The sequence below is a fragment of the Accumulibacter sp. genome (assembly GCF_023806565.1).
In the GTDB taxonomy this organism is placed as follows: Bacteria; Pseudomonadota; Gammaproteobacteria; order Burkholderiales; family Rhodocyclaceae; genus Accumulibacter.
Window position 1 is genome coordinate 5,286 of the sequence record NZ_JAMTDV010000131.1, and the last position, 55,977, is coordinate 61,262.

Genomic DNA, 55,977 nt, shown 5'->3' on the forward strand with positions numbered 1-55,977 from the left:
GAGCAATGGAAGAGCCGCGATTGTAGCGAAGAACATGCGGACGAAGCGCGCCGATGTCGGCCGCGCCCGACTTGCCGGTCGGGGTCGACGGATGGGACGGCAGCGCACGGCAACTGCGCCGGCCGCGCCAGCACCCGCTAGGTGGCCATCGACGGGTATTTGCTGGACAATGCCGGGCAGGCGAAAAAACAACGAACTACGCTGCCGCAGGCGATCCCCATGTCGAATCCGTTCTTCGATCACCCGATCCTCAACTCCCCCTATGAGCGCCCGGCGCGGCATTGGGAGCTGGATGCCTCGGGGCAGCCGACGCAGAAGGTCGTGGAGTCACGCCGGCGGGCCGAGTTCATCACTCCGATCCCGAAGCCGAAGAAGCAAAAGAAGACACCCAGGCAGGAAGCTTTCGTTTTCGACGAGGGCGAGGGCTTATCCAGCAAGACACAGCAGTACGACGCGACCTCGATCATCAACGAGGTGCGGAACCATGTCGATGCCTGGCGTGCGCTGCCGAATCCGAGCCAGTGGCAGGTCACCCCCGAGACTGCGCGGTTGCTGCAGCACTGGCGCCAGCACGGGTTCAGTGCTGTCCGGCCTTTCTTCTGTCAGGTCGAGGCCGTCGAAACGGCGATCTGGCTGACCGAAGTTGCTCCGGGCACCAGGCATGGCAAACGCCTTCTCGACCATCTGACAGCAGCCAACAAGGATGCCAACCCCGAGTTGATGCGATTGGCGCTGAAGCTGGCCACTGGCGCGGGCAAGACGACCGTGATGGCCATGCTGATTGCCTGGCAGACGATCAACGCCGTGCGTCGCCCGACCAGCAGGCATTTCACGCGTGGCTTCCTGATCTGCGCGCCGGGCCTCACGATCAAGGATCGGCTGCGCGTATTGCAACCCAACGATCCCGACAGTTATTACAGGGAACGGGAACTGGTGCCGGGCGACCTGCTCGACGACATGGGCCGCGCCAGGATCGTCATCACCAACTACCACGCCTTCAAGCTGCGCGAACGCATCGAGATTTCCAAGGGTGGGCGGCAACTGCTCCAGGGCCGCACCGGCGACGAGATCGTCACCACCGAAAGCGAAGGCCAGATGCTGCAGCGCGTGCTGCCCGAGCTGATGGGCATGAAGAACATCCTGGCGATCAACGACGAGGCGCATCACTGCTACCGCGAAAAGCCGCCAGAATCCGACGACGAGGAACTGAAGGGCGACGACCGGAAGGAGGCCGAGAAGAACAACGAAGCCGCCCGCCTGTGGATCTCCGGACTGGAAGCAGTCCATCGCAAGCTCGGCCTGTCGCGTGTCATCGATCTCTCCGCCACGCCGTTCTTCCTGCGCGGCTCGGGTTACGCCGAAGGCACGCTGTTCCCCTGGACGATGAGTGACTTCTCGCTGATGGATGCCATCGAATGCGGCATCGTCAAGCTGCCGCGCGTGCCGGTGGCGGAGAACATCCCCGGCGACGAACTGCCGGTATTCCGCAACCTGTGGGAGCACATCCGCAACGACATGCCGAAGAAAGGGCGCGGCGCGAATCAGGAACTCGACCCGCTCAGGCTGCCGACCCGGCTGCAAACCGCGCTGCAGGCGCTCTACGGTCACTACGAAAAGACCTTCCGGCTCTGGCAGGGCGCCGGCATCAAGGCGCCGCCCTGCTTCATCGTCGTCTGCCAGAACACCGCCATCTCGAAGCTCGTTTACGACTTCATTTCCGGCTTCCAGCGCAAGAACGACGACGGCACCTCGACACTCGAAAACGGTCGCCTGCCGCTGTTCCGCAACTTCGACGAAACCACCGGGAACCCGCTGCCGCGACCCAATACCCTCCTGATCGACAGCGAACAACTCGAAGCCGGGGATGCGCTGGACGAGAGGTTTCACGACATGGCCGCCGACGAAATCGCGCGCTTCCGCCGCGAGATCGTCGAGCGCACCGGCGATGCCCGCGCCGGCGACAAGCTCACCGATCAGGAACTGCTGCGCGAAGTCATGAACACCGTCGGCAAGGCCGGACAACTCGGCGGCTCGATCCGCTGCGTGGTCTCGGTGGCCATGCTCACCGAAGGCTGGGACGCCAACACGGTCACGCACGTGCTCGGCATTCGCGCCTTCGGCACGCAACTCCTGTGCGAACAGGTGATCGGCCGCGCGCTGCGCCGCCAGTCCTACGAACTCAACGAGGAAGGCCAGTTCGACGTCGAATACGCCGACGTCTTCGGCATCCCCTTCGACTTCACCGCGAAACCCGTCGTCGTCCAGCCGCAGCCGGCGCGTGAAACGGTGCAGGTCAAGGCGATTCGGCCGGACCGCGACGCCCTCGAAATCCGCTTCCCGCGCGTCGAAGGCTACCGCGTCGAGTTGCCGGAAGAGCGCCTGCAGGCCAGTTTCAACGAGGAATCGACCCTCACCCTGACACCGGACCTCGTCGGGCCGACCGAGACGCGCACCGAGGGCATCATCGGCGAGGGCGTCAATCTGACCGTCGAACATCTGGGCGACGTTCGATCTTCCACCTTGCTGTTCCACCTCACGCAGCGGCTGCTCTATACGAAGTGGCGCGACCCGGGCGAAGAACCGAAGCTGCATCTGTTCGGCCAGCTCAAGCGCATCGCGAAGGAATGGCTCGACCACCATCTGGAGTGCAAGGGCGGCACCTACCCCGCGCTGCTGATGTACCAGGAACTGGCCGACATGGCCTGCAACAAGATCACCGCCGCCATCACCCGGCAGTTCCTTGGCGAGCGCCCGATCAAGGCCCTGCTCGACGCCTATAACCCCAGCGGTTCGACGCGGCATGTGCGCTTCAACACCGCGAAGCCCGACCGCTGGGAGACCAGTTCCCGCCACTGCCACATCAACTGGGTGGTGCTCGACAGCGATTGGGAGGGCGAATTCTGCCGTGTGGCCGAAGCGCATCCCAAGGTGCGTGCCTACGTCAAGAACCACGGCCTCGGTTTCGAGGTGCCCTACCGCTACGGATCGGAAACGCGCCAATACCTGCCCGACTTCATCGTGCTGGTCGACGACGGCCGCGGGCCGGACGACCTGCTGCGGCTGGTCGTCGAAATCAAGGGTTACCGGCGCGAGGACGCCAGGGAAAAGAAATCGACCATGGACAGCTACTGGGTGCCCGGCGTCAATCACCTGGGCAGCTACGGGCGCTGGGCCTTCGCCGAGTTCACCGATGTCTTCCGGATGCAGGACGACTTCGCCAGAAAGGTCGAGGCGGAATTTGCGAAACTGATCGACAGCGTGGCCGGCGAATGATGCGCCATCGTGCAAGAAACTTTACTTGTTCGGCAGGATATGTATATCAAAGCCGAATTTCGTATGCGCATTGCGCGGGACATACCGCGCTCAAGGGCGGTGGCGGCCGTGTGGTCTATACGCCGCCGCAAGACCCCGGCGCCATCCTTGCTCTGATGACCGATCTCGAACGCTTCATCAACGACGACGCGCTTTTCGATGCCGATCCGCTGGTCAAGATGGCACTCATTCATCACCAGTTCGAAAGCATCCACCCCTTTTACGATGGCAATGGCCGCACCGGCCGCATCGTCAATGTGCTCTATCTTGTCAGGCAAGGCCTGCTCGACATCCCGGTGCTCTACCTCTCCCGCCATATCGTGCGCACCAAAGCGGACTACTACCGCCTCCTGCAGGAGGTTCGCGAGCGCGATGCCTGGGAAGAATGGGTGATCTACCTGCTCGCGGCCGTGGAACACACCGCCGCCGAGGGCATCGCCACCATCCAGGCCATCAAGACGCTGTTCATGGACTACAAGCACCGCATCCGCGCCGAGCATCGCTTCTACAGCCAGGATCTGATCAACAACCTGTTTTCCTACCCCTACACCAAGATCGAATTTGTCCAGAGCGATCTCAAGGTATCGCGCCTGACGGCCACCAAATACCTCGACGCACTGACGGCCACCGGCCTCCTGCACAAACGCAAGGTCGGACGCAGCAACTACTACATCAATCTGCCGCTCTACGGCATCCTCACCGGCGAAGCCTTGCCGGCCGAGGGAGGATGACACCATGGCCAAGCAACCCACCACGAACAAGAACGTCGACGCGATCACCCACGACGACGCCAGGCGCAGGAACATTCCTACCGCCGAATACCAGTCGGTGCTCGACGAGGCGCAGAAGAACCCCAGGCAGGTGCGCTACCCGAGGAACACCGACCTCGACCCGCAACTCGTCTGGCGCGGCAAGGACGAGCAGGACTGGAGCGACCTCGTCGTCCATGCGCCGCCGCTCTACATTCAGGAGAAGGTACACCCGAAGGCGCTGATCGACGAACTGCTGCGCGAGACGCGGGAGCGCGCGCACGAGCAGGGCCAGATCACGCCGGACCTCTTCGCCGATTTCAACGGCATCCCGGCCGGAGTCGACAAGACCGAGTTCTACCAGCACGACCAGAACTGGACCAACCGCATGATCCTCGGCGACAGCCTGCAGGTCATGGCCAGCCTCGCCGAGCGCGAAGGACTGCGCGGCAAGGTGCAGTGCATCTACTTCGATCCGCCCTACGGCATCAGATTCAACAGCAACTTCCAGTGGTCCACCACCAGCCGCGACGTCAAGGATGGCAATGCCGGGCACATCACGCGCGAACCGGAGCAGGTCAAGGCCTTCCGCGATACCTGGCGCGACGGGATTCACTCCTACCTCACCTATCTGCGCGACCGCCTGACTGTGGCGCGCGATCTCCTGACCGATTCGGGGTCGATCTTCGTGCAGATCGGCGATGAGAACGTGCATCGGGTTCGGGCGGTGATGGATGAGGTGTTTGGGGATGAGAACTTCGTAGTCCTTATCACCGTCCAAAAAACCGGCGCACAGCCAAGCGAACTTCTTCCAGGTGTCGCCGACTACATCATTTGGTACGCAAAGAGCATCATCCAAGTCAAATCACGAATGCTCCACCGGGCGAAGGAACAAGGCGTGGGTCACGGCAGTGGTGGTCGGTATACGCTGACCGACGATGAAGGGCATTGGTACCGCCATACGATTCTCACGTCATCTCGCCCACCGGGCAGTTTTCCTGTCACGTTCGAGGGTAAGACATACGTCCCCAAAGGGCGTTACTGGACAACCGGGGAGGCAGGTTTTGCAAAGCTGATTCGAGCTAATCGAATCGAGTCATCTGGCAAGATGATTAACTACAAGCGATTCATCGAGGATTTTCCTGCGTATCCGCTCACGTCCATATGGACGGAAGTTGCCGGTAGCCCCGACAAGTTGTATGTCGTTCAGACAAGTCCGGCAGTTGTTCAGCGCTGCATCTTGATGGCCACCGACCCCGGCGACCTCGTTCTCGATCCCACCTGCGGCTCCGGTACCAGCGCCTACGTCGCCGAACAATGGGGCCGCCGCTGGATCACGATTGATACCTCGCGCGTCGCGCTGGCGCTGGCCCGCGCCCGCATCATGGGCGCGCGCTATCCTTACTATCTGCTCGCCGACTCCCGCGAAGGGCAGTTGAAGGAGGCCGAGGTCAGGCGCACGGCGCCGAGTTCGCAGCCGACCCACGGCAATATCCGCCATGGCTTCGTCTATGAGCGGGTGCCGCACATCACGCTGAAATCCATCGCCAACAACGCCGAGATCGACGTGATCTGGGAGCAATGGCAGGAAAAACTGGAGCCCTTGCGCGGTCAACTGCAAAAAATGCTCAAAAATGACTGGCAGGAATGGGAAATTCCGCGCGAAGCCGGCAAGGACTGGCCGGACGCGGCCAGGCAGGCGCACGCCGACTGGTGGCAGGCGCGCATCGCCCGGCAGAAGGAAATCGACGCCTCGATCGCCGCCCGGGCCGAATTCGAATACCTCTACGACAAGCCCTACGAGAACAGGAAAGCGGTGCGCGTCGCCGGCCCGTTCACCGTTGAGAGCCTCTCCCCGCACCGCATCCTGGGAGTCGATGAAAACGACGAATTGATCGACACCCTGCGCCAGCAGGAGGCGAAATACGCGCCGAAGCAGTCCTTCCCGCAAATGATCCTGGAGAACCTGAAAACCGCGGGCGTGCAGCAGGCGCACAAGGAAGACCGCATTGCCTTCACCTCGCTCGTCGCCTGGCCGGGCGACCTGGTCTGCGCGGAAGGGCGCTATACCCTCACCCCCGGCCCCACTCCCGCAAACGGGAGTGGGGAGCAGGAACCCTCTCCCTCCGGGAGAGGGCAGGGTGAGGGCAGGATGGAGAAGCGCGCCGCCATCTTCATCGGCCCCGAATTCGGCACCGTGCAGCGCGCCGATCTGGTCGAGGCGGCACGCGAAGCCGCCGATGCCGGTTTCGACGTGCTGATCGCCTGCGCCTTCAACTTCGATGCGCACACCACCGAGTTCGCCAGGCTCGGCAGGCTGCCGGTGCTCAAGGCGCGCATGAACGCCGACCTGCACATGGCCGAAGACCTCAAGAACACCGGCAAGGGCAACCTGTTCGTCATCTTCGGCGAGCCGGACATCACGCTCCTGCACGAAGACGACCTGCTGCGCGTCAAGGTGAATGGCGTCGATGTCTTCAAGCCGCAGACCGGCGAGGTGGTGAGCGACGGCGCCGACGGCATCGCCTGCTGGTTCATCGACACCGACTACAATCAGGAGAGCTTCTTCGTCCGCCATGCCTACTTCCTCGGCGCGGGCGACCCCTACAGCGCATTGAAGACGACCTTGAAAGCCGAAATCGACGTGGAAGCCTGGGCTTCGCTCCGCCGTGACACCTCGCGCCCGTTCCCGAAACCGAAATCCGGGAGAATCGCGGTGAAGGTGATCAATCACCTGGGCGATGAGGTGATGAAGGTGTTCCGCGTGCGATGATTCGGAAGCAGACGACCTTGGAAAAATCGAGTACCCTCCAATACCTCGCCGCTGGAGTGGCGGTTTTGTATCGACGACATGATCGACGCTGCCCGTAAGGTCTGCGGAGTCGCATCGCGCTCACGCCCGCCGGAGCGGTCCGCGCGGCGTGCTAAAATCCCTGCCATGGAACTCCAGATCAATGGCGAAAGCCGCCAGTTTCCCTCGTCGCTGACCGTCGCCGAACTGGTGGCGGCGCTCGATCACGCCGGCAAGCGGATCGCCGTCGAACGCAACGGCGAGATCGTCCCGCGTGGTCTGCACGGCGAGACGCTGCTGACCGACGGTGATCGGATCGAAATCGTCGTTGCCGTTGGTGGGGGTTGAGAGTTTGTGAAGAAATCGTCGCGAGCAGGCCGAGATGCTGGGCGCGAGCGAGCAAACGACGCCACATATCATGTAGATAGGCGAGGGCGTAGGCGGGGTTTCGCGCAGCCTGCTGCGCGCCGCCGGAGCCGGCCGGCTGTGCAAAGCCGGCCGTGGGGGAGCGAGTGAGCAACGCCGCAGATCGGTCGCGAAGTAGATTTATTCACAAGCTCTAAGCCTCATTGACCCGCTTGCAAGTGAAAAAAACATGCAATCTTCCCCACACACCCTGACCGTCGCCGGCAGAACCTATCGTTCGCGCCTGCTGGTCGGTACGGGCAAGTACAAGAACTTCGCCGAAACGCGTGCGGCGATCGATGCAGCGGGCGCCGAGATCGTCACCGTCGCGATTCGCCGCACCAACATCGGCCAGAACGCGGGCGAGCCGAATCTGCTCGACGTGCTGCCGCCGTCACAATTCACCATCCTGCCGAACACCGCCGGCTGCTACACGGCGGCGGACGCGGTGCGCACGCTGCGCCTGGCGCGGGAACTGCTCGACGGTCACGCGCTGTGCAAGCTCGAAGTGCTCGGCGATCCGAGCAGCCTCTTTCCGAACATGCCGGAGACGCTGAAGGCCGCGGAGACGCTGGTGCAGGAGGGCTTCGAGGTGATGGTCTACTGTGCCGACGACCCGATCCAGGCGAGGATGCTCGAGCAGATCGGCTGTGTCGCGATCATGCCGCTGGCCTCGCTGATCGGCTCCGGGATGGGCATCCTCAACCCCTGGAATCTGCGCCTGATCATCGACAACGCGAAGGTGCCGGTGCTCGTCGATGCCGGTGTCGGCACTGCCTCGGACGCGGCGATCGCGATGGAACTCGGCTGCGACGGCGTGCTGATGAACACGGCGATCGCGCACGCGCGCGATCCCGTGCTGATGGCCGGCGCAATGAAGAAGGCCGTCGAGGCCGGGCGCGAGGCCTTTCTCGCCGGGCGCATGGCGCGCAAGTATTATTCGGCCGATCCCTCGTCACCGACCTCCGGCCTGATCGGATCGTAGCGATGGACGGTCAGGAGACCGTGTATACCGCCGGGCGGGCGGGCCACATCCGCAGTTTCGTGCTGCGTCAGGGGCGCCTGTCGAACGCCCAGCAGCGCTATCACGCAACGATGATGGCGAGCATCGGTGTTCCCTACGCGAGCTCGCCGCTCGATCTCGATGCGCTGTTCGGACGCCATGCGCCGCGGATTATCGAAATCGGTTTCGGCATGGGCGAGACCTCGGCAGCGATTGCCGCAACGCATCCCGAAATCGACTACCTCGGCATCGAGGTGCATACGCCCGGCGTCGGCAGTCTGTGCAAGCGGGTTGCCGAGCTGGAACTGCAGAATGTGCGCATCGTCCAGCACGACGCGGTGGAAGTGCTGCGCGACATGCTCGCGCCCGCTTCACTCGCCGGCGTGCATGTCTTCTTCCCCGACCCCTGGCCGAAGTTGCGCCACCACAAGCGGCGGCTGCTGCAGGCGCCCTTCGTCGCGCTGCTCGCCAGCCGCCTGCAGCCGGGTGGGTACCTGCACTGCGCCACCGACTGGGAAGACTACGCGCAGCAGATGCTGGCAGTTCTTTCCGCCGAGCCCTTGCTGGAGAACACGGCGAGCGGCTACGCGCCGCGACCCGAGCATCGGCCACAGACGAAGTTCGAGCAGCGGGGGCTGCGGCTGGGACACGGCGTTCGCGATCTGGTGTTTCGCCGGCGGCTCGCATCACTCTAGGCGGAAGATGACCGGCAGGATCATTTCTCGTGAGTGGCCCCAGTTCACTCTGCCCATGGCGTAAGCCGCCTTCACTGCCGCCCGGTCGAGGATCGCATGGCCGCTGCTGACGGCGACGCTCACGTCGGTGATGCTGCCATCGTCGGCGACGAGGAGCAGCAGGCGGACTTCGCCCTCGATGCCACGGGCGACGGCTTCGGGCGGGTAGTAGAGGTGTTGCGAGAGCTTGCGCTGGGCCGCTTCGACCTGCCGTTTTGCCGTGGTCGGCGCGGGCGATGGCACCTTTTGGGCAGGTGGCGTGGCGGACGGCGAGGGTTTGCGCGGTGTCGGATCGGTGCCGAGCGTGTTCTTCAGTAGCGGCTCGTCGTCGGCGTGCGCCGGCTTGTCCGGCAGACGGAGCGAGGCCTGCAGCGGCGGCGAGACCGGCGCTGCGGGGAACCGGATGGCGTCCCAGAACAGCACGACGGCGTGCAGGACGAGCGAGATGGCAACAGCGGGAATCAGGCGAGACGGCATGGGCTCGCCATTGTGCAGCAAAAGCGCGCGGCCGGCACGACAGGACGGCTTGCCGTAGGTGCAGGGAGGACGTGTGAGACATTGGATCGAAGTACTTCGCTGCTGGGCGCTGGCCTGCCTGATCGCCACGTCGGTGCAGGCGGCGCCGCCGGACCCGATCACTTTCGAATATGCGATCGAGCGTGATGACCTGCGCACCGTCCGGCGCTGGCTCGACGAGGGATTGCCGCCGGATTACGAGGCGGCGCACATCGGTACGGGATTGATGGTCGCCGCCTGGCATGGTCGGGTCGAACTGATGGCCCTGTTCGTCGAGCGCGGCGCCGACCTGCGGCGCAGCAACCGGCACGGCGAACAGGCGCTGCAACTGGCCGCCTGGGGCGGCCATCAGGAAGCCGTTGACTGGCTGCTCGCGCACGGGGCGCCGCTCGATCGCGGCGGCAGGCAGTGGAGTGCGCTGCATTACGCGGTTTTCAACGGCCACGAAAAGGTGGTCAGCGATCTGCTGGCGCGCGGTGCCGATGTCAATGCGCGCGCGCCGAATGGCGCGACGCCACTGATGATGGCGGCACGCGAAGGACACGAGGGTCTGGCGCGGACCCTGCTCGAGGCGGGCGCCAACCCCCGGTTGCAGAGTGAGTGGGGCGATAGCGCGCTGACCATGGCGATGCGCTACGATCACCTGCGCCTGGCGAAGATGATCTCTTCGCCGGAGGAATTCGCGATCGCGGTCAAGGCGCCGCCCGAGAGCTTTGGTCCGGCGACGCGCTCGGCAGCGGTCCCGGCGTCGGTCGATGCGATCCTGCGGGAGATCCGTGCGGCCGAGGCCGAAGGGAGGCCGAGCGAAGAACTGCACCAGAAGCTTCGTGCCGCGGTCAATGAGTTGCGGCGCAGCGCGGCGCCAGCGGTGGCGAATCGGCCGATGCCGCGCCCCTACGTTCCGCGCTCGATGGTGATCACCGCGCGGCGGGCACAGCCCGGTGCCGAGCGCGCGCAGTTGCTGGTCGATGGCGCGGGTGGCGGGCCGCCGGGGACGCCGAGCGGATCGGCAGCCGGCTCGTCGCCGGCGGCGAAAACGACGAACCAGGCTGCCGCGACAAAGGCGCGCAGTCTGGCGGCCTCGCAGGCGTCGGATCTGCTGCGCCAGATTCGCGTCGCCGAAGCGCAGGGACAGCCCAGTGATCAGCTTCGCCAGCAGCTGTATCAGGCAGTCGAGGCGATGAAACCGTAGGCTGACGGCGAACTCCGCGCCGGGGTCTAGTCGTGCTCGACGAGGAAGCGCTGCAGCAGCCGGTTGAGAAAGCGGCGCCCGTGATCGCTGGCGGCGATACGTAGCTGATGGCGTTCGAGCAGGCCCTCCTGCTCGGCCTGACGCAGCGTGGTTTCGATGGCGAGCAGCGGCTGCGCGGTGCGCGATTCGAAGAGCTGCGGGTCGAAACCGTCGATCAGGCGCAGCGCGTTGAGCATGAACTCGAACGGCAGGTCGGCGGCGGCGACGGCGAACTCTTCCTGCACCGGCGCTCCGGACGCAGCCCGGGCCAGATACTGCTCCGGTCCTTTCCAGCGCATCTGGCGCAGCACGCGATCGTGCAGCGTCAGCTTGCTGTGTGCGCCGGCGCCGATTCCCAGGTAGTCGCCGAACTGCCAGTAGTTCAGATTGTGCCGGCAGTGCTTCTCCGCTTTCGCGAAGGCCGAGATTTCGTAATGCCGGTAACCGGCGACCGCCAGCCGGGCTTCGATCGCGTCCTGCATGTCGGCGCAACTGTCCGCATCGGGCAGGTTCGGTGGCCTGGCCGCGAAAGCGGTGTTGGGCTCGATGGTCAGTTGATAGCACGACAGGTGCGGGGGCGAGAAGGAGAGCGCCGTGGCGAGGTCGGCGAGCGCTTCGGCCGGCGTCTGCCCGGGCAGACCGTACATCAGATCGACGTTGAAGTTGTCGAAGTGGCTGGCGGCGATTTCGATCGCCCGGCGCGCCTGGCGATCGTCGTGGATGCGCCCGAGCGCCTGCAGGTGCCGTCGCTCGAAGCTCTGGACGCCGAGCGACAGGCGGTTGATGCCGGCGGCACGAAAGGCGGCGAATTTGGCGGCTTCGACCGTTCCCGGGTTGGCCTCGAGCGTGATTTCCGCGCCGGGGAGGAAACGCAGGCGGCTGCGCAGTGCGGCGAGCAGTTGGTCCACTCCCTCCCCCGAGAGCAGGCTCGGCGTGCCGCCGCCGAAAAAGACGCTGTCGATCCGGCGCCCCCAGACCAGCGGCAGAGCGCTTTCCAGGTCGGCGATCAGGGCCGCGAGATAGTCGCTCTCGGGCACGGCAGCGGTTCTCCCGTTGCCGCCTGTTGGCAGCGCGTGCGAATTGAAGTCGCAGTACGGGCACTTCTGCACGCACCACGGAACATGCACGTAGAGCGAAAGCGGCGGCGCACTGCGGAACAGCGGCTGCTTGCCGGTCAGAGCCGGCAGCTGCTCGTGTGCCAACAGCGGAATGAACGTCCGGCCGCTGCCGCCCGGCATCAGCGCCGCGCTTGCAGGCGCTCGACGAGACGGGCCAGCGCCTGCCCGCGATGCGAACGACGGTTCTTGTCGGCGGCGTCGAGTTCCGCGGCGGTCTTGTCGAGATCGCGGAGGTAGAACAGCGGGTCGTAACCGAAACCGTCGTCGCCGCGTTCCTGCCGGAGGATCTCGCCGTGCCATTCTCCCTCGGCGATGATCGGTTGTGGGTCTTCGGCGTGGCGAACGAATACGATCACGGAAACGAAGCGCGCACTTCGCTGGCGCTCTTCGCCGAGTTCGGCGAGCAGTTTGGCGTTGTTGCGGGCGTCGGAACGCGGCTCCCCAGCGTAACGGGCGGACTGCACGCCGGGCGCGCCGCCAAAGGCGTCGACGCACAGGCCCGAGTCGTCGGCGAGTGCGGGCAGGCCGGTCTGCCGTGATGCGTGGCGGGCCTTGGCCAGGGCGTTTTCGACGAAGGTGCAGTGCGGTTCGTCGGCTTCGGCAACTCCGAGCTCGCCCTGGGGAACGAGTTGCCAGTCGAGCGGCGCCAGAATCGCATCGAGTTCCTTGAGTTTCTTGGCGTTGTTCGAAGCGAGAACGAGTTTCATCGGGCAAGCACCTCTTTCTGGTGAGCGATCAGTTCGCCGATCCCGGTCTCCGCAAGGTCCAGCAACTCGTTCATCTGGCGGCGGGTGAACGGGTCGCCTTCGGCCGTACCCTGGATTTCGACGATGCCGCCACAGCCGGTCATGACGACGTTCATGTCGGTGTCGCAATTGGCGTCCTCGGCGTAGTCGAGGTCGACGATCGGTGAACCCTGATAGATCCCGACGGAGACGGCAGCGACGTGGTCCCGCAGCGGGCTCTCGCCGAGCTTGCGCTTGTCGACCAGTTGCTCGCAGGCATCATGGAGCGCCAGCCAGGCACCGGTGATGGCAGCGCAACGGGTGCCGCCATCGGCCTGCAGCACGTCGCAGTCGAGCGTGATCTGGCGTTCGCCGAGCGCCTTGAGGTCGGTCACCGCACGCAACGCGCGGCCGATCAGTCGCTGGATTTCCTGGGTACGACCGCTCTGCTTGCCCTTGGCCGCCTCGCGACCGGTGCGCGTATGGGTCGAGCGCGGCAACATCCCGTACTCGGCGGTGACCCAGCCCCTGCCGTTGCCGCGCAGAAAGGGAGGTACGGATTCTTCGACGCTGGCGGTGCACAGCACGCGCGTGTCTCCCATTTCGATCAGGACCGAGCCTTCGGCGTGACGGGTGAATCGGCGGGTAATCTGCACGCTGCGCAATTGCGAGGCGTGGCGGTGGCTGGGGCGCATGTGGCTTCCTATCGCGAGTACTTCTGGATGGTCGAGCGGATCTCTTCGATGGCCCGTTCGATTTCCTCTTCGGTGAGGTCGGTCTTGCCGCCTGGCTGGCGTCCGAATTCGTCGATTCTCTTGGTCACCGAATCGCGCGGCATCGTTCTCGTCGAGATCAGTCCGCGCCCGCTCCCGTTACCGCTACCGCTGCCACTGTCGGCGCCGTAGGTGTCTCCCCAGCGCACGGCGATCATCGACAGATTGTCGGCGTGCGGGCCGCCGCGTGCTTCCGCCTGCCCCAGCAGCACCGGCACCGCATCTGCCGGATCGGTGGTCTTCAGCGAAACGGCCAGAATGTCGGCCGGCAGCACGCTCCATACCCCGTCGGTGCACAGCACCAGCACGTCACCCGTTTCCAGCGTCGCTTTGCGCGAATACTCGATTTCCGGCTTCTGCTGGCCACCGAGACAGCCGTAGATCTTGTTGCGATCGGGGTGTCCCGGCATCTGCTCTTCGCTGATCACTCCCTGGTCGACGAGCAGGCGCACGCGCGAATGATCCCGGGTCTGCGCCAGCACGCGGCCATTGCGCAGCAGGTACAGACGCGAGTCGCCTGAATGCGCCCAGTAGGCGACACTGTTCTGCACGACGCAGGCGACACAGGTGGTGCGTGGCGAGTCGAGCAGGCGATGCTGGCCGGCAAAGTCGAGGATCGCGCGATGAGCGTTGAGCATTCCCTTCTGCAGAAACATGAAGGGATCTCGCATGCGAGGCTTGAACTCGCGTGGAAACGCGTCGGTCAGCGTCTGCACGGCGATCTGCGCTGCGACTTCGCCATAGTAGTGGCCGCCCATCCCGTCGGCGACGACCATCAGCAGGGCTTCTCGCGAGTAACAGTAGGCCAGCCGGTCCTCGTTGTTGGCGCGCATGCCGGTTCGGCTTTCCTGGTAAATCGTGAACTTCATAAGCCTCTGGATTTCCTGAATTTCCCGACCACCTGCCCGAGCCAGTTATCCTTCTGTTGTGGGCTCGGAGAGGGTGGGGGGAGGGGATCGACGGGTTCGGTGAGCGCCTTCTGCAGTGCGAAGACGCTTTGCGGGCGGTAACGATGGTTGAGGCAGAGGCACCAGTCGATGGTTTCGAGCAACTGGTCCGAGTACTGACCTTCCCAGCGCACCATGGCAGGGATCATCCGATCCTTTTCCAGACGGTTGTTGGCCGGTTGCGGCGTATTGCCGGAGATGCAGGCGTACATGGAAGCGCCGACGCTGTAGATGTCGCTCCACGGGCCGAGCAGGTCGCGCTGGGTGTAATGCTCGGGCGAGGCGAAGCCGGGCGTATACATCGGCTTCAATATTGGCGTGTCACAGGCCAGGGTCTGGCGTGCTGCACCGAAATCGATCAGGACCGGGATGTGGCTGTTGCGCATGTAGATGTTCGACGGCTTGATGTCGAGGTGCAGCAGCCGGTGCGAATGCACCTCACGTAAGCCATTGAGCATCTTGGTGAAGACATTGCGCAGAAAGTTTTCGGTCACCCCGGAGCGGTTCTTCTGGATCAGTTCCTGCAACGTGCGGCCGCTCTCGTATTCCATGACCATATAGACCGTTTCGTTGGCACGGAAGAAATTCAGCACGCGGACGACGTTGGGATGGGAAAGACCGGCGAGCGCGCGGCCTTCCTCGAAAAAACACTTCATGCCGTAGCGGAAGGCGGATAGGTGATCCTCGGAGATCTGAGGCGCCGTCTGCCCCTCGCGGCGCAGGGCCAGGGTGTTGGGCAGGTACTCCTTGATGGCGACGCGATGTCCCTCGGCGCTGGTGGCCACGTAAACGATGGAAAATCCACCCAGCGAAAGCTGGTGCTCGATGCAGTACTCATCGAGCTGGAAACCGGCAGGGAGGGGGTGGTTAGCTTGTGGCGACATCCTTGTCAGGGCTATGATTCGCTTATCTAACCATTTTCCGGTGTTTCAGGGTGAAGTGTAAAGCCACCTGCCGACCCACATGAGTCACATGTCACGAATCCGATGATTGTCAGCATGACCGGCTATGCCGCCAGGACCCGCACCATCGCTGGTGGCAGCCTGCATATCGAACTGAAAGGTGTGAATTCCCGCTACCTCGACTGCCAGTTTCGCGTTTGCGACGAGTTGCGGGTGGTCGAACCGGCGCTGCGCGAATTGATCGCCTCGCGAGTCTCGCGTGGCAAGCTCGAATGTCGCGTCAACTTCGCAACGGCCAGCGGTGACGGGCAGCCACCGAGTCTGAATACGGAGCTGCTCACCAGGCTCGCTTCCTTCGACCGCCAGATCCGGCAGGTTCTGCCCTCTGCTGCTCCCCTAGCGGTCAGCGACGTATTGCGCTGGCCGGGAATTTTCGGTGACCAGACCGTCGACGTCGAAACGGCGGTCCCGGCCTGTCTTGCACTCGCTGGCGAAGCTCTCGACGATTTCGCGGCGAGCCGGGCGCGTGAGGGAGAGAAGCTGGCTGCCGTCATTCGCGAGAGGGTAGACCGCATGCGCGCCCTGGCGCGCGAAATCGAACCGTGCATCCCGGCGGCGCAGGCGATGTTCATCGAGAAACTTCGGCAGCGATTGTTCGACGCGGTGCAATCGGTCGACGACGAACGAATCCGTCAGGAAGTCGCCGTTTTCGCCGCACGCATCGACGTGGCCGAGGAACTGGCGCGCTTGTCGACCCATCTCGACGAGGTCGAGCGAGTGCTCAAGGCTGGCGGTGCGAGCGGCAAACGCCTCGACTTCCTGATGCAGGAACTCAATCGCGAAGCCAATACCCTGGGTTCCAAGTCGATGGTCGCCGATATGTCGCAAGCGGCGATCGAGTTCAAACTGTTGATCGAGCAGATGCGCGAGCAGGTTCAGAATTTGGAATAGACTTGCTGACCGAACCTGGCTCACGGTTGCCGCTGCGGCAATCGCCGTGGACCGGAGCCAGTCGGTGACGAAGCTCGCGATGCGTGCCTGTCGGAAGCTATCCGCCGTGCCGTCAACATCATGCCAGACCGAATCGTGCGCCACCGACTCGAATCGACCCGCAGCCCGCCGCTGCCGGTCAATCCGGCGCGAGATTGCGGTAATGCAGCATCCGCAAGTATTGCGCAACCTCGTCGATGTCCTCGCTGCTCCATCCCAGCCCTGCAAATTCCTGCCAGCGGCGAACCTCCCGGCGCAGACTCCGCGTGTCGGTGACGGCTTTCCGGTCGCGCCAATGCACATTGGCGTCGTGGCAGGCCATGCAATGGGTCGAATACAGCAGTTCGCCGCGCGTCGTCGCGGGTGGCGGCACATCGATTGCCGCCAGAACGGTGCCGCAGACCAGCGCGGTGCCCGCAAACGCGATCGGGAGAATGTTCATTGGTCGCTATTCGACCGGCACCTTCCGGCCTTTGGCCTCCGGAGCCTTGGGCAGGGTGACTTCGAGGACGCCATCGTTGAAAGCGGCTTTCGCAGCTTCCGCATTGACTTCCGAAGGCAGCCACACGCTGCGCGAGAAGACGCTCGAACGGATTTCGCGCCGCCGGTAATCGCCTTTTTCCTGCTCTTCCTCTTTCCTGCTCTGCGCTTCGATGGTGATCGAGTCTGCCGCGAGCGAAACGGAGATGTCCTCCTTTTTCACACCCGGCAGTTCTGCCCGCACCACGATCTCGTTCTCTCTTTCGATGAGATCGACCGCCGGCGCACGCATCTCCGCAAGACCCGCCCAATCGCGTTCAAAAGGCCGCATCCAGTGGCCCAGCGACAGGCCACCCATCATCCGGTCCATGAAGCGCTCCATTTGCTCGAACCGCTCCTCGAAGCTTCGGAAGGGAGCAAGTGCGCCCGGTCGTACGGCAACCGATTTTCCCCCCTTCTCTTCCTTCGCTGTCGCCTTGTCTTCCTTGTCTGCCATGACAATCTCCTTGTTGCAGCTGTCGCCGCAGAGCTTGCGTGCCAGTGATCGCACGCGCCCTGCCGACGAATTTCTGTGCGAATGACGATGAACCCGGAACTGCGCGATGGTTGTCCACTCTCGCCGGTATTGCTGAAGCAGCGCGGCCAACCCGGCACGTTCCCATATCCAGAATAGTGGCGGAACTGCCGAAGTCAAGGCCCTTCTGCCTCGCTTGCCGGAATGCGCCACACGGCCGGCAGATGGGGAGAAGGTGCGGGCTGCCGCAGCCGGGTCCAGTCCCGAAATTTCACTGTCATCGCTTGGCCCGACATGGTAGTCTTGAAATTCCTGTTATGGAGGGAATGAAAATGACTATTGCAACCGGTTTCGGCAGACTGCGGTGTACGGCTTCGGCGGCCTGTATTGCCCTGCTGATGACCTGTAGTACTGCTGGTGCGGCGGAAGTGCCGCTGGTCGATGGTTCGCAGTGGACCACCTCCAGCGACGACGTCAAGAAAGCCTATCTCGTCGGCCTCGCGAACCTGGTGCAGGTCGAGGCGGCGTACTACGCGGACAATCCAGCGGTCGCCGAGCGGGGCTTTTCGCCACGAGTCGCCAAGGGCATGCGGGGGCAGACGCTCGGTAGCGTAATGGAGGCGCTCAATGCATGGTACGCGGCGCATCCGGAGAGCCTGCAGCGGCCGGTGGTCGAGACCATCTGGTTTGAACTGGTCGTGCCGGCGCTGCCGAAGACCAAGTGAGGAGACGAGCGATGGAAAGAACTGGATTGGCGTTGGTAATCGCCGCGGTATTGGCGGTCATGGGATGTACCAACATGACGCCGCGCGAGCAGGGTACAGTGAGCGGGGCGGCGATTGGTGCCGCGGCAGGTGCCGGCATTGCGGCGATTTCGGGGGGTAGCGGCTGGACCGGAGCGGCGGTTGGTGCCGTTGTTGGTGGCACGGTCGGCAATATCAAGGGTAAGCAACAGCAGGGGTACTGAGTTCGTGGTGCCGGGCTCGCCGTAACTTCGGCCGGCCCGCTTCTTTTCCGAGGAGCCGCGGCGGCGGCTCTTCTTATTTGGTGATCGCGTTGTTGCGACCGGAAAACTGGTCGCTCATGCGAAATGCCGCATCGCTGAACTGGCCCTGAGGCTTTTCGCTGCAGTAGCGGTTGACGAACTGCTCAACCGTTCCTGCCGAGATTGCCGACACCTGCTGGCTCTGATTTGCGTAGTTGTGGCCGGAGAGAACGCCGCGTACCCAGGCGACGTAAATCGCACGCTGGTCGGCATCGTCCTTCGACGCCGACCAGGCGCGACATGACATGTCGTCAAACCCGACGATCTTCAGGGGCACGGCGGCGTCAAGCGCTGCCAGCGGCAGCGCGCCAAGCAGCAGAAGAGCGCCGAGCCGAATCAGTTTGCATCGAGACATTCACTTGCTCCTCGCAGACTCAATCTGGCAGGCCGCAATTCTCGTCGGTAAAGCCGGGCGAGTCCATGCCCCCGCGCGGCATCTCCCGGACGTGGCGGGGCTGCCACCCCGTCCGGGAGGGTCGATCAGCATCTGGCGAGGGTAACGCCGCGCAAAAGGTCGCCGATTGCCCGTCGATAGCACCGTGTGACGCGTACAATTGGCGCCTTGCCTTCCTGGAAGAGAAGCATGAGCGGGCATCTCTACATTGTCACGGCGCCATCGGGCGCCGGCAAGACGACGCTGGTGCGCCTGCTGAGCGAGAACGATCCCGGCATCCGCGTGTCCATTTCTCACACTACGCGCGCGCCGCGTGTCGGTGAGCGAAATGGGTTGGAGTACCACTTCGTGGCCGTCGACGATTTCCTCGGTATGACCCGGAACAATGAATTTCTCGAGTGGGCAGAGGTGCATGGCAGCCATTACGGTACCGCACGACGGGGCGTCGAAACTGCGCTGCTGGCGGGAAACGACGTCCTCCTCGAAATCGACTGGCAGGGGGCGCAGCAGGTGCGGAAGCAGTTCCCGGAGGCGATCGGCATCTTCATCCTGCCGCCATCGCTCGTCGACCTCGAACGCCGCCTTTGCGCGCGCGCGACCGACAGCGCCGAAACGATCGCCCGGCGTGTTGCCGCCGCCCGCGAAGAGATACGCCATTTGGCCGAATTCGACTATGTTATTATCAATGATGACCTGCAGCGCGCGCTGCAAGATCTGTCCGCGGTGGTTCGCGCCACCCGACTCTGCTACGCTGCGCAGCGCCAGCGCCATTCCATCCTGTTTGCAACACTGCTCTGATTTCCCCGGGAGGTCCGCATGGCAAGAGTAACCGTAGACGACTGTCTGCACCGCATTCCGAATCGTTTCCAGATGACACTGGCGGCGACTTATCGCGCCCGTCAGATCACCGCTGGCGCATCACCGCTGGTCGACGCCGGCCGCGACAAGCCGACGGTGATCGCGCTGCGTGAAATCGCCGGTGGCCGGGTGGGTCTGGAGGTACTCAACCGCGGTCAGGCCTGAGCTCGATCGCACGATTGCGCAGTGCGTGATCATGGACCCTCCGGTTGACGGGAGTGAATCCTCCACGGCATCGCCGGTGACCGAAGCCGCGCTGGTGCTTGCCGATCCCGAGGAAGATCCGGCGTATCAGGTCTTCATCGACAGCCTGAGCTATCTGCCGCCGGAAGAAGTCGACTGCGTGCGCGAGGCGTATCGCTTCAGCGAGCACGCACATCGCGGACAGAAGCGCCTGTCCGGCGAACCCTACATCACCCATCCGCTGGCCGTCGCCGGGGCCATCGCGGAGTGGCAGATGGACGTCGAGGGCGTGGTGGCCGCGCTCCTGCACGACGTCATGGAGGATACCAGGGTCGGCAAGAGCGAGATCGCCGAGCGCTTTGGCAAACCGGTGGCCGATCTCGTCGATGGCCTGTCGAAGCTCGACAAGATCGAGTTTCAATCGCACGAGGAAGCGCAGGCCGAAAATTTTCGCAAGATGTTGATGGCCATGGCCCGCGATCTGCGCGTGGTGCTGATCAAGCTTGCCGATCGTCATCACAACCTGCAGACGATGGCCGCGGTGCGTGCCGACAAGCGCCGCCGTATCGCGCGCGAGACCCTCGAAATCTACGCGCCGATTGCCGGGCGACTCGGTCTGAACAACATGTTCCGTGAGCTGCAGGACCTGTCCTTCAAGCTCATCTACCCGATGCGGGCGCGCGTTCTGGCGCGTGCTCTCAAGGCAGCTCGCGGCAACCGGCGCGAGCTCCTGTCGCGGATTCTCGACGGCATCAATGGCAGGCTGCAGGAAGCGAATGTCGAGGCGCGCGTCTTTGGTCGCGAAAAGAGCCTCTATTCGATCTATCGCAAGATGCTCGACAAGCGCCTGTCATTCTCGCAGGTGCTCGACGTGTATGGCTTTCGCGTGCTGGTGAAGGACGTCCCTACCGCCTATCTGGCACTCGGCGCACTGCACGGGCTGTACAAGCCGGTACCCGGAAAGTTCAAGGACTACATCGCGATTCCCAAGCCCAACGGCTACCAGTCACTGCATACCACGCTGATCGGTCCGCATGGTACGCCGTTCGAGTTGCAGATTCGTACCGAGGCAATGGAGACGGTGGCGCAGGAAGGCATCGCCTCGCACTGGCTGTACAAGGACAGCGAGACGCTCGGCGCCGATCTGCAGCAGAAGACGACCAAGTGGTTCCACTCGCTGCTCGACCTGCAGAGCGCGAGTGGCAATTCTTCCGAATTTCTGGAGCACGTCAAGGTCGATCTCTTCCCGCACGAGATTTACGTGTTTACCCCGAAGGGCAAGATCATCGCCTTGCCGCGTGGGGCGACGGCGGTCGACCTGGCTTACGCGGTGCACACCGACATCGGCAATCATTGCGTCGCCGCCCAAGTCAATTTCAAGCCGCAGCCGTTGCTGGCGGAATTGACCAACGGCGACCGGGTCGAAATCGTTACCGCTGCCGACGCGCATCCGAACCTGGCCTGGCTCAGTGTAGTCAGGACTGGCCGCGCGCGCAGCAAGATCCGCCATTATCTGAAGAGCGTCCAGCACGACGAATCCACGGCGCTCGGCGAAAAGATGCTCGACCAGGAATTGCGGGCGCTCGGCGTGGCCGCCTCGGATCTGCCGGTGTCGAGTTGGAAGAATGTGCTGCGCGACTCCGGCAACAAGCTGATCAAGGAGGTCTATACCGACATCGGTCTGGGTTTTCGCCTGGCAGGTGTCGTCGCCCGGCGCCTGCTGGCGCGCGAGGAAAGCTCACCGCCGATCGAGAAACAGCCCGCTTCGCTGGTGATTCGCGGTACCGAGGGGATGGCCGTTCAGTTCGCGCCCTGCTGCCAGCCGATTCCGGGCGATCCGATCATTGGTTCGCTGTGGAAGGGCAAGGGTCTGGTCATCCATACCCACGATTGCCCCGCGATCCGCAAGGCGCGCAGTGTCAAGCCGACGAAGTGGATCGACGTCGAGTGGGAACCGGAGCCTGGCAAATTGTTCAGTGTACGCCTGCTGGTCATGGTGCATAACACGCTTGGCGCGCTCGGGCGGATTGCCACCGAGATCTCGCGTTCGGGAACGAACATCGAGCACGTCAATATGGAGGACAAGCATCCGGGCATGTACACCACGCTGCATTTCACCGTGCAGGTCGCCAGTCGCACTTCCCTGGCGCGTCTGATGCGCAGTCTGCGCCGTATTCCGGAGGTTGTCCGCATCACGCGGGATCAGGGGTTGACTGCTTGAAGCTCGTCGTGCTCGGCGCCGGCGTCGTGGGAGTCAGCAGTGCGTGGTATCTGGCCAAGGCCGGCCATCAGGTGACGGTGCTCGAACGCCAGTCGGCTGCCGGGCTGGAAACGAGCTTCGCCAATGGAGGCCAGATTTCCGTTTCGCACGCCGAACCATGGTCGAACCCGCACGCACCCCTGCGTGCTCTGGCGTGGATGCGGCGCGAGGATGCGCCGCTGCTCTTTCGCCCGCGTCGGGACGCCGCCCTGCTCGACTGGAGTCTGCGCTTCCTGCGCGAGTGCACGCCGCGGCGAACGCGCGAGAACATGCGGCAGATCGTCACCCTTGCCCTCTACAGCCGTCGCCAGCTGCAGGCCCTGCGCGCCGAGACCTCGCTCGCCTACGATCATCTCGAACGGGGCATCCTGCACGTATATACCGATCGCCGCGAGTTCGCGACCGCGATCCGGGCGGCCGCCGTCCTGCGCGAGTTTGGTTGCGAGCGACGAGCCGTCAGCGTCGATGAGTGTATCGCGATCGAGCCGGCGCTGGCTGCGGCGCGTTCGCTGCTGGTTGGCGGCGACTTCACGGCTGCCGACGAATCAGGCGACGCGCATCGCTTCACGCAGCAGCTGGCGGCGCTGTGTGTCGAACGCGGCGTCGTTTTCCGCTATGGCGTCGCGGTCGACAGGCTGACCCCCTCCGGTGGACGGGTGAGCGCGGTAACGGCCGGCGGCGAGTCGTACCATGCCGACGCCTACGTCGTCGCGCTCGGCAGTTACACTCCCCTCCTGCTGCGCCCGCTCGGCCTGCGCTTGCCGATCTATCCGGCGAAGGGGTATTCGGCGACGCTGCCGCTTGGCGCCGACAGCATCGCGCCGAGTGTCAGCCTGACCGACGACGGTCACAAGCTGGTCTTTTCGCGCCTCGGCCAGCGCCTGCGCATCGCCGGCACCGCGGAGTTCAACGGCTACGACCGCGAACTCAACAAGGTGCGCTGCGCCGCGCTGATGAATCGGGCAAACCAGCTTTTCCCGGCTTTGCGGCCGGCTGGCGAACCTCAGTTCTGGTGCGGCCTGCGCCCGGCGACGCCGTCCAACGTGCCCTTGATCGGGCGTTCGGCAATTCCCAATCTGTATCTCAACAGCGGTCACGGCACGCTCGGTTGGACGATGGCCTGCGGATCGGGCGCTGCCCTGGCCGACATCGTCAGCGGCCGTACGCCCGAGCCGTCGTTTCGATTTCTCTGAGTCTGCCGCGGGCGAACGATGTGCATGCGAGACGCCCGCCGCTTCTCCCCCGGCGCTGCACGCTGTCCGGTGGCGTGCGGTCGACGCTGATCCGTCGTCATGCTGACCGATACCCATTGCCACCTCGCCGCGGCCGAATTTGCGGCGGATCGCGGCGAACTGGTGGCGGCGGCGCGAGCAGCCGGGGTATCGCGTATCGTCGTTCCGGCCGTCGAGCGGGCGAACTTCGCCGAAGTGCGTGACTGTTGCACGCGCTACGCCGGATGCGCGCCGGCGTACGGGATCCACCCGCTCTGCGTGGCGCAGGCGGACGAAACGCAGCTCGCCGATCTGCGTGACTGGATCGCACAATCTGCGGCCGGGCCGCAACGGGTGGTGGCAGTGGGGGAGATCGGCCTCGACTTTTTCATTGCCGAGCCGGATGTCGAACGGCAGGAGCACTTTTTCGTCGAACAACTGAAAATTGCGCGCGATGCACAGTTGCCGGTGCTGCTGCACGTCCGCCGCGCGGTCGATCGGGTGCTCAGGAATCTGCGCCGGATCCGGGTACCGGGTGGCATCGCGCACGCCTTCAACGGCAGTCGCCAGCAGGCCGACGAGTTCATCGGGCTGGGTTTCAAGCTCGGCTTCGGCGGTTCGCTGACCTTTCGCGGATCACGGCGGATCCGCGAGCTGGCGGCTGCCCTGCCGCTGGCTTCGATCGTGCTCGAAACGGACGCTCCGGACATGCCGCCGGCCTGGCTGGGCGGCAGCCGGAACACACCCGCGCAGTTGTCGGGGATCGCCAGAATGCTCGCCGAGTTGCGCGGAATCGATGTGGCCGATCTGGCGATGGCGACGTCGGTCAATGCCGGGGTGGTGCTCCCTCGGTTGCGTTCGCTCGATTGATCGGTTAGGGTACGGCCTGACGGCCCCGGGCCAGCCACTCTGTGCAGCGTGGTCGGGCGACGGGCCAGCACAAGAATAATCCGTGGCCAGGCTCACCAATATTCGAAAGGCATCGTGCCGAAGGTCGGCGCCCTCCCCATGAAAAATCGCTTCGAACCCCCCGTTGCCGCCTGCGTCGCGGTCAAGAAGGCGCTGCCGAGCGTTCCCCACTATCTGCAGGCGCATTACTGGTGGGCCTATGTTCATCCGCGAGCGGTGCATGTCTTCGAACGGCAGTGGCTCGTCAATCTGATTCTCTGGGGAAACTACAAGCGCCTGTGCAACGCGGTGCTGCAAGCGTATGGCAACCATCTGCCCGGGCGTACGCTGCAGATCGCCTGTGCCTATGGCGATCTGACGCCGCGCCTGGCCGCCTGTGTGGCTCCGGGGGGAGCACTGGAAATCATCGATATCCTCCCGATCCAGCTGGAGAATCTCGCTGGCAAACTGGCTGCCGCCGCCCCGATCAAGCTGCACTGCATGGATTCCGCGGCGCTGACGTTTGCCGACGCGAGTTTCGACCGGGCCTTGCTGTTTTTTCTCCTGCACGAACAGCCGCAGGCAGTACGTGAAAGGACGTTGGCGGAAGCGTTTCGGGTGGTCCGCCCCGGCGGTACGCTGACCATCGTCGATTATGCGCCGCCGAGCCGCTTCAACCCGTTGCGCTATTTCTGGACGCCGGTTCTCGATCGGCTCGAACCATTTGCCCGTGACCTTTTCAGTGAGGAAATCGCCGCCTGGTTGCCGAAGGACCGGAATTTCTCCCGGGTCGACGAGCAGCGCTTCTTTGGTGGCATGTATCAGATGTTGACGCTCAAGGTTGCCGAAGCACGACCGATCGGCAAGCCGGCGAGTCGATAATCGGCTGGCCCTGCCGGAATTTTCTGCCAGGGCTTCTCGGACGTTGGTCGTGCCGGGGGATTCCCGGTGCGAGAAAGGATGAAGCATGGAGACATACAAGGCAGACGTGGTGATCGTCGGTGGTGGCGGGGCAGGCCTGCGGGCGGCAATTGCCGTCGCCGAGTCCGATCCCACGCTGAAGATCGCCCTGGTCTCGAAGGTCTATCCGATGCGCAGTCACACCGTTGCCGCCGAAGGCGGATCGGCGGGGGTCAAACAGCAGACGGACAGCCTCGAGTACCATTTCAACGATACGGTGGGTGGTGGCGACTGGTTGTGCGAGCAGGACGTGGTCGAGTACTTCGTGGCGCACTGCACCGAAGAGCTGACCCAGCTCGAGCACTGGGGTTGCCCCTGGAGCCGTACTCCCGACGGACACGTCAACGTGCGTGCCTTCGGCGGCATGAAGATCGAGCGCACCTGGTTCGCGGCCGACAAGACCGGCTTCCACATGCTGCACACGCTGTTTCAGACATCGATCAAGTATCCGGCGATCAAGCGCTTCGACGAGCATTTCTGCGTTGACCTGGTGGTCGAGGACGGACGGGTGCAGGGTGTCGTCGCGATCGAGATCGCGACCGGCGAATTCACGCTGGTCGAAGCGCGGTCGGTGATCATCGCCACCGGTGGTGCCGGCCGGGTATTCCGCGAGAATACCAACGGTGGCGTGGTGACCGGTGACGGCATGGCGCTGGCGTACCGCCACGGTGTGCCGCTGCGTGACATGGAGTTCGTCCAGTATCACCCGACCTGCATGCCCGGAACCGGATTGCTGTTTACCGAAGCATGCCGTGGCGAAGGCGGATTCCTGGTCAACAAGGATGGGTATCGTTATCTGCAGGATTATGGTCTTGGTCCGGCCGAGCCCCTGCCACGCAACAAGTTCATGGAGCTCGGACCGCGCGACCGCCTCAGTCAGGCGTTCTGGTACGAGCAGCAGAAGGGCCGCACGATCGAAGGGCCGCACGGTTCGGTGGTGCATCTCGACCTGCGCCACCTCGGTGAGGCGAAACTGCGCGAGCGCCTGCCGCAGATCTACGAACTGGCCGAACAGTTTCTCGGGGTCGATCCGGCGCGTACGCCGATCCCGGTGCGTCCGGCAGTGCATTACACGATGGGCGGAATTCTCGTCGACGGCCGCTGCGCGTCGCCGCTGCCGGGCCTGTATGCGGCGGGCGAGTGTTCGAGCGTAGGCATCCATGGTGCCAACCGGCTCGGTTCGAATTCGCTTTCCGAACTCTGCGTGTTTGGCAAGGTGGCGGGAGTCGAAGCCGCGCGCTTCGCAAAGTCGGCGGGACCAGGCAATTCGACGAGCCTGCAGAAACAGGCGCGGGCCGTCGAGCAAAGAGTCATGGCCCTCAAGCAGAAGACCGGTGGCAACGAACGCATCGCGACGCTGCGCAAGGAAATGGCGCAGACCATGGAGGACGGCTGCGGCATCTACCGCCTCGCCGAAACCATGCAGAAGACCTGCGACAAGCTTGACGAACTCAAGGCGCGCTTCAAGAACGTCAATGTCGAGGACAAGTCGAGCGTATGGAATACCGAGTGGCTGCTGGCGATCGAACTCGAATACCAACTCGACGTCGCGCAGACGATGGCCTACTCGGCGCTGCACCGGCGCGAGTCGCGCGGCGCGCACCAGCGGCTCGACGGTTTCGAGCAGCGTGACGATGTCAACTTCCTGAAGCACTCGCAGGCGCACTATGTCGCTGACGGCGCTCCGCGCATCGACTACGGCCCTGTCAAGATCACCAAGTCGCAGCCCGGCACTCGCGCCTATGGCGCTGCGGGCGAAAAGGCGGAGCAGGAAAGGAAGGCGTCCCATGGCTGAAAAGACGATCGAAATCGAAGTTCTGCGCTACCACCCGGAGAAGGACAGGGAGCCGCACCGACAGGTCTTCGAAGTGCCGTTCACCGATGACATGTCGGTCCTGCAAGGAGTGCAGTACATCAAGGATTACCTCGACGGCTCGCTGAGCTTCCGCTGGTCGTGCCGGATGGCAATCTGCGGCAGTTGTGGCATGATGATCAACGGCATTCCGAGCCTGTCCTGCCAGACATTTCTGCGCGACTATTATCCGGCCAGGGTGCGGGTCGAGGCGCTGTCGCATTTCCCGATCGAGCGCGACCTGGTGATCAGCATGGATGGCTTCATTGAGAAGCTGGAGAGCATTCAGCCGTACATCATTCCGAAGGAGCCTCGCACGCTGGAGCAGGGCGAGTACCTGCAGACGCCGGAGCAGCTCGACGCCTACGAGCAGTTCAGTTCGTGCATCAACTGCCTGCTGTGTTACGCCGCCTGTCCGCAATTCGGCCTCAACCCGGATTTCGTCGGGCCGGCAGCGATCGCCCTGCTGCATCGCTACAACGTCGATTCACGCGACGGCGCCAAGGCGGAACGCATGGAACTGGTCAATTCCGAGGAAGGCGTATTCAACTGCACGGCGGTGGGCTACTGTTCGGAAGTCTGTCCGAAGCACGTCGACCCGGCCAACGCGGTCAATCAGAACAAGACCAACAGTGCGGCCGACTACTTTCTGCGATTTCTCGCTCCGAAGGGAGGTGCCAAGTGAGCAAGCGTCGTCCCTATGTTCGCTCGATGGACGGTTGGTGGCGGAAGAATCCCTATTTCGTCGAGTACATGATTCACGAGGGAACAGCCCTCTTCGTCGCCGCTTACGCCGGCATTCTGCTGACCGGGCTGTTGCGCCTGGCGCAGGGTGAAGCTGCCTGGAATGCCTGGCTGAGCGCGCTGCAGAATCCGTGGTACATCTGCTTTCATCTGCTGGCCCTGGCCGCGCTGACTTACCACACCTACACGTGGTTCAAGATCATGCCGCGCACGATGCCACCGGTGATTGTCGGTGGTCAGCGTCTCTCGGCCTGGGCGATCACCGGCAGCGGTCTGGCGGTGGCCACCGCTGCCTGTTTCGGCCTGCTTGCTGTGGTATGGGGGATGGCACGATGAAACAAGAGCGCAAACGTTCCAATGCACCGATCTTCTGGGCGCTGTTCGGCGCTGGCGGCATGCTCTCGGCGCTGTTCGGGCCGATGCTGGTGTTCATCACCGGCCTTGCGGTTCCGCTCGGACTGCTGCTGCCGGCCGACACCATGAGCTACCCGCACATGCTCGCTTTCGCCCGGAACTGGCTCGGCAAGGGCTTCATTTTCGCGATCATCGCGTTGTTTCTCTGGCACGCAGCGCACCGCATCTTCCACAGCTTGCACGATATTGGCATTCATGCCGGGACGGGCGCGAAGCTGATCTGCTACGGGCTGGCGATGCTGGGAACGGTACTCGCTGCCTACGCGCTGCTGGCCATCGGTTTCTAGGCGGGCGGAGGCTGTGCGGCCGCTGCATACTGCAGCAGCGACCACGAACAATGCGACGAGAAAGCGATCTGCCGGCGGCCGAAGCTGTCGCCGGCAGCGCTACAAGCCGCTCAAGCGCGCCTTGCGCTCGCGCTCGACGCGGGTGATGTAGCGTTGCACCATGCTCATCCTGGTTCCGGGTAGCGCGATGAATTGGCAACCGACACGAACGTAGTGGGCTCCCGCGCGGGTCGTCACTTCCTGCTTGTTGCGAACGCACAGATTGGCGACCAGCAACCCTTCGTCGGGAAGCGCCATCTTGCAGTCGGTGATGACCGATCCGCGCTCGAGCAGGGCCGCCAGGCCGGGCGTTGCCATCAGGCCGACACCGCCGCCGCTGATGTCGAGCAAGGACGCCTCGATCAGCAGCGCGCTGCCGTCCTTGCGCCGGAACGTGGCGACGAACCGGACCGGTTTCGTAAGCGGAGTCGTCAGGCGGAAATACTCGCGGCGCTGCAGTCGCAGCAGCGTTTCGGGCAGCGCCGCGCGGAACGCGGGAAGTCCTGCGTACTGCGTCTCGGCGAGTTTGCTCACGGTGAATTGCACCTTGACCTTGTCGACGGTCGCGCTGAGCAGCAGTCGCTCGGCGAGCAGTGCCTGGTGGTTGGTCTCTTCCTCGCGTCCGGAATCCAGAAGAATCTCATTGTTTTCGCTGTCAACCCGGAGCAGCGAAGTGAGCAGGAAAGAGCGGCCATGGTTGAAATAGACGCCGACCAGCGCCCGGCGCTCGACCAGGGTGCGCAGCACCGCGGCAATCTCGCTTCTTGCGTGCAACAGATATTGACCGTAGTCCTTGGGCTGCTCGATTTCGAAGCGGGTCGGCGCCTGCTCTGGGGATGGCGCAAGGTCCGTGTCTTCCATTGGTTTTCCTGGCATCGGCTGGAGCGGCGAGTGTAAAGCAAAACCGGCCGCGCGGTCACCGAGGAAGCCCGGCGGGGGGAATCGTCGGTGATTTGGCGATGGTCGTCGGTGGCATTGCCGCCGCCTGGCCGCTTTCCAGTCGATAAAGCCAGGCCAGCAGTTCGGCGACGGCCAGATAGAGCTGCGGCGGGATGTGCTGGTCGAGGTCGACCTGCATCAGCAGGGCAACCAGCTCCGCGGACTCATGCACATAGACACCGCTCTGGTGTGCTCGCGTGATGATCTGCTCGGCGATCAGACCACGGCCCTTGGCGACTACGCGCGGCGCCGCGTCGGTCTGGCTGTAGGCGAGTGCAACGGCGTTCTTGAGCGGTCCGGTTGACGCTTTGGGCATGTTCCACGTTTCCCTGTAGTGCCGGGACAGCGATCCTTCCGCAGCGCGATGCCCGGCCACCGAGCGCTCGCCAATCACGGCATCGCGGCAAGTGCCATCTTAGCCGGCGCTTCTCACTGCTGCAATCGCTTTGCCGTTCGTCCTGGGTTCCGGGTGCCCGCTCTGGTGCGCGTGCCGGTGACCTGGCACAAGTCAACAGTCCAAATTGCGGCAGTGGGTGCATAATGCGGCGGAATGCCTTGCCACCCTTCGCGCAGGTACCAATGCAAGACAAGCCGACCTATCTCACCCGTCCCTACCTGCCACCGCTGGACGAATTTCTGCCGTATCTGCAGGAAATCTGGGAGAGCCGGCGCCTGACCAACGGCGGCCCGTTCCACGAGCAGTTCGAGGAGGCGCTCAGGCAGTACCTGCGGGTGCCCCAGGTCTCCCTGTTCGCCAACGGCACGCTTGCCCTGATGACCGCATTGCAGGCGCTGCGGATCACCGGCGAGGTGATCACCACACCCTATACCTTCGCCGCGACGACGCACGCGCTGCTGTGGAACGGCATCAAGCCGGTATTCGTCGACATCCGTCGCGATACCTGCAACCTCGATGAGGAGCTGGTCGAGGCTGCGATCACGCCACGCACGACGGCGATCCTGCCCGTGCATTGCTACGGCAATCCGTGTGCCAGTGGCCGGCTGCAGCAGATCGCCGACACCTACGGGCTGAAGCTGATCTACGATGCCGCGCATGCCTTCGGCGTCTCGGTCGACGGACACTCGCTGCTGGAACTCGGCGACCTGGCGGTGGTGAGCTTCCACGCGACCAAGGTGTTCAATACTTTCGAAGGCGGTGCGATCATCTCGCGCGACGCCCGGATCAAGCAGCGCATCGATTACCTCAAGAACTTCGGTTTCGCCGACGAGATCACGGTCGTGGCTCCCGGCATCAACGGCAAGATGAACGAGTTTCAGGCAGCTCTCGGCCTGTTGCAACTCAGGCATGTGGAGCAGGCGATCGCTGCCCGCAACCAGATCGACCGGCGCTATCGTCAGGCGCTGCGCAGCGTTCCGGGCGTGCAGTGTCTGCCGAGCGCCGATGGTGTCCGCTCGAACGGTGGCTATTTTCCTGTGCTGATCGGCCCTGACTACCCGTTGTCGCGAGACCAGCTTTACGACGAGTTCCGCCGCAACAACATTTACGTTCGTCGCTACTTCTTCCCGCCGATCAGCGAGCTCCCGATGTACCGGGGGCTGGCCTCGGCAGCGCCAGCCAATCTGCCGGTTGCCACGAGCATCGCCAAACAGGTCCTTTGTCTGCCGATCCATCCCGACCTGGACGGCCAGGCGGTCGATCGCGTCATCGAGGTCATCGCGGCGTTCGTCTGAACGGCTACCGATGACCCAACGGAATAGCGGGTACCGATTCTGCCGACCCGATGCGTCGGGCGTCAGGCGGTAGACAGGCGGCGGTGCGGCCAGTCAACCGGCTTCGCTGCGGCGCAGGAACAGCGTGTCGCCGCTGACGAACGCGCGGTCGTAAAGCGGTGAGGAGAGCAGTTCGTCACCCACTCGCCGCGGGCCGTCGCCGAAGGCCCAGAGATAATCGTCGAGCAGGAGCCAGCCGCCGGTGACCAGATACGGGCTCCACGTGTCGACGTCGTTGCGCACATGATCGTAGCGATGGTTGCCGTCGATGTGCAGCAGCGCGAGGTGGTCGGCAAGTGGGATGTTGCCGAGCCCGGGACTGTGCAACTCGCGGCGGCTGCGGGCATCACGATAGATGGCCGATGCTGCTGTCGAGGTCCTGCGGAGGTAACCGACGTTGTCGAGCAGGGCGACGGTGGACAGGAAGATGCGGAAGATCTGTTCGACGTCGATTTCCGGATTGACCAGTTCGCTGTTGAGTACGGCCGCCTGTGGTCCCTGATCAGTCAATTCGGAAGTGTTCCAGGGGTCGATGCAGATCACGCTGCCGAGTCGGTGGCGGCTGGCGAGATAGCCCAGGGCAAAGGCCGAACGACCGTACAAGGAGCCGACTTCGAGAAGATCGCCGCGCGGCAGGATGCGGGCAATGTTGCACAGCGCCTGCAGCTTGCTCTCGTCACACTGGCCGGGCGTTCCCAGGAACTGGCGGTGCAGCGCCGCATAGCAACTGCACGGCAGGGGCGGCGCTGAACTGTCGCCGGCGATCCGTTCGGCCGTCGGGTCGAGCACGGCAGCAGCGGCCCACTCGTCGTGCGGCGAGAACTGTCGCCTGGTCGCGGTGAAGGGGTCCGGATTGCACAAGGTGAACGGAAAATCTGCCGCAGCCTTCCGCCGCAGATCGTCGAGGTGTCGCCAAATCCCCTGGTGCGGCGAGTAAATGCGCGCGATTCCGTGCTGCTCGATGGCCACTCGCAAGGCTTCGTCGAACTCCGGGTCGGTGACAAATGGCAGGCGAAGGAAAGCGTCGACTGCCTTGCCGGCGGCATCGGCCATGGCGGAACTGGCGCCGACGATTTCCATGCCAAGGCTGCCGGCGACCCGGAGGAAGGTGTCCGCATCGTCCATGTCGAGCGGAAAGATCAGGAGTTTCGTCTTGGCCAAGGAAATCTCGCTGTCGGCGTTTCGGTGACGGGAGAATTCGGTGTGTGGTCCGCTTGCGACCCGGCGAGGATCGCGGACGGCAGGCGAAGGGCGTAGTCGGGCATACCCTTGCGCAGCGGAACACGCGCCGGCGGGCTGGGTGAGACTGTACGGCGCGGGTTGCGTGGCATGTCGGGTCAAACGGCGTAAAGGACCGTCTCGATGACGCTGATGCACGAGTGATGTCTGACCCGCAGGCGGTAACCGGACATCTCGTGGATCAACCGCGGGATCGTGAAGTAATCGTCGAGCGTATGGTAGAGACAGACGCACAGGCGGGGATGGTCGCGCGCGATGGTCCGGACGGCGCCCTGCAGGGCTCGCTGTTCGGAACCCTCGACGTCGAGCGCGATCATCGACACTTTGCCGTCGATGCATTCGTCGATGGCGACGCCTTGGTAGCGGGAGGAGGTGGGCGTCCCCGTTCCGCAGACGTGGGCGTCGAGGCCTGCGTTGGCCGCGTTCTCGTCGAAATCGAGGTAGGCGTTCTCGCTCCAGAGAATCCTGTTGTGGATCGTGATGCGCGGGTTGTCGTCGAATTTTTCCACCAGGAACGACGACCAGATCGTGCTGGGTTCGAAGGCCGAAACACGAATGGCCGGATTGTTGGCGATCGCTCGCTCGATATGCTTGCCGTTGAAGGCGCCGGCGAACACCAATTGGCCCGAATCGTCGAGTCTGCGATTGATGTCGTTGCCGAAGTACGGGTTTGCGCTGTACAGGGACTGATCCCAAAGTCGGCCGGCAAGCAGGTTTTCGATGCGTCTGCGGTAAATCTGCCGGGACAACGGGTCTGCCAGCAACTCGAGGCAGCGGTCGCAGGACGCCATGTTCCGCTGCAGATAGTCGTATGCCTCGAAGCTGCGGCGATGGTAGATCGGGAAGTAATACAGTTCGTGGGCCACCACCTTTGCCTGCAATTCGAGCAGACCGGCGGTGATGATGATCACGGTGTCTTCGGGAGACATCCCGCGCACCTCGGGAAAGGGCAGCACACGGACGCCAACCAGCTCGCTTTCGCGAACTTCCCGGGTGCTGTCGCAAACGCCGTAGGGTTGGGGCAACAGCTTCCCGTCGCCGCAGAACGCCTCGATGAAACTTCCAAGACGCCGTCCTGCTCCCCAGAGAACGAGCTTCTTCCCGCGAAACTCGTTGATCGCCACCTGCAGATGGGTAAGGTCAAGATCGGAAAACAGCATCGGGGAACCTCGCTAGCTGGTCTGGTCAAGGAAAATCTGGAAAGTGGCGAGAGTGTCTCGCAAGCGATCGGCGAGAAAGGCGAAGTCCTCGGGGCTGGCGAGATAATTCGGCAGCAGACGGATGGTTCGTCCGAAATTGCAGTGCTGGATCAGCAGTCCGTTTTCCTGGGCGATCGCGCAAAATCGGTCGCCCGCCTGCTTGCCGTCGACGGTGGCGGGAACGTTCAGATCGAAGGCGCACATCAGTCCTTTGCCGCGCGGGCTTGCGACGAGCGGAAACTCGGCAGCGAGTGTCGCCAGTTGAGCGAGGAGGTGTTCGCCCGAACGCCTGTTGGCCGCCAGCAGGTCGCAAGTCTCGATGCGGTCGATCAGATGGGTCACCAGCGCACCGGCGAAGGGTTCGTTCTGATGCGAGCTGAAATACTCCATCGCGAACTTCGGGTGGGGAACCGTGTGGCCGTTGGCAATCACGCAGGATACCGGATAGCCAAGTCCCATCGCCTTGGCGGAGACGACGAAATCCGGGATGCAGTCGAGTTGCTCATAATGGAACCAGGTTCCGGTTCGCCCGAATCCGGTCTGGCATTCGTCGAAAATCAGGAAGACGTCGTTGTCGTCGCAAATCTGCCGAATTTCCTGAAAATACCGGGGGGGAGGGAAAAGGAAGCCGCCTCCGGAGAGAATCGGTTCGACGATGGCCGCGGCAATGTGCTGCCTGTGGCGGGCCACGATCTCGGCAAAATGCTCGATGCAGCGATCGACCTCCGGCCCGTCGTCGGCATCGCCATGGACGACGGGAGCCGGCGCCACGTAGGAGTGATCGAGCGGCGGTCGGATTCTGTCGCGCGACAGCGAGCAGGCGGCACTGCCATGCGTCAGGCCATGGTAACCCCGGTCAAGGGAAAGGGTTCCCGGTCTTTCCTTGATGTGCTTGGCGTACTTGAGACAGCACTCGACGGCTTCGGCCCCGGTCGACAGCAGGATCGTCCGGCCGTTCATTTCCGGAACGCAGTCGTGGATTTTCCTGGCGGCCCGCAGGAAGGTTTCGGATAGCGTCGAGGTGTCGGTATGTTGCAAGGTCTGCGAAATCTCGAGAAGCGTGCGCGCCACATCGGGGTTGGAGTGGCCGAGAACCGAACAGAACTGACCGCTGTTCAGATCGAGGTATCTGTTGCCGTTGGCGTCCCAGACGTAGGATCCCGATCCGCGCACGAGGACGATGCGGCGGAAGTTGAGGACCGGCAGGACGTAGCTGCCGTAGTCGCCAAGCAGCGAGCGGTTATGGTCGAGTGCGTTCATGGGCGAAGGGAGGAGGACATCTTTTCGATCGATCACGAACGCCCGATCTTCTCGGCGATCAGGGCGGCGAGACCGCCGACGCTGCGGATCTTCTCATCGACCAGATCGGACTCGGAAAACTGAAGCGCAAAACGCTCCTCGATGCGAAAAATGAATCGGATGAACGACAGCGAGTCGATGTGCCCCTTGTCCAGGTAGCGATAGCGCGCGATCGGCAGGTTTTCGGGCAGGGAACCCTTCTCGCGCAGCAACTCGACGATGAATCGGCAAATCTCGGCGTGGGTTGTGGCCGCGTCGGCTGGCGCAATCATATGTTCTCCCATTGCCTTGCCCGGGACGATCGGGAAATCGCCTCCAGAAAGCGCAAACCTTCCTCGGATTCCCGGGCGCCGTAGACGAAGCTGTCGGATCCTGCCTGCTGCGCCTGATGGCGGCGCAGATGGTCGGCAATATCCGCATAGAGATTGGCGAAAGCCTCGATGAAGCCGGATGGATGGCCCGGCTTGAAACGGTTGTAGCGCACCTGGCGGGCGACATCGGCGTCGGCGCAGCCGCGGTCGATGAGTACGTGGCGGCCGTCAGCATGGCTCAGGCGCAGATCCTCGGGCTCCGTCTGCAACCATTCGGCGCTCGCCTGGCTGCCGAAAACGCGGATGCGCAGCCCGTTGCGGTAGCCGAGAGCCGTCTTGCCGTACCACGACTGGATGCGCAGCTTGTCCTCGTAGTGCGCCAGGCAATAGACGTTGTCGACGATCTCCTGGAACTGGCCGTAGGTGCTTTGGTCGCCGACCACTGACAGCGGGCGCTTGCCGCCGGTCAGAAAGTGGACCAGATGATGAACGTGCACCCCCAGATCGAGCGATATCGTCGGCACCCCGTAGTCCTGGAGACGCCATGCCTGGGGCGAAGCTGCCCGGCGCAGGAACCCTTCCTGCGGCATTTCGATGTGGATCTGGTGGAGGCAGCCAAGCTCGCCGTCGGCGATCAGACGGCGCAGTTCGCGCACCATGGGATAGCCCGAGTAGTTGTAGGTAACGGCGAGGAAACCCCGCCTGCGCGTGACGGCATCGTCGATCGCCCGGCAATCCGCGCTGGACAGCGCCAGCGCCTTCTCGCAGATGACCGCGTAGCCGGCCTCGAGCGAGGCGGTGACGATCTCCCGATGATCGGGGGTCGGCGTGAGGACTACGACGGCGTCCAGCGTCTCCTTTTCCCGCGCCAGCAGGTCGTGCCAGGTGGCGTGCGTGCGCCCCGGGGGGATGCCGTAGGTGCGGGCCGTCTCCTGGTTACGGCTGGCCGTACGGCTGAAGCAACCGCTATCGACGCGGAAGTGGCCGTCCAGGCGGCTGGAATTGAAGTGCGTGTAACCGATCGCCGAGGTCACGGCACCGCCGATGAAACCGAGACGCAGCGGGGTGAGCGAGCTGCGCGCCATGGCTAGCCGGCCTCACTCAGGCCGGAATAGGTTCGCCGCAAGGCCGGCTTGTCCACCTTGCCGATGGCGTTGGTCGGCAATGCGTGGGTGACGAAAAAACGCCGCGGTTGCTGGAAATCTCCCAGGCCCTGCACACACAGGCGCTGGATTTCACGGATTCCGGGTGCCTGCACCGAATCATGGAAAGCGACGACCACGCCAACGACCTCACCCAGCTCTTCGTCGGCAAGCGGAATCGCGGCGCATTCCTTGACCGCCGGGTGGCTGGCGACGACTTCCTCGATGTCCCGGGGATACACGTTGACCCCGCCGGTGATGATTATGTCCTTGATTCTGCCGAGGAAGTAGACGAAACCCTGATCGTCCATCCGGCCGAGGTCGCCGGTGCGGAAGAAGTCGCCGCACATCGCCGCGGCCGTCTCCGCTTGCCGACGATAGTAGCCGCAATACAGCATCGGCGTACGGCAGGCAATTTCTCCGGTCGTGCCCGGCGGCGCCTGGTTCCCGCTGCGATCCAGGATGGCGACTTCGGTGCCGGGTATGGCAGTACCGACCGAGCCCAGTTTGCTCGCCGCTGCCGCGGGCGTCAGGTTGGTGGCGATGGCGATTTCCGAGGTGCCGTAGCATTCGTGGAAGTCGCAGCGCAGGTGGCCGAGCAGCGCTCGTTTGGTATCCGCGTCGAGCAGGGCCGAGGACGACACCAGGCAACGCAGGGAAGGCAAGGCTTCGCCGCTGGCGATCAGGTGCGCGAGGATCTGGCGCAATTGCGAAGATACGGCAATCGAAAAGCTGGCCTGCTGCCCGCGCACGGCGTCCACCCAGGTGGATGCCGTGAAATGTTCCAGCACGACGCAGGTGCCGCCGGAAAGCAGGGGCAGAAGAACCAGACGTTGGGCGAGCGAGTGATAGAGCGGCGTCGCGGCGAGCGTGACGTCCGCGTCGCTGACGCCGTACAGCCTGGCGGCGGCATCGGCACGCAGGATCTTGGTGCGCTGGCTGAGCACGATCGGCTTTGGCCGGCCGGTCGAGCCGGAAGTGAGCACCATCAGATAAGGCAGATCGGCGGCGAGCAGCGGAGCGCTGCGCGGCGCTTTCCGGCCTGCGTCCAGGATGTCCGCCCAAGGGGTCCAGCCGGCGACGCTGCCACCGACCGTCACCCGGCTACTCGCCAGCTCGCATGTCGCCGCGGTCAGCGAGCCGGCGATCCCTGCCCAGCTGATCAGGTGGCGCACATCGGCCGCGCGCAGGGTTGCTTCCACCGCTGCCGCCGGGAGCCCGATGCTCTGCGGCACGATGACCAAGCCACTGCGCGCGCCGGCCAGAAGAAGGAGCACGAACTCGGGGCAGTTGGGGAGCAGCACGCCGACGTGATCACCGCTGCCCATCCCGGCCGCAGCGAGCCCGTCGGCCAGGGCGTCCACCTGTCGCAAGAGCTCGCCATACGACAGGCTGGATCGCCCGATCCGCAGTGCGGGCCTGTCCGCCCGGCTGCGGGCGAATTGCCGAAAGCGCTGGTAAATGGGAGAGACTTGCACGGCGGTGGTCATTGCATTCAGGGTGCAGAGCGCGCAAGGAACTGCAGGAAAGCATGGCTGGAGAGGGGGAAGCGTTCGCCACTGGCCGAGACGTAAACCTCCTCCGGCTGCGTGCTGCGGGAAATCAGCGTGTTTGCCCCGACATAGCACTGCCTTTCGATCACGATATTGTCGCCGATGGTCGCATTGATTCCCAGGAAGCAGCCGTCGCCGAGCCGCGTTTCGCCACCGATCGAGACTCCCGAGTTGATCCAGCAATTGTCGCCGATACGACAGCCGTGGCCGATCGACGCGTTGCTGCAGATGAAGTTGCCGTTGCCCAGCCGTGTGTAGGGATGGATGGCGACATGGTCGAGGATGACATTGTTCTCGCCAGCAAGGAGCGTCGGATGCCAGACCACCGACGGATGCACGAAATTGACGAAACGGTAGCCAAGTGCCCGTGCGGCGGCGTATTTCTCGGCGCGCAAGGTGTTCATGGCGAGATAGCCGACGGCGGTGATCATCGCGTGCGAAGCGGGCGACAGGCGGCTGCCGATTTCCTCGAATGGAATGACCGGTAGCCCCTCGATTTCCCGCTCCTCGACGACTGCCCGGTCGACCGTGAAGGCGACGACGTCGAACTGGGTGCGGGCAAAGTGCAGGAACATCTTCGCCATCTGACCGTTGCCGTAGATGATCAGTTTTTCGCGGCGCATCGGCGGCGGCAGCGGGGCGGCACCGGGTTCGCCGGGCAGAGCGACGACGTCTGGCACGTTCAGCGACTTTCGGCAAGATCGCGCGCGCCGACGGTGAATGCGGCCGGCGGCAGGTCGTCGCACCAGCGTTGCCACATGATGCGCAACGCGCGTTCGAGGCTGTTGGCGATCAGCTCCGGCTGACCCATCGCCGACTGGCGCAGGCGCTCGCGCGCTTCGCTCCGGATACGGGCCAGCAGGGCCGGATCGCTGGCCAGCGCAACCCCGCGCGCGACGAATTCCGCCGCGTCATGCGCGATGAAGTCCTGCAGGCCGACCTGGCCGAGAATCGCGGCGCCGGGTCTTCCGGGAACCGTACGCCCGGCCAGCGTCAGCGTCGGCACGCCCATCCAGAGGGCGTGATACGCGGTCGTTCCGCCGGTGTACGGGAAGGTGTCGAGGCAGATGTCGACCTGTTGATGCTGTTCGAGATAGCCGTTCATGTCGCCACGCATGTGGAAGCTCAGACGGTCGCGGGTCACCCCGTTGGCCGCGAAGGCGTCGATCAGTTGCTCGATGCGTCCGTCGGGCAGCATCGCTCCGACCAGCATGCGGGAATCGGGCACGGCGGTCAGCAGCTTCGACCAGAGCGCGACGACCGACGGGCTGATCTTGGTCGGTCGATTGAAGCTGCCAAAAGTGACGTGGTTTCGTCGCAGGGCGGGCAGTGCGCCGACCGCGGGTGCGCCGACGAACGGCAGGAACGGTGCACATGCCGGCAGACGCACGATCTGCTCGGTGAACTGGTCGTCGAACTCGCCGACGGGGAGAAAGTAGGGGTCGGCAACGAAATAGTCCATCGCCTGCAGGCCGGTCGTGCCCGGGTAGCCAATCCAACTGGCCTGTATCGGCGCCGGCTTGCGGGCGAAGGTCAACAGCCGGTGGTGTGCGGTATGGCCGCTGAGGTCGATCAGGATGTCGATCGAATCGGCGCGGATTCCTTCGGCCAGCGCCGGATCGGCAATCCCGCTCACCCGTTGCCAGTGATCGAAATACGAGCGCAGGCGCTGCGTCACCTGGTCTTCGACCGCCTGGTTGGAATACGCGTGCAGCGCCAGCCGCGGGTGGCCCTTCAGTTGGGCGAGGATCGGCTCGATGAAATTGGCAACCGAATGGTTGCACAGATCGCCGGAGACGAATCCGACGTGCAGGCGGCGTTCGGGGTCGCGTGAATTGGCGTGCCGAGCCCAGACGGCGCGCAGCGGGGTTTCGAAGCGTTCGCCAAACCGGAGGTGCTCGGCAAAAAGTTCCTGCGGATCGATCGTGTCCTTGTGCGTGAGCCAGAAGAGCAGGTTGCTGTGTGCGAGCGGGTAGTCGGCGTTGACTGCGAGCGCATTCCGGCAGGCCTCCTCGGCTTCGCAGTAGCGGCCCAGTTCGTAGAGGGTGACGCCAAGATTGAGCAAGGCGCTGGCAAGTTCGGGCTGGATTGCCAGGGCCCGGCGGAAGCCGGCCTCGGCCTCGACCAGTCGCCCCTGTTGCCGGAGGTTGTTGGCCAGGTTGTAGTGCGCCTCGGCAAAATCCGGCCGGTATTCGAGGGCGCGGCGCAAGCTGTCTTCCCCCTCCTGCAGTTGCCCCAGATCCTTGAGCGCCGAACCCAGCGCAGTGAGTGCTTCGGGGAACTGCGGCCGGCGATCCAGGGCGCGGCGCCATTCGTCGACGGCTTCCGCAAGCCGGTTGCGGTCGCGCAGGACGGCACCAAGGTGGAAGTGTGCCTCGACGAAATCCGGTCGGCAGCGCAGCGCCTCGCGCAGGGCACTTTCGGCTTCGTCCAGTCGTCCCTGCTCACGCAGCGCCGAGCCGAGCACGGCGAGTGCCTCGGGAAATTCGGCCTGACATTGCAGCGCGCAGCGCCAGGCGGCCTCGGCTGCATCCAGGCGACCTTGATCACTGAGCGTGTTGCCGAGGTTGTAGTGCGCTGCGGCAAAGTCCGGCCGGCAGGCCAGCGCACGCCGGAAAGCGCTTTCCGCTTCGCGCAGTCGGCCAAGTTGCCGGAGGGTGTCGCCCAGATTGTTGTGCGCTTCGACGAGCTCGGGACGAAGGGCCAGTGCGGTCTGATAACTGACTTCGGCCTCTTCCAGACGGCCCTGGCTCAGCAGCGTGTTGCCAAGGTTGCAGTGGGCGAGGGCAAAATTCGGCTGTGCGGCGACGGCATGGCGATAACTGGCTTCCGCCTCCTGTGTCCGCCCCTGCGCGCAGAGGACGTTGCCCAGGTTGTAGTGTGCTTCGGCGAAGTCCGGACGGGCCTGTACGGCGTGTCGCTGTGCGGCCTCGGCTTCGTGCAGTTCGCCGACGCTTGCCAGCGCCAGCCCCAGATTGCTGTGCACCTGTTCGTCGTCGGGCAGCAGCGCTGCCGCCTGTCGCAAGGGGTGCAGCGCTTCGGCGTTGCGCCCCTGCGCCTGCAGCATCGTTCCCAGCACTTTCCATCCGAAACCATGGCTCGGCAGCCGCCCGCTGAGTGCCCGCGCGAGCTTCTCGCCTTCACGGAAGCGTCCGCTGCGGAACAGTTCCAGCAGCCTGCGCTCCTCGCGCGCAGAGGGTTTGCCACCGCCGCCGCTGCTCCTGTTTCCGGAACGAACATGGTTCGACGTGACGGCCGCAGTGGCTGAATCGTGGGTCACTTGCGGCGCCGAATCCTCTACGCGCCGCGCCAGGGCTTCGAGGTCGTCCCCGGCCAAGCCGTGCTGTCGCCCGAGTGCGAGCACCTCGCGCGCGGTGTTCGTCTCGCCGCTCAGGTGCAGGGCCTCGACGTAGCTCAGCCAGTATTGGCGCGTTTCCGGGCTGGCTTCGAGGGCAGCGACGAAATGGCGCAGGCTTTCGGCCGGCCGCTGCCCTTGCCATGCGAGCAGGGCCAGTTGGTGATTGGCCTCGGGGTGGTCCGGTCGTGCCTGCACGATCGCCCGATAGAGCTGTTCGGCCTCGCCGGATTGCCCGGCGGCGGTACAGGCGAGCGCCTTGGCAAGCGCACGCGCAAGGATCTCCGCCAGCGTCTCCTCGGCAGCAGCGTCGTCGGCGTTGGTCGCCGGCACTGCGTCATTGCGCAACTGCGGCATCCGTCGGGTCCGGCCGTGGCGGGGCAACGCCCAGCGACGCAAGGTCGAGTCCTGCCTCGGCGAACTGGCTGCGCAGGGCGGCAGCGTCGCTGTGCAGCAGTGCGCGCGTTTCGGAATTGGCGGCGATCATGGCCAGCGTGATCCGCGTCCCCTGAAGGTACAGACGCGCGTCGACCGCGCCGAGATTGGGAAGCGTCAGGCGCAACCGCGTCTGCCACTTCTCGCCTTCGCCGGATTCGCCGTCCGGCGGTCGTTCACCGCGATTCTCGATCTCCCAGGCGAGTTGCTGTCCCGGCCAGATCTGCCCATGCCAGGAGTAATTCTGCGTGGCGAAAGCCTCGAGTTGCTGCTGCACGATCGTCTCCGCCTGTGCTGCGACGGGCTGGCCGGACTGTGCCGCGGGAGCAGCGGGTAGTGGACTGCCGCCAGCGTCGGCGGCCTTGCTCCGCGCCTGCGCGCTGTCGGCTCCGCTGATTTCGTTGCCGCCGCCGGCGCCAGCCGTTGGCGAGACTACCTGCTCGCTGGCCGCCTGCAGGCCCAGCCGGGCTTGCGGTTCGTGCAGGAGTTGTTCCTTGCTGTAGCGGCCTTCGACCCATTCCGCCTGGTGCGACTCGTAAAACATGCCGCTTTCGACGATCGCCTGCCGGAGCAGGGGCAGCAGGTCGCGAGCCAGTTTGGGAGGTTCGCTGGCGATCGGCTGGTTGCCGTTCAGCGGCAGCGCAGCAGCACGTTCCTGCCGGGCGCGCTGGTTGCCGAGCAGCGTGCTGATCAGTTGCCCGGTGTCGCTCAGGCTGGCCGCGGTCGATCGCGCAGCACTGTTGCTGCTCTCCGTTCCGCTCTGCGAAACGATCGCCAGCGCCAGTTTGCCGTCACTGTCGGTAACCTCCAGTTCGATCGCGTCGCCGCTCTTGGCGGTGAAGGGAAGGGCGAGTGTGACGCTGCGCTGGTTGATCAGCGCGCGGTAGGTGCCGTTCGGCAGGAGTGCCTGAATTTCCGCCAGCAGTCGCTGCCCGCTGACCAGTTCACCCAGCTTGTCGGCAATCTCCTGCAGCGGCGGCAGCGGCCGCAGGGCGAGGTCGCCGCCCGTTTGCAGGCGGTTGCTTATGTCGCTCAGGATCATCGGTTCAGAGCTGGTGGGTCAATCTGCGGTCCGCCTGGGCTGCTGGTTTGCTCACCCACTCACTCGCGCTCCGCTGGCACCGTGGCCTGCCCGCAACGTTTTCGTCACGAGATGTCGGACGGCGGTGGGGCGGCGCGCAGCACGACACGCAGTTCGTCGAGTCGCGCATGCACCAGCGGCAGGAGGTCGTGATGATGGCGCAGATAGCGTTCGATCAGGGCTTGCGCGCGCGTTGATGTCGCCCCGGACAAGTCGTTCGCCAGACTGGCTGGTAGACTGTTGGCCAGGGTCTGGCGTCGGGCTTCGAGGCTCGCCAGCTTCTCCCACTCGCCCAATCCGGCAGCGCCGAGCATGGTTTCCGCAAGCGCGGCCAGTTGTTCGAGGGTGTCCAGCACGACCGTCATGCGACCGCCTGCCGCGGCACGTTGGGCGAGATTTCGCGCCACGCACCATGGATCTCTTCGAGCAGTCCCGCTACTTCTTCGAGAGCTCCCAGGTCGTTGTCGAGGTTGGCGCGCAGCAGGCGCAGGACCAGATAATCATAGAGCGCGTCGAGGCGTTCGGCGATCTCGCCGCCCTTCTCCAGGTCGAGGCTGACCTTGAGGCCATTGCCGATGATGTCGATGGCCTTGGAAATGGCTTCACCCTTGGCGGCAATCTGTTGCTGCTGCATGGCGGCACGGGCATTGCCGATGGCCGCCTGAGCGCCGGAGAAAAGCAGGAGAACCAGGCGATACGGGTCGGCAACCTCGACGGCTGCATCGATGCCCACTTTCCGATACGCTGAAATCGCGCTGCGTGCATTGCCGAACATGGAGGGCTCCTAGTTGTTGGATGTGTTGAACTTGGGCAGGTTGGCGAGCTGCTGCGTGAGGAAGGTACTGGTCTTGGTCATTCCGGAAATCAGCACGTCGAGCGCAGTGAATTGCTTGCGGTAGCGCGCCTCGATCTGCGTGAGCTGTTGCGAAACGGCTGCCGACTGCTTCGTGATGTCGTTGATCGACGAATTGAGCCCCTGCGTACGCGAAGGGATCAATCCCGTGCTACCGACCAGACTGTCGGCAGCGCTCTTGAATGCCTTGCCGTATGCGGCCAGCAGGTTGGCTACGCCAGTGGCGTCGCCGGCGATGGCGGTGACGAGCCTGTTCGAATCGACGGTCAGCGAGCCGTTCTTCTGCAAACTGACGCCAATGTCCGACAGATTCTTCCAGGTGGCGCCGGAGAGCTCGCTGGGGACGTGGCTGAGAACGCTGCGGAAGCTTTTCTCGGCCGCGAGCAAGGTGCCGTCACCGTTGAGCGCGCCCGCCTTCTGCGTCGTCGCATCGTAGCTGCCGAGATTGGCGGCAGTGCTGTGGTAGTCGTTGAACGCCTTGACCAGCGAATTTACCTGCGCGCTCAGGCCCGAGGTGTCCTTGGTGATCGTCAGCGTGGTGTTGACCGAGCTTGCCGGCGCTTCGGGGCCTTTCAGCAGGTTGAGCGTGACGCCATCGATTGCCGTCGTCACCGTGTTGGTTTCGGCGGTCACGGCGATGTCATTGAGCGTGAAGGCCGAACCCTGCGCCGCCTGCGTCTGGGTGAAGGTGTCGACCGGTGTGCTGTCGGTGTAGAACGGGGCCGAGATTGCCCCAGACAGCCTGACGAACTGGTTGTCACCGGGTGCGCTGGCGGTGACGACGAGTTGCTTGCCGTCGCCGCCGTCGATCACCTGTGCAGAGACGCCGGCGCCGGCATGGTTGATCTGATCCCGGATCGTCTCGGGGGTGGCACCGGCAGCGACGGTGAGGTCGGTGGATTGGCTGGTGCTGCCGCCATCGGCGCTGCCCAGCGCAATGGTCAGCGTTCCCCCGAGCGGCAACGTGCCACCATCCCCGGAAAACGGTGAACCGGGTCCACTCGCGGTAGTGATGCTGTGCAGCTTGGCCGCGGGAAGCGCATAGCTCAGACCAGCGACTCCCGACAGTTTGATGAACTGGTTGCTGCCGGCGGTGTCGCCGGTGAGAATCAACTGCTTGCCGGCGCTGCCATTGATCACCAGCGCCGAGACTCCTGCGTCGGCGTTGTTGATCGCGTCGCGCACGGCGTCTGGCGAAGCGCCATCGGCAATCGTGACCGTGGTTGTCTTGCTGAGCGTGAGGCCGTCGGCGCTGCCCAGCGCGATGGTCAGCGCGCCGCCTTTCGGCAGCGTGCCGCCGCTTCCGGTAAACGGGGAGGCTCCGCCACCGCTGGTTCGGATGACGTGCTGTTTGGCCAGCTGGGTTACGGAAAGACTGTAGGTGCCGGCCACTGCACTCGAGCTCACGCTTGCCGTGGCGACCGTCGAGTCGCTCAGTGCGCTCCGGAGCACCGCGAATTTCTGTATGGCGGTCGTTCCGGCAGCCGGCACCAGATTGCCGGCGACCGTCTGCAATCCCGAGATTGCTCCCTGCAACGAGCCAAGCGCGGAGATTTTGGCCTGGAAACCTGCCTGCTTCTTGGCCAGCAGGTTCAGCGGTGCCTGTTCGACGGTCATCAGCTGGCTGACGATACTGTTGACGTCGAGGTTCGAGCCCAGGCCTGGTGAGGAAATGGTCATGGTCTTCTCCGGCGACCGCTGGTAGCGTGGGTCGCCTGCTCAGGCCGTCTGCTTGACAAACAGCCCCTTGATGCTGTCGAGCGCCTTGGCCAGGGCGAGCATTTCCTGCGACGGCACCTGCCGGATCACTTCCTTGGTTGCACGGTCGATGATCTTCACTACCAGTTGCCCCGTGTCGTGATCGACGCTGAATTCGAGATTGTTGTTGATCGGTTCGACAAACTCGCGGACGCTCTTGGTGGCCGCTTCCAGCTTCGCCCGGTCAGGCTCCGTTACCGACGCGGCTGTCGATTGTGAAAGTTGCGCAGCGTCGACATTGGAGGTCATGCTTCCGCGCGTTGCCCTGAATTCTCCGGTGGCGACGGTGCCTGCCGCGCTGGCTGGCGGGGGTAGCGAAGCGCCTGTGGGTTGGATGTTCATCGCACGCTCCTTGGTGGGGACGCATCGGGGCGCGCCCGCGTCGCCGCGACCGCGCCCCCGATGTTACTGCTTTTCGATCCGCCTGACCTAGCCCTTCAACAGCGAGAGCACGTTTTGTGGCAGCGAGTTGGCTTGCGCCAGCATCGCCGTTCCGGCCTGCTGCATGATCTGGGCGCGAGTCAGGTTGGCGGTTTCCGCAGCGAAATCGGCGTCGAGGATCCGGCTACGGGACGCCGACAGGTTCTCCGAGGTGGTCGCCAGATTGCTCACGACGCTGCTGAATCGATTCTGCAGTGCGCCGAGACTCGCCCGACTCGAGTTGATGTTGGCCAACGCGGCGTCAATCGTGGAAATCGCGTTTTGTGCTCCGGCGGCGGTGGTCAGATCGACGCTCGATATGCCTGCGCCGAAAGTTGCGGTCGCGGCCGTGTAGCCGGCCGTCAAGGCAGTACTGGCCAGGTTTGCACCGCCGAGATTGATGCCGGCGCTGCTGCTCGAAGACAGCTTGATGCCGCCATAGGTGTTGGTCAGCGTGTTCGCCGTGAAGCCGGTGTTGGTTGCCGCCGCTGCTCCTTTCGTTTCGACGGTGATCGTGCGGCCATCGGCGGCCGCGAGGCTGATCTTGTTGCTGCTGGTGTTGAAGCTCGCAACGACCCCGGTCTGATTGGACACCGCGTTGATCGCCGCCACCACATTGTTGCCCTGGGCGGCGACATTGGCGCCGGCGGCGATGGCGCCGAGCTTGACGCCGTTGATCTTGATGTAGTCGGTATTGTCCCCGGCAACGGCGGCGAAGGTGCTGAGCGCACCGCTGGTGACGCTGGTCGTGGTCGCTACCGCGGAAACGCCGGTTTGCCCGGTGACCGTATTGAACGCTGCCGCCTTGGCGATCGCGCTGTCGGCGCCGACCTTGGTCGTGCCCGCGGTCAGGCCGGTATTGGCCAGCGTGCCGGCGCCGGTCAGTTCGATCTTGATGTCCCGGCCATCCTTGGAGGCGAGGGTGAGGACCCCGGATGCATTGCTGGCGACGACGCCGGTGGTCGCGGTGACGCTGTTGATTGCGTCGCGAATGGCATCGCCCTGCAGGGTGACGGTACTGCCGCCGGTGGTTGCGCCGATCGAAACGCCGTTGATCTTGACGTCGCCGTCGGCGATCGACGCACCGGTGCCGGTGATCGTCGCGCCGCTGAAGCTGACCGAACTCGAAACACCATCCGAGACCGACGGTCCGACGCCGTAGCCATTGACCGTGATGCCACCAGTGGCGATGGCGCCGTTGGTCACCGTCGCCGTTTGCGTCGTGACGTAGGAGGAAGTGGTGCCGACGCCCAAGGCATCCGATTTGGCGCTGGAGATCGATCCGATGGTGATGAGCTCGCCGCTGTTCGCGCCGATCTGGAAAGCCTGCGAGTTGAAGGTGCCGTCGAGCAGCTTGACGCCGTTGAAAGCGGTCTGACTGGCAACCGTATTGATCTGCTGCACCAGGTTGTCCACTTCCTGTTGCAGAGCGGCACGGTCGGTGGAGGTGTTGGTTGCATTCGACGCCTGCACGGACAGGTCGCGCATCCGCTGCAGCGAATCGGTGATGCTCTGCAGACCGCCTTCCGCCGTCTGCGCCAGCGAGATGCCGTCATTGGCGTTGCGCGAAGCCTGATTGAGGCCGTTGATCTGGGAGGTCATGCGGGCCGAAATTGCGAGGCCGGCTGCGTCGTCCTTGGCGCTGTTGATGCGCAGGCCGGAGGAAAGACGCTGCAGCGAGGTCGCGAGCGAGGCCTGCGACATGTTGAGGCTGCGTTGCGAGTTGAGCGACGCGACGTTGGTGTTGATGACTGAGGGCATTTTCCTTCTCCTATCACTGTCGATTTGACCTTGGCCTGCCGCCGACCATTCGGCGAGACGTTTGCCTGGTGGTCACGGGTGGCGACTGTTTCGCTTACATTCTTCCTTACGGCCCACCGCCGGAAAACTTTAATGGTCTTCTATCGGCTTGCCGTGTAAGTCCTCTATCGGCTGCCGGCCGGCAAGGTTGAGGGTGACTTCGCCTGTCGCGCACGGGCAGCAGCGTTGGCGTCAGTCGCTCGCAGCGAGTTGCCGAGTGGCTGGTTGAAGCAGTCCGGTCGGACAGGATCCGGGGCAAGCAGCAACTCTGCCCGTGCTGATTGTCCCGGGGGGTATAATGGCGCTTGATTCCCTGCGATTCCGTATCTTCTCGGGCGGCTGCCGCAGCTTTGCGAGCCCGTGCTTCGCGGCGATCCCTTCATCCACGCGACAGCCGCTGTCCCCGACTTGCGCGGGAGCGGTAGCGTCGAGGGTGTCCGCCCACCGGGTCGCCAACGGTGGCGAGCCAGATCCGCCGTTCAGGAGAAGGCCGGCAGATCGCCAGGTCGGATTGCGTTCGTCAATGTGCGTGGAAGTCTATGCGGATCCTGCTCTGTAACGATGACGGTTATTTCGCGCCCGGGATCGAGCATCTGGCGAGCGCACTGTCGGAACTCGCCGAGGTTACGGTGGTAGCTCCGGAGCGTGACCGCAGTGGTGCGAGCAATTCGCTGACGCTCGACCGGCCGCTGTCGCTCAAACGAGCGGCCAACGGCTTCTACTACGTCAACGGGACGCCGACCGATTGCGTTCACCTGGCCGTCACCGGCATGCTCGACGCGCTTCCGGACATGGTTGTTTCGGGAATCAACATCGGTGCCAACATGGGCGATGACACGATCTATTCGGGGACTGTCGCGGCGGCGACCGAAGGCTTTCTGCTTGGTATTCCATCCCTAGCCATCTCGCTGTGCAGCAGTTCCGGCGCGCACTTTGCGAGTGCCGCGCGGGTCGCCCGTGAGCTCGTCGGGCGGTTGCGACAGGTGGCGCCGCGCGAGCCCGTCCTGCTCAACGTCAATGTTCCGGACCTGCCGCATGCACAACTGCGTGGTGTGGTCGTCACTCGCCTCGGCAAGCGCCACAAGGCTGAACCGGTGGTGCGCACGTGTTCGCCACGCAACGAAACCGTTTTCTGGATTGGTGCCGCCGGAGCGGCGCAGGATGCGGGGGAGGGGACCGACTTCTACGCCGTGCAGAACGATCAGGTTTCCGTGACGCCGCTGCAGGTCGATCTGACGCACAATGCCCAGTTGCCCCTGGTACGCGATTGGCTGGCGCGATGAGCAAGGCGCTCCCGCACGCTGGTGTCGGCATGACTTCGCAGCGCACGCGGTCACGCATGATCGAGCGCTTGCGTGAGCAGGGAATCATTGACGAGGAGGTCCTGGCGGCGATCGCCGCCGTGCCGCGGCATGTCTTCGTCGAAGAGGCACTGGCGTCACGGGCGTACGAGGATACGGCGCTGCCGCTGGGGTTTTCGCAAACGATCTCGCAGCCGTACGTGGTTGCACGCATGCTCGAGGCCTTGCGCGCCGGACGCGAGGACCTCGGCAGGACGCTGGAGGTCGGCGCCGGCTGCGGCTACCAGGCCGCGGTTCTCGCGCAACTGACCGACGAGGTCTTTGCCGTCGAGAGGATTGGTCCGCTGCTTGCCAAGGCCAAGCTCAACCTGCGCGCGATCCGGCAGCTCAAGGTGCGCCTGAAGCACGCCGACGGACAACTCGGCCTGCCCGAGGCGGCGCCTTTTGATACGATCATCGTCGCCGCGGCGGCAGCGCGCGTGCCGCGGGCGCTGCTGCAGCAGCTCGCTCCGGGTGGCCGGTTGATCCTGCCGCTGGGCGGGGCGACCCAACATCTGGCGATGATCGAACGACGCGCCGAAGGCTTTGTCGAAAGTCGCCTGGATGCTGTTCGTTTCGTTCCGCTATTATCGGGAGTCGAATGAAGGATCAAGATCATCCCGCCCGTCACGGCGTCGTGCTGGCGCTGCTAGTCGTCCTGGCAGGCTGTGCCAGCAAGGCGCCGGCACCGGCTGAGCGCTCGGGGCAGGCCGGGGCGCAGGCCGTGCCCGCGGCAGCGGTGGCCGGCAAGGATCAATACGTCGTCAAGAAAGGCGATACGCTGCATTCGATCGCGCTCGATCACGGGCTCGACTACCGCGAGCTGGCCGCCTGGAACAATATCGAGAATCCGAATCGCATCCTCGTCGGGCAGGTTCTGCGCACCCGGCCGCCCGGCTCGGCGGCTGCCGGCGATACTGTCGTGGTGCGTCCGGTGGTCAGCACAGCCGCAGTCGAGCAGCGTTCGCTGAGCGCCGGCGGCGACTTGCTGAAGCGCGAGCCGAAGGCAGGCAAGGAACCCTACTCCGAGCAAGCACTGGCGCGTGCGCTGGCGCCGCCGAAGCCAGTCGAACCGGTCAGCGTGGCCAAGGTCGAGAGCAGGCCGGAGGCGCGCGCCGAGGTCAAGGCCGAGAGCAAGCCGGAAAGCAAGGCGACCGCAGCAAACGAGGAAAAGCCGGCCGACGCCGCATCCGGCAGCGAGGATGTGACCTGGAGTTGGCCGGCCGGCGGCAAGGTGATCGGTACTTTCAGCGAGGGCGGCAACAAGGGGATCGACATCGGCGGCAAGGCCGGCGACGCCGTGCTGGCCGCCGGTGCCGGCAAGGTGGTCTACAGCGGCACCGGCCTGCGCGGCTACGGCAAGCTGGTCATCGTCAAGCACAACAATACCTATCTGACCGCCTACGCGCATAACCAGAATATCCTGGTCAAGGAGGGGCAAACGGTCGTCAAGGGGCAGAAAATTGCCGAGATGGGCAATACCGACGCCGACCAGGTCAAGCTGCACTTCGAGATACGGCGGCAGGGCAAGCCGATTGATCCGCTCAAACAGTTGCCGCCGCGCGGATGATGTCGCGCGTTTTCGATCCTGACGAGTATCCTGGCGGAGACGACGATCCGCCGGAAACTGCCATGGAAGCTGCGGAGCTGTCGTCAGAAAGCGATTCGGCCGAGCAGCCAGCGTCACCAGAGGCGGATCTGCTCAACGACGTCACCCAGCACTATCTCAACGAGATCGGCGCCAAGCCGCTCTTCACGCCGAGCGAGGAGGCGGTCTGGGCACGCCGTGCGCATGCCGGGGATTTCGTCGCGCGGCAGAAAATGATCGAGCACAATCTGCGCCTGGTGGTCAATATCGCCAAGCACTACCTCAACCGTGGCCTTCCGCTGCTGGACATGATCGAGGAGGGAAATCTCGGTCTGATCCACGCCATCGAGAAGTTCGACCCCGAGCGCGGCTTTCGCTTCTCGACTTACGCCACCTGGTGGATCAGGCAGGGCATCGAACGCGCGATCATGAATCAGTCGCGAACGATTCGTCTGCCGGTGCATGTGGTCAAGGAAATCAACCTCGTGCTGCGCGCCATACGCCATCTGGAGTTGGCCAACGGGCAGGAGACTTGCGTCGAGCAGATCGCCCACCTGATCGACCGGCCGAGCGAAGAGGTGCGCCGGGTGATGGCGCTGAACGAGCGCATCGCGTCCCTCGACGCGCCGTTGCAAGTGGACCCCAGCCGATCAATTGGCGACGTGATTGCTGACGACAGCCTGATCGATCCCGATGAGCTGTTGCAGTCGAACGAAATCGGCGACCTCCTGCGGCGCTGGCTCGGGCAACTCGCCGACAAGCATCAGGAGGTGCTGCAGAGACGTTACGGCCTTTCGGGCCGCGACGCGAGCACCCTCGAGGAGATCGCCACCGATCTCAATCTGACCCGTGAGCGGGTTCGCCAGATCCAGATCGAGGCACTTGATCACCTTCGGCGCATCATTCGGCGGGGCGGCGGGACGCCGGACAACCTGCTCTAGCGGACATCGTAGCCAAGCCCGTCGCGTGCTGCGCGCAGCGCTTCGGCGAGCTGAAACACCGCCATCGCGTAGAAACTCGAACGATTGTAGCGGGTGATCACGTAGAAGTTGTCGAAGCCGAGCCAGTATTCGGTTGCGGCGCCGGGCGTCACCAAGTCGATGAGCGCTGCCGGCAGGTCGCTCGCGGCGGCGGCGACCACTCCTTCCCGCGCCAGTTCGCTGACGGTCAGCGACGGCTTGATGCCCAGGACCAGCAGCGGCGCCGGATCAGCAGTGACTCTTGCCGGCACCGCCACCGGCGCGCCGTATTGCCAGCCGTGCTGCTGAAGGAAGCGGGCGACGCTGCCGATGGCGTCGGCGGTGCTATTGCGCAGGTCGATGCGATCGTCGCCGTCGAAGTCGACGGCGAAGCGACGCTGGCTGCTCGGCATGAACTGGGGAATGCCGATGGCGCCGGCGTACGAGCCTTTGACGGAGAGTGGGCTGACGCCGCTTTCGCGGGCCAGCAGCAGGAACTGCTCGAGTTCGCCGCGGAAGAACTCGGCGCGCGGCGGGTATTCGAAAGCCAGCGAAGCGAGCGCCTCGAGGACGCCAAAACTGCCCATGTCTTGTCCATACACGGTTTCCACTCCGATGATCGCCACGATCACTTCCGGCGGCACCCCGTAGATCGCCTGTGCACGCTGCAGGGTGGCCGCATTCCTGCGCCAGAACGAGATGCCGCCGGCGATGCGCTGACTGTTCACGAAGCGCTCGCGATAGCGCTGCCAGGAGCGCTGCTTTTCGGGTACCGCGGGCGGGCGGATGGCGCGCAGCACGACGGCGTTCGGCCGGATGGTCGCGAATTGCTGCGTCAGGTGGCTGACGTCGAAACCGTAGCGGTCGTGCATATCGGTGATGAAGGCCTTGACCTCGGGGTTCTGGCTGAAGGCCGCGGCGTGCTGGCAGTGGCCGACGAGCGGCAGCAGGTTGCCGAGAAGTACGCAAAGCAGGGTGGCGAGGGGCCGCTTCAAACTTCGTTTCTCCGTTCCCGTGATAGGCGTCGCACGCAGTCGCGCAGCAGACGCAGATGTCCTTCGCCGCCACGACCATAGCGCAGTTCGGCATAGTGGCCAGCGGCTTCGCTGGTAAGTGCCGCCAGCGCCGGTCTTGCTTGCGCGACGCGGTCGGCGAAATCGAGCGGACCTTCCCATTCGGCACGGCAGATGCCGCGGCGCGCGAGTTGCCCGCAGTACTTCCCCCAGGCAAGTTGCGCCGGATCCGGGTGCCGTCGCTCCCGCAGCGTCCACAGGGTGACGGACAAGAGCAGCAAGCTGCAGAGCACTGCCAGAGACGTGGTCATGCTCTGCCAGTCCGGGTCTTGCAGGCCCAGCCGGGAGAGCAATTCGCGCTGGCGCTGCGGATTGTACCCGAGCACCCAGATATTCCAGCCATTGTTCGCCGCCTCCCAGCGGTTGCGCAGGTCGCGCAGCCAGTCGGCGTCGAGGCGGACGATCGCCGGCAGCGGTTCGCTGGCGGGCAGGGCGGCGACGATTCCCTGCTCGATGCGCGACGGCGCGACTGCTGCCGTCGGATCGATGCGCACCCAGCCGACGCCGGCGAGCCAGACTTCCGCCCAGGCATGCGCATCGGACTGGCGCACGATCAGGTAGCCGTCGACCGGATTCACTTCGCCGCCCTGGTAGCCGGCGACCACCCGGGCTGGAACGCCGGCCGCGCGCATCAGGAAGACGAAGGCGGAGGCGTAATGCTCGCAGAAGCCGCGGCGAGTCTCGAAGAGGAACTGGTCGACGGCGTCGCGGCCGAGCAGCGGTGGTTGCAGCGTGTAGTGAAAGTCGTCCTCGCGGAACATGGCCAGCGCCGCTTCGACGATCCTCTCCGGCGGCAGTGATTGCCACTGCTGCGCCAGCGCGCGGCTGCGCGGATTGATCCGCGCCGGCAGACGCAGCGCCTCCGCCAAGGTGGCTGGCACTTCCCCGCGATTGGCGCGATAGTCGGGCGAAGAGGCGAAGGTGAAACGGGAGCGGACACGAACGGGCACACTGGCCACCGCTTCGAGGGTCGGCGCGAGCGACGCGTCTGGCGGCAGGCGGGTCGGCAGGTCGAGCGCCAGCAGCCAGCGCTGGTTGTGCGCTTCGAGGATGGTCGTGTAGGTGTAGGTGACGCCTCGCGCCTCGATTACCGGCGCCGGCCGTGGCGATTGCTGAGCGCTCACCCGCCAGGTGGTACCATCGTAGGCATCGAAAACCGGACCACGCCAGTACAGTTCGGTCTTCTCCGGGAGTTCGTCGACGAAGCGGCTGCGGAAGGCGACCGCACCGGACTGAATAAGATTGCTGATCGACCCGGGCGACATCTGCGTGGATAGACCGCTGAGTGCGCCATGAGCGTCCTGCGGCAGGCCCCACAGCGGGCCGCTGACGCGTGGAAAAAGCAGATACAGGATGAGCAGGAAGGGCAGTGCCTGCAGCAGCAGTCGGGCGGCCTCGCGGGCAATCGTGGCGACTGGCTGGGTACCGCCGTGCAGCCGGATCAGGGTGCCGGTGAGCAGCGTCATCGTTGCCAGCAGCCAGACACCGGTCGCGATCGACTGCGAATAGAAATAGTGGGTCAGCAGGAGAAAGAAGCCAAGCATGACGATCACCAGCGCGTCACGCCGGGCATGCATTTCCAACGGTTTGAGCGCCATCAGCAGGACCAGCATGGCCACCCCGGCGTCCCTGCCGAACACGCTGTGGAACTGCCAGGCGATTCCCGCGACGCTGCCGATTGCCAGCAGGCCCAGCGCCCAGCGCGGCGGTAGCCTGCGCCTCCGCTGCCAGAGCCAGGAGCGCCAGAGGAGTGCGCCTGCGGCGAGCAGTGACAGCCACGGTGGCAGGTGCCCGGCGTGCGGAGCAGCGGTGGCCAGGGCGCCGGCCAGCAACCACGGTACCGCACCATGCTCGAGCGCCGGCGGTCGGGCGCGGCTACGTTTCCCCATGAAGCGCCAGTGCCTGCAGGCATCTCGTCCGATGTGCCGTGCCCTGCGCCGGAGCAATCCGCTGTGCCGGCAAGCGCAAGCCGTAGCGCAGTTGCTGTTCGTCGGCCGTGAGCACCCAGCCGGCGAGTACCGACAGGCGGTATTCGGTGCCGAGATCGACCGCTGTCTGCGACCAGTCGAGCCACAGCTCGTCGCTCGCTCCACCGGCAAACTGTTTGACCAGCAACTCCTGTTCGTCGGAGCGACGAGCGACTGCTTTCCAGGCGATGTGCCGGGTCGGGTCGCTGGCCTGGCGTGGCCGCAGGCCGGCAAAATCCTCCTGTCCGCTCTCGCCCCGCCGATGGTCGATCGGCGTGCCGGACGATGCCGTCGGCAGTGGCGTACGCAAGGGTCGCGGATAGACCAGACATGACCAGATCGGGTGCGGGTAACTCCAGGCGCGGAAGAGGCCGAGCGGATAGCGCGTCACGAGGGTGACGCGACCGGGATCGAGGCGGCCGCGTCGCTCGGTGGCGTAGGGAACGGCAACCGTCACCCGCGCCCTTGCCGGCGCATCGACGGTCAACGAAGGCTGCCCGGTGAACGAGAATTCGAGCGCCCGCCGCGAGCTGCCACGGGCATTTTCCAGATGGAGAGGGAAGCGCGCGAGATCGCCCGCGAAGGTTGCTTCGGCGCGTCCCGGGGTCAGACGCAGGCCGAACAGATTGTGAAAGGTGTGCACCATCGCGACCAGGCCCAGTCCGGCAAGCAGAAAGACCAGTGCGTGGCCGAGGCTCAAGTTGTAGTTGATCGCCCCGATTAGCATGACTGCCAGGGCGATGGCGAAAAGGAAGCCCGCGCCCGTCGGCACGATGAAGATTCGCCGTTGCCCGAGTACGATCGGCAGACGCTCGTCGCGTCCCAGCCGGAATAGCCAGCGCCTCGCAGCGGCAAGTGGGCGCATCAGGTCACGGGCACCGAACGGATCAGCGCAGCGATGTCCTCGGCGTCAGCCTGGTCGCCGCTCGGCAGCCGCAGGCGGTGGCGGGCGACCGCCGGGAGAACGGCCTGCACGTCTTCCGGCAGGACCATCGTCCGGCCGCCACAGAAGGCCCAGGCGCGTGCCGCGGCGAGCAGCGACAGGGCGGCGCGCGGGCTCAGGCCATGGACGAAGCGTTCTCCCTCGCGGGTGGTTTCGACCAGCGCCTGCAGGTAGTCGAGGAGGGCTGGGGAAGCATGCACCGCAGCCGCTTCGTTCTGCAGCGCGGCAAAGGCACCGGGGGCAAGGCGGGCGGCCAGACTCGGCAGTTGTTCGCGGCGACCGCCGCTTTCGAGCAGCGAGCGTTCGGCTGCACGATCAGGGTAACCGAGTTCGATGCGCAACAGGAAGCGGTCGAGTTGTGATTCCGGCAGGGGAAAGGTGCCGATCTGGCTGGAAGGATTTTGCGTGGCGATGACGAAGAACGGTCTGGGCAAGGTCCGCGTTTCTCCTTCCGTCGTGACCTGCCCTTCCTCCATTGCTTCGAGCAGCGCGCTCTGCGTCTTTGGCGTGGCGCGGTTGATCTCGTCCGCCAACAGCACCTGCGAGAATACCGGGCCCGACAGGAACCTGAAGTTTCCACTTTCGCGGTCGAACACCGAGACGCCAAGAATGTCCGCCGGCAGCATGTCGCTCGTAAACTGGACGCGCGCAAAGTGGAAACCGAGCA

Annotated in this window: 54 protein-coding genes and 1 pseudogene (1 of these 55 cut by a window edge); 25 read left to right on the forward strand and 30 right to left on the reverse strand. The window is 64.4% G+C overall.

Annotated features, from left to right (window positions below; all coding sequences use genetic code 11):
• Positions 1–219: 219 nt before the first annotated feature.
• The gene (locus tag NFV80_RS15645; RefSeq protein WP_295331105.1) at positions 220–3,273 is read left to right on the forward strand and encodes a BPTD_3080 family restriction endonuclease; all 3,054 of its coding nucleotides are present in this window, start codon (positions 220–222) and stop codon (positions 3,271–3,273) included.
• A gap of 83 nt (positions 3,274–3,356) precedes the next feature.
• Positions 3,357–4,043 (forward strand): annotated as a pseudogene (locus tag NFV80_RS15650) (Fic family protein); the annotation flags it as partial.
• Here the strand turns inward: NFV80_RS15650 and NFV80_RS17500 are convergent.
• Positions 4,009–4,428, reverse strand: a complete 420-nt coding sequence (locus tag NFV80_RS17500; RefSeq protein WP_366143442.1) for a hypothetical protein — start codon at positions 4,426–4,428, stop codon at positions 4,009–4,011. The pseudogene NFV80_RS15650 and the gene NFV80_RS17500 sit on opposite strands and share 35 nt — an antisense overlap.
• 21 nt (positions 4,429–4,449) lie before the next feature.
• Between NFV80_RS17500 and NFV80_RS15655 the strand changes: the two genes are divergently transcribed.
• From NFV80_RS15655 to trmB, 4 genes are all read left to right on the forward strand, one after another.
• A complete protein-coding gene (locus NFV80_RS15655; protein WP_366143443.1) occupies positions 4,450–6,834 on the forward strand; it encodes a site-specific DNA-methyltransferase in 2,385 nt (794 codons plus the stop codon).
• A 165-nt stretch (positions 6,835–6,999) separates the two neighbouring features.
• Positions 7,000–7,200 (forward strand): sulfur carrier protein ThiS, encoded by a 201-nt coding sequence (thiS, locus tag NFV80_RS15660; RefSeq protein WP_295331110.1) that lies wholly within the window; start codon positions 7,000–7,002, stop codon positions 7,198–7,200.
• A gap of 247 nt (positions 7,201–7,447) precedes the next feature.
• Positions 7,448–8,242, forward strand: a complete 795-nt coding sequence (locus NFV80_RS15665) for a thiazole synthase (protein ID WP_295331111.1) — start codon at positions 7,448–7,450, stop codon at positions 8,240–8,242.
• Positions 8,243–8,244: 2 nt separating this feature from the next.
• The gene (gene trmB, locus NFV80_RS15670; RefSeq protein ID WP_295331112.1) at positions 8,245–8,955 is read left to right on the forward strand and encodes a tRNA (guanosine(46)-N7)-methyltransferase TrmB; all 711 of its coding nucleotides are present in this window, start codon (positions 8,245–8,247) and stop codon (positions 8,953–8,955) included.
• On the opposite strand, the gene NFV80_RS15675 is transcribed toward trmB, so the two are convergent.
• On the reverse strand, positions 8,947–9,471 hold the full coding sequence (locus NFV80_RS15675) for an energy transducer TonB (protein WP_295331114.1): 525 nt from the start codon (positions 9,469–9,471) through the stop codon (positions 8,947–8,949). The two genes, trmB and NFV80_RS15675, sit on opposite strands and share 9 nt — an antisense overlap.
• 73 nt (positions 9,472–9,544) lie before the next feature.
• Between NFV80_RS15675 and NFV80_RS15680 the strand changes: the two genes are divergently transcribed.
• On the forward strand, positions 9,545–10,702 hold the full coding sequence (locus NFV80_RS15680) for an ankyrin repeat domain-containing protein (RefSeq protein WP_295331116.1): 1,158 nt from the start codon (positions 9,545–9,547) through the stop codon (positions 10,700–10,702).
• A 26-nt stretch (positions 10,703–10,728) separates the two neighbouring features.
• On the opposite strand, the gene hemW is transcribed toward NFV80_RS15680, so the two are convergent.
• The 5 genes from hemW to NFV80_RS15705 are packed head-to-tail and all read right to left on the reverse strand — an operon-like array spanning position 10,729 to position 15,188.
• Positions 10,729–11,979 (reverse strand): radical SAM family heme chaperone HemW, encoded by a 1,251-nt coding sequence (gene hemW / locus NFV80_RS15685; protein WP_295331117.1) that lies wholly within the window; start codon positions 11,977–11,979, stop codon positions 10,729–10,731.
• Positions 11,979–12,566 (reverse strand): RdgB/HAM1 family non-canonical purine NTP pyrophosphatase, encoded by a 588-nt coding sequence (gene rdgB / locus NFV80_RS15690; RefSeq protein ID WP_295331118.1) that lies wholly within the window; start codon positions 12,564–12,566, stop codon positions 11,979–11,981. The genes hemW and rdgB overlap by 1 nt, the downstream gene beginning before the upstream one ends.
• Positions 12,563–13,279, reverse strand: coding sequence for a ribonuclease PH (gene rph, locus NFV80_RS15695; protein WP_295331119.1), 717 nt, complete (start codon positions 13,277–13,279; stop codon positions 12,563–12,565). Before rph ends, rdgB begins: the two co-directional genes overlap by 4 nt.
• A gap of 8 nt (positions 13,280–13,287) precedes the next feature.
• Positions 13,288–14,226 (reverse strand): PP2C family serine/threonine-protein phosphatase, encoded by a 939-nt coding sequence (locus NFV80_RS15700; RefSeq protein ID WP_295331120.1) that lies wholly within the window; start codon positions 14,224–14,226, stop codon positions 13,288–13,290.
• Positions 14,223–15,188, reverse strand: a complete 966-nt coding sequence (locus tag NFV80_RS15705; RefSeq protein WP_295331121.1) for a serine/threonine-protein kinase — start codon at positions 15,186–15,188, stop codon at positions 14,223–14,225. Before NFV80_RS15705 ends, NFV80_RS15700 begins: the two co-directional genes overlap by 4 nt.
• 102 nt (positions 15,189–15,290) lie before the next feature.
• Here NFV80_RS15705 and NFV80_RS15710 point away from each other — a divergent pair, with 102 nt between their 5' ends.
• Positions 15,291–16,157: a YicC/YloC family endoribonuclease gene (locus NFV80_RS15710; protein ID WP_295331122.1), complete on the forward strand. Its 867-nt coding sequence runs from the start codon at positions 15,291–15,293 to the stop codon at positions 16,155–16,157.
• A gap of 178 nt (positions 16,158–16,335) precedes the next feature.
• Here NFV80_RS15710 and NFV80_RS15715 read toward each other — a convergent pair whose 3' ends face one another.
• Both NFV80_RS15715 and NFV80_RS15720 read right to left on the reverse strand, forming a co-directional pair.
• Positions 16,336–16,638: a hypothetical protein gene (locus NFV80_RS15715; RefSeq protein WP_295331123.1), complete on the reverse strand. Its 303-nt coding sequence runs from the start codon at positions 16,636–16,638 to the stop codon at positions 16,336–16,338.
• Positions 16,639–16,644: 6 nt separating this feature from the next.
• Positions 16,645–17,172, reverse strand: coding sequence for an Hsp20/alpha crystallin family protein (locus NFV80_RS15720; protein ID WP_295331124.1), 528 nt, complete (start codon positions 17,170–17,172; stop codon positions 16,645–16,647).
• 350 nt (positions 17,173–17,522) lie between these two features.
• On the opposite strand from NFV80_RS15720, the gene NFV80_RS15725 reads away from it, so the two are divergent.
• Complete coding sequence (locus NFV80_RS15725) at positions 17,523–17,915, forward strand: hypothetical protein (RefSeq protein WP_295331125.1); 393 nt, start codon at positions 17,523–17,525, stop codon at positions 17,913–17,915.
• A gap of 11 nt (positions 17,916–17,926) precedes the next feature.
• Positions 17,927–18,157, forward strand: a complete 231-nt coding sequence (locus NFV80_RS15730; protein WP_295331126.1) for a YMGG-like glycine zipper-containing protein — start codon at positions 17,927–17,929, stop codon at positions 18,155–18,157.
• A 73-nt stretch (positions 18,158–18,230) separates the two neighbouring features.
• Here the strand turns inward: NFV80_RS15730 and NFV80_RS15735 are convergent, their stop codons facing one another.
• A complete protein-coding gene (locus NFV80_RS15735) occupies positions 18,231–18,590 on the reverse strand; it encodes a hypothetical protein (protein WP_295331127.1) in 360 nt (119 codons plus the stop codon).
• Positions 18,591–18,818: 228 nt separating this feature from the next.
• Between NFV80_RS15735 and gmk the strand changes: the two genes are divergently transcribed.
• The 10 genes from gmk to frdD all read left to right on the forward strand — a co-directional run bounded on the left by gmk (position 18,819) and on the right by frdD (position 28,286).
• Positions 18,819–19,427 carry a guanylate kinase gene (gene gmk / locus NFV80_RS15740; RefSeq protein WP_295331128.1) on the forward strand — a complete coding sequence of 203 codons (609 nt, stop codon included), beginning with the start codon at positions 18,819–18,821 and terminating at the stop codon, positions 19,425–19,427.
• A gap of 18 nt (positions 19,428–19,445) precedes the next feature.
• On the forward strand, positions 19,446–19,652 hold the full coding sequence (gene rpoZ / locus NFV80_RS15745) for a DNA-directed RNA polymerase subunit omega (protein ID WP_295331130.1): 207 nt from the start codon (positions 19,446–19,448) through the stop codon (positions 19,650–19,652).
• Between the two features lie 31 nt (positions 19,653–19,683).
• Complete coding sequence (locus tag NFV80_RS15750) at positions 19,684–21,891, forward strand: bifunctional (p)ppGpp synthetase/guanosine-3',5'-bis(diphosphate) 3'-pyrophosphohydrolase (protein WP_295331132.1); 2,208 nt, start codon at positions 19,684–19,686, stop codon at positions 21,889–21,891.
• A complete protein-coding gene (locus NFV80_RS15755; protein WP_295331134.1) occupies positions 21,888–23,123 on the forward strand; it encodes a D-amino acid dehydrogenase in 1,236 nt (411 codons plus the stop codon). The genes NFV80_RS15750 and NFV80_RS15755 overlap by 4 nt, the downstream gene beginning before the upstream one ends.
• Before the next feature lie 99 nt (positions 23,124–23,222).
• A complete protein-coding gene (locus NFV80_RS15760) occupies positions 23,223–24,011 on the forward strand; it encodes a TatD family hydrolase (protein WP_295331135.1) in 789 nt (262 codons plus the stop codon).
• Positions 24,012–24,149: 138 nt separating this feature from the next.
• Complete coding sequence (rquA, locus tag NFV80_RS15765; RefSeq protein ID WP_295331136.1) at positions 24,150–24,911, forward strand: rhodoquinone biosynthesis methyltransferase RquA; 762 nt, start codon at positions 24,150–24,152, stop codon at positions 24,909–24,911.
• An 85-nt stretch (positions 24,912–24,996) separates the two neighbouring features.
• Complete coding sequence (frdA, locus tag NFV80_RS15770) at positions 24,997–26,784, forward strand: fumarate reductase (quinol) flavoprotein subunit (protein WP_295331138.1); 1,788 nt, start codon at positions 24,997–24,999, stop codon at positions 26,782–26,784.
• A complete protein-coding gene (locus NFV80_RS15775) occupies positions 26,777–27,526 on the forward strand; it encodes a succinate dehydrogenase/fumarate reductase iron-sulfur subunit (protein WP_295331140.1) in 750 nt (249 codons plus the stop codon). Before frdA ends, NFV80_RS15775 begins: the two co-directional genes overlap by 8 nt.
• Positions 27,523–27,921 carry a fumarate reductase subunit C gene (locus NFV80_RS15780; protein WP_295331142.1) on the forward strand — a complete coding sequence of 133 codons (399 nt, stop codon included), beginning with the start codon at positions 27,523–27,525 and terminating at the stop codon, positions 27,919–27,921. Before NFV80_RS15775 ends, NFV80_RS15780 begins: the two co-directional genes overlap by 4 nt.
• Positions 27,918–28,286 carry a fumarate reductase subunit FrdD gene (gene frdD / locus NFV80_RS15785; protein WP_295331146.1) on the forward strand — a complete coding sequence of 123 codons (369 nt, stop codon included), beginning with the start codon at positions 27,918–27,920 and terminating at the stop codon, positions 28,284–28,286. Before NFV80_RS15780 ends, frdD begins: the two co-directional genes overlap by 4 nt.
• Positions 28,287–28,385: 99 nt before the next feature.
• Here frdD and NFV80_RS15790 read toward each other — a convergent pair whose 3' ends face one another.
• Together NFV80_RS15790 and NFV80_RS15795 are read right to left on the reverse strand one after the other, a co-directional pair.
• Entirely contained in the window at positions 28,386–29,186 is an 801-nt protein-coding gene (locus tag NFV80_RS15790) for a flagellar brake protein (RefSeq protein ID WP_295331149.1), read from the reverse strand.
• 55 nt (positions 29,187–29,241) lie between these two features.
• Positions 29,242–29,580, reverse strand: coding sequence for an EscU/YscU/HrcU family type III secretion system export apparatus switch protein (locus NFV80_RS15795; RefSeq protein ID WP_295331151.1), 339 nt, complete (start codon positions 29,578–29,580; stop codon positions 29,242–29,244).
• A 263-nt stretch (positions 29,581–29,843) separates the two neighbouring features.
• Between NFV80_RS15795 and NFV80_RS15800 the strand changes: the two genes are divergently transcribed.
• The gene (locus NFV80_RS15800) at positions 29,844–30,956 is read left to right on the forward strand and encodes a DegT/DnrJ/EryC1/StrS family aminotransferase (RefSeq protein WP_295331154.1); all 1,113 of its coding nucleotides are present in this window, start codon (positions 29,844–29,846) and stop codon (positions 30,954–30,956) included.
• A 93-nt stretch (positions 30,957–31,049) separates the two neighbouring features.
• Here NFV80_RS15800 and NFV80_RS15805 read toward each other — a convergent pair whose 3' ends face one another.
• From NFV80_RS15805 to NFV80_RS15870, 14 genes are all read right to left on the reverse strand, one after another.
• On the reverse strand, positions 31,050–32,156 hold the full coding sequence (locus tag NFV80_RS15805; RefSeq protein WP_295331157.1) for a class I SAM-dependent methyltransferase: 1,107 nt from the start codon (positions 32,154–32,156) through the stop codon (positions 31,050–31,052).
• A 176-nt stretch (positions 32,157–32,332) separates the two neighbouring features.
• The gene (locus NFV80_RS15810) at positions 32,333–33,394 is read right to left on the reverse strand and encodes a hypothetical protein (protein WP_295331160.1); all 1,062 of its coding nucleotides are present in this window, start codon (positions 33,392–33,394) and stop codon (positions 32,333–32,335) included.
• Between the two features lie 12 nt (positions 33,395–33,406).
• Positions 33,407–34,729, reverse strand: coding sequence for an aspartate aminotransferase family protein (locus NFV80_RS15815; protein WP_295331162.1), 1,323 nt, complete (start codon positions 34,727–34,729; stop codon positions 33,407–33,409).
• On the reverse strand, positions 34,726–35,004 hold the full coding sequence (locus NFV80_RS15820; protein WP_295331165.1) for an acyl carrier protein: 279 nt from the start codon (positions 35,002–35,004) through the stop codon (positions 34,726–34,728). Before NFV80_RS15820 ends, NFV80_RS15815 begins: the two co-directional genes overlap by 4 nt.
• Positions 35,001–36,128: a Gfo/Idh/MocA family oxidoreductase gene (locus NFV80_RS15825; RefSeq protein ID WP_295331168.1), complete on the reverse strand. Its 1,128-nt coding sequence runs from the start codon at positions 36,126–36,128 to the stop codon at positions 35,001–35,003. The genes NFV80_RS15820 and NFV80_RS15825 overlap by 4 nt, the downstream gene beginning before the upstream one ends.
• A 2-nt stretch (positions 36,129–36,130) precedes the next feature.
• A complete protein-coding gene (locus tag NFV80_RS15830) occupies positions 36,131–37,675 on the reverse strand; it encodes a class I adenylate-forming enzyme family protein (RefSeq protein WP_296759310.1) in 1,545 nt (514 codons plus the stop codon).
• A 5-nt stretch (positions 37,676–37,680) separates the two neighbouring features.
• Complete coding sequence (locus tag NFV80_RS15835; RefSeq protein WP_295331174.1) at positions 37,681–38,418, reverse strand: DapH/DapD/GlmU-related protein; 738 nt, start codon at positions 38,416–38,418, stop codon at positions 37,681–37,683.
• A 2-nt stretch (positions 38,419–38,420) separates the two neighbouring features.
• The gene (locus NFV80_RS15840) at positions 38,421–41,450 is read right to left on the reverse strand and encodes a tetratricopeptide repeat protein (protein WP_295331177.1); all 3,030 of its coding nucleotides are present in this window, start codon (positions 41,448–41,450) and stop codon (positions 38,421–38,423) included.
• Positions 41,431–42,570 carry a flagellar hook-length control protein FliK gene (locus NFV80_RS15845; protein WP_295331179.1) on the reverse strand — a complete coding sequence of 380 codons (1,140 nt, stop codon included), beginning with the start codon at positions 42,568–42,570 and terminating at the stop codon, positions 41,431–41,433. Before NFV80_RS15845 ends, NFV80_RS15840 begins: the two co-directional genes overlap by 20 nt.
• Positions 42,571–42,674: 104 nt before the next feature.
• The gene (locus NFV80_RS15850) at positions 42,675–42,974 is read right to left on the reverse strand and encodes a flagellar protein FliT (protein ID WP_295331181.1); all 300 of its coding nucleotides are present in this window, start codon (positions 42,972–42,974) and stop codon (positions 42,675–42,677) included.
• Positions 42,971–43,384 (reverse strand): flagellar export chaperone FliS, encoded by a 414-nt coding sequence (fliS, locus tag NFV80_RS15855; RefSeq protein ID WP_295331183.1) that lies wholly within the window; start codon positions 43,382–43,384, stop codon positions 42,971–42,973. Before fliS ends, NFV80_RS15850 begins: the two co-directional genes overlap by 4 nt.
• 9 nt (positions 43,385–43,393) lie before the next feature.
• A complete protein-coding gene (fliD, locus tag NFV80_RS15860; RefSeq protein WP_296759314.1) occupies positions 43,394–45,142 on the reverse strand; it encodes a flagellar filament capping protein FliD in 1,749 nt (582 codons plus the stop codon).
• Positions 45,143–45,181: 39 nt separating this feature from the next.
• Positions 45,182–45,562, reverse strand: a complete 381-nt coding sequence (locus NFV80_RS15865; protein WP_295331188.1) for a flagellar protein FlaG — start codon at positions 45,560–45,562, stop codon at positions 45,182–45,184.
• A gap of 87 nt (positions 45,563–45,649) precedes the next feature.
• Complete coding sequence (locus tag NFV80_RS15870) at positions 45,650–47,401, reverse strand: flagellin (RefSeq protein WP_295331190.1); 1,752 nt, start codon at positions 47,399–47,401, stop codon at positions 45,650–45,652.
• 578 nt (positions 47,402–47,979) lie between these two features.
• On the opposite strand from NFV80_RS15870, the gene surE reads away from it, so the two are divergent.
• The 4 genes from surE (at position 47,980) to rpoS (ending at position 51,309) form a co-directional block, all read left to right on the forward strand.
• Positions 47,980–48,723 (forward strand): 5'/3'-nucleotidase SurE, encoded by a 744-nt coding sequence (gene surE, locus NFV80_RS15875; protein WP_295331192.1) that lies wholly within the window; start codon positions 47,980–47,982, stop codon positions 48,721–48,723.
• A complete protein-coding gene (locus NFV80_RS15880) occupies positions 48,720–49,385 on the forward strand; it encodes a protein-L-isoaspartate(D-aspartate) O-methyltransferase (protein WP_295331195.1) in 666 nt (221 codons plus the stop codon). The genes surE and NFV80_RS15880 overlap by 4 nt, the downstream gene beginning before the upstream one ends.
• Positions 49,382–50,350: a peptidoglycan DD-metalloendopeptidase family protein gene (locus tag NFV80_RS15885; protein WP_295331197.1), complete on the forward strand. Its 969-nt coding sequence runs from the start codon at positions 49,382–49,384 to the stop codon at positions 50,348–50,350. Before NFV80_RS15880 ends, NFV80_RS15885 begins: the two co-directional genes overlap by 4 nt.
• 62 nt (positions 50,351–50,412) lie before the next feature.
• Positions 50,413–51,309, forward strand: a complete 897-nt coding sequence (gene rpoS, locus NFV80_RS15890; protein WP_295331199.1) for an RNA polymerase sigma factor RpoS — start codon at positions 50,413–50,415, stop codon at positions 51,307–51,309.
• Here rpoS and mltB read toward each other — a convergent pair.
• The 4 genes in view from mltB to NFV80_RS15910 are tightly spaced (each overlapping or abutting the next) and all read right to left on the reverse strand, a layout consistent with a single transcriptional unit that may run on beyond the window.
• Positions 51,306–52,322 carry a lytic murein transglycosylase B gene (gene mltB / locus NFV80_RS15895; RefSeq protein WP_295331201.1) on the reverse strand — a complete coding sequence of 339 codons (1,017 nt, stop codon included), beginning with the start codon at positions 52,320–52,322 and terminating at the stop codon, positions 51,306–51,308. The two genes, rpoS and mltB, sit on opposite strands and share 4 nt — an antisense overlap.
• Positions 52,319–54,289, reverse strand: a complete 1,971-nt coding sequence (locus NFV80_RS15900; protein ID WP_295331204.1) for a DUF3488 and DUF4129 domain-containing transglutaminase family protein — start codon at positions 54,287–54,289, stop codon at positions 52,319–52,321. Before NFV80_RS15900 ends, mltB begins: the two co-directional genes overlap by 4 nt.
• Positions 54,276–55,232: a DUF58 domain-containing protein gene (locus tag NFV80_RS15905; protein WP_295331207.1), complete on the reverse strand. Its 957-nt coding sequence runs from the start codon at positions 55,230–55,232 to the stop codon at positions 54,276–54,278. The genes NFV80_RS15900 and NFV80_RS15905 overlap by 14 nt, the downstream gene beginning before the upstream one ends.
• Positions 55,232–55,977, reverse strand: the 3' portion of a protein-coding gene (locus NFV80_RS15910; protein ID WP_295331210.1) for an AAA family ATPase. The gene runs 193 nt beyond the window's last position; 746 of the gene's 939 nt are visible here — the last part of the coding sequence; its start codon lies off the right edge, out of view — the gene reads right to left on this strand; it ends in the stop codon at positions 55,232–55,234. Before NFV80_RS15910 ends, NFV80_RS15905 begins: the two co-directional genes overlap by 1 nt.

Excerpts from the sequence above, each read along its gene's own strand:
- NFV80_RS15790 (WP_295331149.1), bottom strand. The coding sequence starts at position 29,186 with ATGGAAGACACGGACCTTGCGCCATCCCCAGAGCAGGCGCCGACCCGC.
- NFV80_RS15825 (WP_295331168.1), bottom strand. The coding sequence starts at position 36,128 with ATGGCGCGCAGCTCGCTCACCCCGCTGCGTCTCGGTTTCATCGGCGGT.
- NFV80_RS15735 (WP_295331127.1), bottom strand. The coding sequence starts at position 18,590 with ATGTCTCGATGCAAACTGATTCGGCTCGGCGCTCTTCTGCTGCTTGGC.
- NFV80_RS15820 (WP_295331165.1), bottom strand. The coding sequence starts at position 35,004 with ATGATTGCGCCAGCCGACGCGGCCACAACCCACGCCGAGATTTGCCGA.
- NFV80_RS15775 (WP_295331140.1), top strand. The coding sequence starts at position 26,777 with ATGGCTGAAAAGACGATCGAAATCGAAGTTCTGCGCTACCACCCGGAG.
- NFV80_RS15725 (WP_295331125.1), top strand. The coding sequence starts at position 17,523 with ATGACTATTGCAACCGGTTTCGGCAGACTGCGGTGTACGGCTTCGGCG.
- NFV80_RS15750 (WP_295331132.1), top strand. The coding sequence starts at position 19,684 with ATGGACCCTCCGGTTGACGGGAGTGAATCCTCCACGGCATCGCCGGTG.
- fliD (WP_296759314.1), bottom strand. The coding sequence starts at position 45,142 with ATGACCATTTCCTCACCAGGCCTGGGCTCGAACCTCGACGTCAACAGT.
- hemW (WP_295331117.1), bottom strand. The coding sequence starts at position 11,979 with ATGCCGGGCGGCAGCGGCCGGACGTTCATTCCGCTGTTGGCACACGAG.
- rdgB (WP_295331118.1), bottom strand. The coding sequence starts at position 12,566 with ATGAAACTCGTTCTCGCTTCGAACAACGCCAAGAAACTCAAGGAACTC.
- NFV80_RS15850 (WP_295331181.1), bottom strand. The coding sequence starts at position 42,974 with ATGACGGTCGTGCTGGACACCCTCGAACAACTGGCCGCGCTTGCGGAA.
- frdA (WP_295331138.1), top strand. The coding sequence starts at position 24,997 with ATGGAGACATACAAGGCAGACGTGGTGATCGTCGGTGGTGGCGGGGCA.
- rph (WP_295331119.1), bottom strand. The coding sequence starts at position 13,279 with ATGCGCCCCAGCCACCGCCACGCCTCGCAATTGCGCAGCGTGCAGATT.
- NFV80_RS15840 (WP_295331177.1), bottom strand. The coding sequence starts at position 41,450 with ATGCCGCAGTTGCGCAATGACGCAGTGCCGGCGACCAACGCCGACGAC.
- NFV80_RS15845 (WP_295331179.1), bottom strand. The coding sequence starts at position 42,570 with ATGATCCTGAGCGACATAAGCAACCGCCTGCAAACGGGCGGCGACCTC.
- NFV80_RS15655 (WP_366143443.1), top strand. The coding sequence starts at position 4,450 with ATGATCCTCGGCGACAGCCTGCAGGTCATGGCCAGCCTCGCCGAGCGC.
- NFV80_RS15760 (WP_295331135.1), top strand. The coding sequence starts at position 23,223 with ATGCTGACCGATACCCATTGCCACCTCGCCGCGGCCGAATTTGCGGCG.
- frdD (WP_295331146.1), top strand. The coding sequence starts at position 27,918 with ATGAAACAAGAGCGCAAACGTTCCAATGCACCGATCTTCTGGGCGCTG.
- NFV80_RS15880 (WP_295331195.1), top strand. The coding sequence starts at position 48,720 with ATGAGCAAGGCGCTCCCGCACGCTGGTGTCGGCATGACTTCGCAGCGC.
- rpoS (WP_295331199.1), top strand. The coding sequence starts at position 50,413 with ATGGAAGCTGCGGAGCTGTCGTCAGAAAGCGATTCGGCCGAGCAGCCA.
- thiS (WP_295331110.1), top strand. The coding sequence starts at position 7,000 with ATGGAACTCCAGATCAATGGCGAAAGCCGCCAGTTTCCCTCGTCGCTG.
- NFV80_RS15715 (WP_295331123.1), bottom strand. The coding sequence starts at position 16,638 with ATGAACATTCTCCCGATCGCGTTTGCGGGCACCGCGCTGGTCTGCGGC.
- NFV80_RS15705 (WP_295331121.1), bottom strand. The coding sequence starts at position 15,188 with ATGTCGCCACAAGCTAACCACCCCCTCCCTGCCGGTTTCCAGCTCGAT.
- NFV80_RS15870 (WP_295331190.1), bottom strand. The coding sequence starts at position 47,401 with ATGCCCTCAGTCATCAACACCAACGTCGCGTCGCTCAACTCGCAACGC.
- NFV80_RS15675 (WP_295331114.1), bottom strand. The coding sequence starts at position 9,471 with ATGCCGTCTCGCCTGATTCCCGCTGTTGCCATCTCGCTCGTCCTGCAC.
- NFV80_RS15900 (WP_295331204.1), bottom strand. The coding sequence starts at position 54,289 with ATGGGGAAACGTAGCCGCGCCCGACCGCCGGCGCTCGAGCATGGTGCG.
- rpoZ (WP_295331130.1), top strand. The coding sequence starts at position 19,446 with ATGGCAAGAGTAACCGTAGACGACTGTCTGCACCGCATTCCGAATCGT.
- rquA (WP_295331136.1), top strand. The coding sequence starts at position 24,150 with ATGAAAAATCGCTTCGAACCCCCCGTTGCCGCCTGCGTCGCGGTCAAG.
- NFV80_RS15730 (WP_295331126.1), top strand. The coding sequence starts at position 17,927 with ATGGAAAGAACTGGATTGGCGTTGGTAATCGCCGCGGTATTGGCGGTC.
- NFV80_RS15810 (WP_295331160.1), bottom strand. The coding sequence starts at position 33,394 with ATGCTGTTTTCCGATCTTGACCTTACCCATCTGCAGGTGGCGATCAAC.
- gmk (WP_295331128.1), top strand. The coding sequence starts at position 18,819 with ATGAGCGGGCATCTCTACATTGTCACGGCGCCATCGGGCGCCGGCAAG.
- fliS (WP_295331183.1), bottom strand. The coding sequence starts at position 43,384 with ATGTTCGGCAATGCACGCAGCGCGATTTCAGCGTATCGGAAAGTGGGC.
- NFV80_RS15665 (WP_295331111.1), top strand. The coding sequence starts at position 7,448 with ATGCAATCTTCCCCACACACCCTGACCGTCGCCGGCAGAACCTATCGT.
- NFV80_RS15720 (WP_295331124.1), bottom strand. The coding sequence starts at position 17,172 with ATGGCAGACAAGGAAGACAAGGCGACAGCGAAGGAAGAGAAGGGGGGA.
- NFV80_RS15800 (WP_295331154.1), top strand. The coding sequence starts at position 29,844 with ATGCAAGACAAGCCGACCTATCTCACCCGTCCCTACCTGCCACCGCTG.
- NFV80_RS15700 (WP_295331120.1), bottom strand. The coding sequence starts at position 14,226 with ATGAAGTTCACGATTTACCAGGAAAGCCGAACCGGCATGCGCGCCAAC.
- NFV80_RS15645 (WP_295331105.1), top strand. The coding sequence starts at position 220 with ATGTCGAATCCGTTCTTCGATCACCCGATCCTCAACTCCCCCTATGAG.
- trmB (WP_295331112.1), top strand. The coding sequence starts at position 8,245 with ATGGACGGTCAGGAGACCGTGTATACCGCCGGGCGGGCGGGCCACATC.
- NFV80_RS15710 (WP_295331122.1), top strand. The coding sequence starts at position 15,291 with ATGATTGTCAGCATGACCGGCTATGCCGCCAGGACCCGCACCATCGCT.
- NFV80_RS15795 (WP_295331151.1), bottom strand. The coding sequence starts at position 29,580 with ATGCCCAAAGCGTCAACCGGACCGCTCAAGAACGCCGTTGCACTCGCC.
- surE (WP_295331192.1), top strand. The coding sequence starts at position 47,980 with ATGCGGATCCTGCTCTGTAACGATGACGGTTATTTCGCGCCCGGGATC.
- NFV80_RS15885 (WP_295331197.1), top strand. The coding sequence starts at position 49,382 with ATGAAGGATCAAGATCATCCCGCCCGTCACGGCGTCGTGCTGGCGCTG.
- NFV80_RS15830 (WP_296759310.1), bottom strand. The coding sequence starts at position 37,675 with ATGACCACCGCCGTGCAAGTCTCTCCCATTTACCAGCGCTTTCGGCAA.
- NFV80_RS15905 (WP_295331207.1), bottom strand. The coding sequence starts at position 55,232 with ATGCGCCCACTTGCCGCTGCGAGGCGCTGGCTATTCCGGCTGGGACGC.
- NFV80_RS15865 (WP_295331188.1), bottom strand. The coding sequence starts at position 45,562 with ATGAACATCCAACCCACAGGCGCTTCGCTACCCCCGCCAGCCAGCGCG.